This is a genomic window from uncultured Holdemanella sp., from assembly GCF_958348295.1.
Lineage (GTDB): Bacteria > Bacillota_I > Bacilli_A > Erysipelotrichales > Erysipelotrichaceae > Holdemanella.
The window spans coordinates 1-57,671 of the sequence record NZ_CATVYQ010000005.1; the positions used below are offsets into that span (position 1 = coordinate 1).

Sequence of the window (57,671 nt, forward strand, 5' to 3'; positions counted from 1 at the left end):
GTGATGATCAATTAGAAGATTACTACAATATGGCTCATGAAATCGCAAAAAATTGCCAGGAATAATTTCCTGGCCTTTTTAGTCTATATTCACATGTGAGTTAGGTAATAATCTGAGTCCTTTAGGAATCTTATTTTTGATTTGTCTTCCATCACTTTTACCAAATCCAAACGGATGTCCTTTGTAACATACGGCAACGTAACCTTTATCACATTCCTTCTGTAAAACTTCTCCATGCATAAACAGATCCATTTCTTCTAAAGTTACATTCACTTTTCTTTTATAGTCAAAATCCGCAACCATATAAAAAGAATGACTTGGTTCAAAACGATTCTTAATAACATCACCTAAATATACGCCTTGACGCAATACTTTTACTTTTTTAAAGTCCACAAAACAAACATCCATACCATATACCCGATCTTTGTCAATATAGTAATAATTTGGCAATGTATTCAATTGTTCCTTCAAAAACTTTTCTGTTACTTTATCTATTTTCTTTGTCTTTAAAACTGGAAGTTTACCTGCAACACCGGATTTTTTCTTCAACTTTGCAATGAAATGACCTTCACCACCATCCATTGGAAAAATACGACGTACATTTAAATCTTTAAATCCTTTTCTTCCCCACAAAACTTCTGGATTTTTTAATTCCATATCTTCATGTTTGTTTAAAAAAGACAAAACTACATCTTCATCTTCTTCCAAAGCATATGTACAAGTTGAATATACCAAAGTACCACCCAGTTTCAACATCGAATACGCATATTCTAAAATTTCTTTCTGACGAGATGCACAAAGCTCAATATTTTCAATACTCCAATGATTTAAGGCAATGTCATGCTTTTTGATCATACCCTCACCACTACAAGGTGCATCCACTAAAATCTTATCGAAACATGAATTAAATACTTTCGCAAGCTTATCTACACTTGAATTAGTGACAGCTACATTTTTAACACCCATTCGCTCTATATTCGATAAAAGAATCTGAGCTCTTTTCGCATCGATTTCATTCGATACTAAATACCCACTTTTTAGATGAGAAGCAATCTGCGTACTCTTTCCACCAGGAGCCGCACATAAATCTAATACATAATCATCTTCTTGTACATCCAAGATTTCGACGGCACTCGATGCACTTGGTTCTTGTAGATAGAAACATCCACAGATATGATAAGGATGATTTCCTAACGGTTTATCTACATAATAACTTTCGCTGCAAAATTGACTTGGATTTTCTAAATGATCAAACTCTTTTAAATTTGCCTTTTTTAAATTGACACGCATACCACGATATAAAGGTTTTGATAAAGATTCAACATACGCATCATACTCATCTTGCAGTAATTCTTTCATTCGTGAAAAATACATTTCTTGACTCATACACCCTCCAAAACTGTCTCAGGATCTATACGACATGCATAGTCTGAGCATGTTGCTGCTTTATTAAAGCCGCATCCAAAAGAAAAATCAGCACCACTATTTCTAAAATAATCAACAATCGAATTTAAATTTTGTTTCAATTCAAAGACCTCAATATGTGTATGAGGACCTGTTGAATTGCCACTATTCCCGCTCTTGGCAATTGTCATTCCTTGACCGACTTGCTGGCCACTTGTCACATAGATTTCATTTGATAAATGTGCATAACTTATCGCATACAATTTATCATTTACGGCAATCACCATACAAATCGAATTACCTGCACCACTAGGCCATCCACACATATTCCCGAGATATCCATTATTTGATTCTACAGGTGCATGTGCATACAATATAATACCATTGGCAACAGCGTATACATCACTATACATTGGACTCGCAATATCTAAACCTAAGTGAAGAGTTCCGTCTGGATATGCCCAGCATCTAGCACTGATTGTACCATTTTCAATTGGATTTTGCCAAAAAGAACTATATGTATCAATCCCATAATTTCCATCAACCAAACAAGACATACCATTATTTTCTAAAATTTCATAGCCACCATATCCAGGTAATGCCTCATTTCCGGCAATTATAGAATCTTGATCAAACTCTCCCGAATCTTTCCATTGGCTCAAAGTTGAAAAGCGCGAAAATAAACGTTTTTGACAAGTATCTAAACGAGTTAGAAAGGATGCATATAAATCAAGCTTATGCTTATTTTTTACCCACTGTTTTTTACTTTTCAAATAATCATTTTGACTACACTTATATTCATTGAAACATTTCGTTAAGTCCTTATCTATCCAATACGATTGGAAGATCAAATTTTGTTTTTGAATAGAAACCAAATTCAAACCATACTCCATCTTTTTGAGTTCATAATAATTCTTTTTCTGTTTATACAATAATTTAAGATCCTCTAATTTTTGACTTTGAGAATCCATTCTACAATTCAAATCCTCTTGTTTATTTTGAATCGCATTTGAAACATCTCTACATTTTAAAGATAAAAAACTAGCCTTATCCTGATCAACCACTTCTACTTTTGATTCTATATTTGAAACTAACCTTTCATAATCTGGTACATTCAAGGATTGCAACCCAATAAAAAAACAGACAAAAAGAGATATACATTTCATAAAACTCCTTCTACTGTCTGTCTTCTAAATTTATTGTATTTATTTTTCTTTGTACATGCAAGCACTATTTAAAATAATAAAACATAAAGTTCCCGTCGCAACAATATTGAGCGTACAGTCTAACAATCCATAAACCAATACGATTGCGATAAAACACATCATCATGCCAAATAAAGCTGGATTTTCTTTTCTAGTATTGGATACAAAAATTTCTTTATTCAGCACAAATATATAAGCTAGTAAAATAATTGTTCCAATGATTCCATAAGATAAAATCGAATCTATGTAGATATTATGCGCATGCGGTGCCTTATGACCGTTCACCAAAGGATAAAACTTTTTATATGTCTGAGGACCCCATCCAAAAAATGGATACATAGAAATACATAAAAATGCCGTTTTCCAAATTTTAATACGAGAGGCAAAAGTAGACATATCACTAATTCTTGGAATCAATGTTGGTTTTAAGAAAACTAAGCCACATACACATAATTCAAACACAGTAGAAGTAATAAACAATTTTTTCCAGCGAACACAATATAAGAATATTGGAAAAATCACCACAAAAGGTAATAATGCTGTTCTAGATCCAGTAAGATAAAGCACAAAGAAATTGAAGAGTGCAACCATAAAATATCCAATCTTACAAAGAATATTGTCATTTTTCACGAAACGATACATGCAAATCACACAAACAAAATCAATAATCATCGCATAAATATTCGCATTCATAAACGTAGATGTAATTCTTCTTGTAGGTGAATTAAAAATATGAAATTCCAAGAAAGTGCGACCATTTGCAATTGAAATTTGATTAAACTGATATAAGCCATAAATAGCCGCAAAAACAGAGAGAATAACAATCAGATCACACATGACTTCAAAACTATTTTTTTTGATACTCTTACGATAATAAGCCCCATAAAGGCCAATCAATACAAATAGGCAAGTATTACCTAAACCATTCCAATTTGAATAGAGTAATGACACAACAAATTCCAGTCCTATAAAACTATATAAAAAAATAGCTCCCGTTTGATTTTTTATAGCCTTGACAAGCTTATGACGGCAAAATGCTTGTAACAATATGCATGCGATACCAACACTTGCTACTTCAAATGGTAAAAACAGAAAAAATGTTCCCAATAAAACCATTTTTTCATCTAAATTCATTTTCTTTAACATGCGTTCTCCCTTCAAAAAAATAAGCTGGATTCACCAGCTTAATTTGAATTCATGGTGCCGACTATCGGATTTGAACCAATGACCTACGCGTTACGAGTGCGTTGCACTACCACTGTGCTAAGTCGGCATAAAGACTACCATTATAGGATAGTCTTATTTTTTATGATTGTAAAGCAGCAATTTGCTGTTGATAATATGTAATTTGTTGCTGCAAAGAATACAACATTTGATTGTTTGTATCAATTTGCGACTGAATCTGTGAACGATCTTCATCACTAGCATCCGCCAATTCTGATTCCAAACTTTGCGCATATTGCGCATATGTATCATAATCTTGCTGCAAACTATTTAAACTAGCTTGATATTCTTGGATTTTTGAAGCATTCTCAGATTTCTTTTGTTCCTCTTCTTGTTGAGCCTTTTCTTGAGCTGCCGTTTTTAATTCAGCTTGTTCTTTACATAAATCAATAAAATCTTTTCCTGTTTTTGATTTTGATAAAGAATCCACTTCCTTTTTCAAGCTTTTTGATAAAGAACTATACACCGACTGCATATCCGCAACTGCCATTTTTTCTTCGTCAGATTTTGCATCCCAACCATCTAATAGTGTCATAATTTGTTGATAAGCAGGAAATTTAGCTTCTTCTTTTGAAGTTTGAAGTTCCTTGATATCTTTCAACAACGCTTTATATGTCTTTCCGGTTTGTTCTTTAAAATACTCATTGATTGATGTTTTCTGTTTACCTAATAATTTCTTATATCCAGAATCCAAATCCAAAAGTTCTAATTTTTCAGCATCGGACATCATATTATCTCCATACTCATCGGCATATGAAATAAGTTTATCATATGTTTTTTGTTGAGCGGGTGAAACAATATTTTGTGGATCATAAACCAATACTTTATAAGAATAAACGCCTAAAGCAGCTACGCCCAATAAAATGACTCCCAAAACAATTTTTGTAAACTTGCTCATTGGTTTCTTTTCTTTTGGCTTTTTTGAGTCATTCTTTTTCTTAGGTTCTTTTGTTTTCTTCTTTTCTTTAGTTTCTTTTTTCTTTTCTTCAACCACAGATTTTTTATCAGCTTCTTGATCATCATTTGACATATCTTGCAACATCGCATGAACAAGATTCAATGCATCATTGGATTGTTCACTTTCAATTGAAGATGTAGTAAAATCATCATCCGTGCTTACCAAATTTGTTTTTTGATCTTCATAAAATTGTTCTTCTTCCGCAATTGTTTTTTGACCACGTTCTTTTCGAAGCATATCTAAAGCAGAAGACATCGTCTTTTCAGCCTGTTTTCTTTCTTCATCGCTCATTTCATGAACGGTTTTTGGTTTTTTTAACTCCTCGTTATATTCAGTTTTTTTATCTAAAAGTGCTTTTGAATAAGCATCTATGTTTTTATCTTTTTTACTCATAATATATTTTCCTTAGTTCCTATATATTCTAACACATTATAAGCCTTCTTTTTCAACAAATTCATAAAAAGATTTTTCTTTCAAAAAATCCTTTCTATCCACCTTTCCCACTGTTTGAGAATAAATAATAAACTCATTTTCCCCATCTAATTCAAACATTTCATCACAAATCGTAGTTACACATGCTCCAATTCCACAAGTACCCAAGTCAATGCTTGTACTAGCTAAATAGATATTTTCTCCTACATGACCTAGATCAACTAGTGCAATACGATGCGCAAGATTACCATAACGCCACTCTGTACGATAGGGTATATAACTAAAATAGAAAATCACATTTGCTTTTAAAGCCCACAACTGCCTGCATAATGAAGCAGATAAAACATCAGACACTTTGTCAATCGGATTCAAAAACTCAATACGATGTTCCATCGGTAAATAATGATAGGTTCCAGGTTGTAAACCTTCTACATTTTGACACACGAAATAAAGTTCAAAGCCATGACGAGCTCCTCCAGAAGGTACTGTACGCAATGTTGCATAATGCTTTCCACGAAGTTGTTTAACACCTTGGCAAGTCCAAAGAATATAGGAAAGTTCTAATAAAGACATCGGTTCTTGCGTATAAACTCGACTACTGTGGCGTGTATTAATAATTTCTAAAAAGTCAGAATGAATAGATAAATCTTTAAAGTTTTTAGGAAGTTCAATCGATTCTTTACGCATCGCTTTTTTTACTAAAGGTGGTTGTGGAAGTTTTTTATCTTGATCCGATTCAAATTCTTCCACATCATATTTTAATTCTGAATAATCCATATATTTCCTTTCTTTAATGAGCTAACTCATCTAATAATCTTGCCTTTTGTGTTCCAATCAATAGTACTTGTTTATATTTCTCATAAACATCGATTGTATGTGAACTTAAATATAAGGCCATTTCAGATGACATTGTTAAATTTGTAACAAATATTGTCATTTCCTGTCCATTCTTAAATGCACTTTCCATAAATTCAAACGCATTTAAAATCTGCATCTTCAAACTAGATTCAATGGATTCCATCTTTTCTTTCTGTTTAAAGAACGTGTTTGTGCAAGAATCAAAACGAGACTTAGGATCTAAACTTTCATCCACATTCATTTTTTGAATTTGATTTAAGACCACTTCGTATTCATGTTTCTTAGAAACACTTAATAATTCAGCTTGTAACTTAAAATGATAAGCATCTATAAATTCTTTAACACAAGACTTATAAGAAGAGGCCATTTTCTTTCGATAATCCTTTAAAAAACTATACCATAAATCTGTACAATTCTTTTCGAAAGAATATATATTCACTTGTCTTAATAAACCATCCATCACTAAATTGACTACAGATACTCTTTCATCAAAATCCGCATTAAACAAACGAGCGTAGATCGTACTTGATACATTTCCATTTAAAATATCATCAATGCCATAATCATCCTGATATTTTTTATAGACCAAGTAATAGGCGAAAACATCTTCTGCAATATCTTCATGATGTAAATATTCATAGATTGTATCTTGCGATATTTCCAAATGCATCTTTTCGTATGTATAAAGCAAATACGATAAATCTTCCCAGCCTCTAGCCGTCACAAATTCCATACCATCTACACTTGTTGAAACAGTATAAAAATTGTTAGGCTTTAATTCTAGATAGCTTAAAATCATTGGATGAATATGTTTTGAGATCGCATATTCTTTCCAAACATAATAATCCGTTTCTACATGAATATAACGAATACGATCCATTGTCACAACATCAAAATCACGAACTGATTTATTATATTCACTCGGATTTCCAGCAGCCACAATGATCCATCCACTTGGGACCTTCTGATTTCCAAAGGTTTTATTCTGTAAAAATTGAAGCATTGTAGGAGCCAATGTTTCCGATACACAATTGATTTCATCAATAAATAGAATTCCTTCTTTTAAACCCGTTTCTTCCATTTTCGAATAGACACTCGCAATAATTTCACTCATTGTATATTCTGTAATTGAATAGGTTTTGCCTTGAAATTCTTTTTCTTGGATAAAAGGAAGTCCCACCGCACTTTGACGCGTATGATGCGTAATTGTATAGCTGACAAGTCCAATCTGACATTCCTTCGATATTTGTTCCATAATCTGCGTTTTACCAATACCCGGAGGACCAATCAACAATAAAGGCCTTTGATTCTTAGATTCAATTTCATATTCACCAAAGCTATTCTTTGATAAATAAGCCTTTACGGTATTTTTTATTTCATTTTTTGCCTGTAATATATTCATAATTTTTCTTCCAATCTATACTGAATTGCCCAAGTAGGCACTTTACTTTGATCATAATCTTCTAAATAGATAAATGCCGTTTTATAAGCTGGACACTTTTTTGGATAAACGCCCTTTCCATCTGTAAAATAAAGTAAACCACAAAGATTTTGAAATACTTTTTGATTCACCAAATCATTCACATAGCTAAATACCGGTCTAAAATCGGTATTCCCTCCACCCACTAAAGTAAATGAATCCAATAATTGATCCATCTCATTTTGATTAGAAATAACATTTTCTTTTCGAATTCTGTCATCACATTGAATGATATGTACCTTACATGATTTATAAAACATATTTGAAGTGCTCAAAATACTATATGTATTGGATATAAAACGTTTCGCAAGATTTTCATCAATAGAATAACTTGTATCCAATACAATCACAAACTCATAGATTTTCTTAACTTCTTTTGTCTCTAACGGCTCAATCAAAGGCATATTTTTATAAATAGACATACCATATGTGTAATACGACAAATCGAATTCATCCTCATTGATCTGCATTTCTTCTTTCATAATACTAAAACGTTTCAAAAATTGTGAAAATGAATACTTCGATTTTTTTGCCTGTAACCTCGATACAAGAAAAGCATCCCCATCGTCATTCTCTTTACCTTTTTGTTTATGATCAAATACTGTCTGTTTGGCAACACTTTGCCACTTCTTTTGTACCGAAGACGATTGAGGTGTTTTTTCATCCTTTTCTTTAGGCCATGATGCATGATCATCCACCACAAATTCATAATATAAATTTTGAATATCATCCCGTGTACAAAGCCATTCATAAACCGTAATACAACTTAATCCATCCAACTTTTCAATTTGGTGATATACATCTTTTCGAGCATAGGATAAGATTCGTGAAACACTTTTTTTATGCATTGAATCCAATGTATATTCCACGATAATATCACAAGCTACATTCCAAATAAATTCTATGCGATTTTTTCTTAGCCAAATATGACTATATAAACAATGCAAGATACTATGTAAGTAAGCACGATTTAAAAAAATCGAATTCTTTTGAAAAAGCTCAATCACCTTCAATGGATTATAATAAAAATAAATTCCATTTGTAGCACATACACTTACACGCTCATCCTCTTTAAACATCAACGTATTTAACGCTGTTAAAAAATGTAGCATATCCATATAGAGTTCGGATCGAACAAGCTCTAATATATGAATTGCCTTTTCTTTTTCCCAATCCCTTTGTCGCATTAAAAATCCTCAAAAGAATATGCGGATGATGTTTCCATCTTCTTATTCTTTAATTCCATCAATAGAGTTCGAGTTTCCAAATCTTTTTCCATAGAAATCAATACATCTAAAGCTTGTACATCCATACATTTTTCTTCTATTAATTTTTCAACCATAACACATATATCTTTATATGTATGTAAATAAGAAGTCAAATCATGTGCTCTTAAATAAGGAATGTATCTCTCAGATCCCGTCATAAATCTAAGAATCGCAACATGAAAGATACAAGATTCACTTTCTTCTGCACATAATTTTTCAAAACAAGCATCATAACCATCAAAATCAATTTTACCGTCTTTAAAACACTGTCGCATACGAAAGCCTTCCCCTTCAATATTCAAGGCAAAGATATGGGCTGGTCCCACTTCATCATAACCCCCATTGTATTCTGGATAGAATATGGAACCATCTATAAAATCGACTTCGATATCCCAAGTGATTTGAGTTAGTATTTGTTTTAAAATTGTGATACAAAATATAGAACAGTCATAATAGATATGATTGAGTCTTAAACAATTCATAAATACATCACTGCCAATACATATTAAACTAGAAGGTAAAAATATTTCTTTTAGCTTTCGACAATTGTAGAATGCATAATCCCCTAGTTTTGTGACTGTCTTAGAAAGCTTAACACTTTCAACATCACTACCACTACACTCATAATAACTAGAAGGAATTTCATGACTTAAAACAGAATTAGATAGATCGACTTCCTTTTTAGAAAAACAATAGTTTCCTATTTCACGCACAATATATCCATCAATGAATTCAGGTATTTCTATTGTAGGACTGGATGCATACACACGCTTGATACGAATTGAATCTTCATTTATTTTTTCATAATATACACAAATTTCCATATGGAAATTATAACATAAAACAAAAAAAGACAATTACCGAAGTAATTGTCTAAATTTACAAGTGGTGCGGGTGAAGGGACTCGAACCCCCACGCCGAAGGCGCCAGATCCTAAGTCTGGTGCGTCTGCCAATTTCGCCACACCCGCATTTCCAACGTGCTTACATATAATACACTAATGCAAAATAAAATGCAAGCATTTTTTAAAAAAGAAGCTACATTTTTGTAACTTCTTAATGTAAAACAGTCGGTTGATGCATCATTTCGATTTCTTCCTGAACATAAGCCTCTACTTTTTCTAAAAGCTCATCCGTAACTTCGATGTCTCCAATCATAAAAGGGCCATCTTGCATATTGCCTTCTTTCACAAACTTAATTTGTGGAAGCTGTGGCATACGATGATTTCCTAGTTGTTTTTCAATTTTCTTCAATTGCTCTAAAATAGGCTCGGCAATCTCTCTAATCATTTCTTCTTCTGTCATACTCAGTATTATAATAAACCCCCATCATTTTGACAAGTTTTAACATATGTTTAAATTGCATTCGAAACCATTGAATCCAATTTAAATCAGAGTAACATACTACATGAACTGCTAGAAGCATACTACTTCTAGATTTGTTCATACGCACCCTTGCCTATGCTTTTCAACATAAGTTCTGGGTGCTTTTTATTGAACCGATTCTAATTCTTCTAATGAAATAGGACCTGGTCTTAATACTTGTAATTTTTCCTTTGTGCAATCTACAATTGTACTTGCCTGTAATGCTTTGCACGTACCTAAAACAATTCCATCTATTTTTGGAAGTTGTTCATATACATCATCACTTGTGAGTGCTGTCTTTTCTCCAGATTGATTGGCACTTGTAACTAAGATTGGACAATTCAATTCATCAATCACATCTAAGATAAATTTTTCATCTGGAATACGAATCGCAATCGTACTTAGGCCATTTGTATACGCTGGATCGACATTTTCTTTCACATTGACAACTAAAGTTAATGCGCCTGGCAAAAACTTAGCGGCAATCTTTTCGATTCTTTCATCCACTAAAGCAACTTGTTTCATTTGTTCTATATTTGAAACCATCATCGGAATGGGTTTCGTTTCTGGACGATGTTTTGCGCGTTTTAATCGTTCTAAATCGTCTAAATTACCATACTTTACACCTACACCATACACAGTATCTGTAGGTAAAGCTATAATTTTATGTTCATTAAATGCACACGCCACTTCGTGTACTTGATTTTTTGTATATTCTATCATGTTTACACCTCTGTCTAAGACATTATACATCTTTTATGATAAAATACACTAAGAAAGAAAGGATGTTTTTCTATGTTTGAAAACACAATTGCGGCTATTTCCACTTCTTTACAAGATGGCGCCATTTCCATCATTCGTTTAAGTGGAGATCAAGCTATTGAAATCACTCAAAAAATATTTGACCGTAATATTATGAATGCGAAAAGTCATACGATTCATTATGGCTTTATTATAGATCCAGATAAAAATCCAGTGGATGAAGTTTTAATCTCTATTTTTAGAGCACCAAAAACATATACACGAGAAGATATTGTAGAAATCAACTGTCATGGGGGTACTTTTATTACACGTAAAATCTTATCCATGGTTTTAAGTGCGGGAGCCGATCTTGCCAAGCCAGGAGAATTTACGCAACGCGCCTTCTACCATGGAAGAATTGACTTATCCCAAGCTGAAGCTGTTCAAGACATGATCGAAGCGAGCAACAATACAGCGGCTACTATGGCGATTCATGGAATTAAGGGAAGTGTAAAAAAACTACTCCAACCTTTGATTGATGATTTAATGGATATTATTGCACAAATTGAAGTGAATATTGATTATCCTGAATATGAAGATGTCGAACAATTAACAACGAATGACTTGTTACCCAAAACAAATGATTGGTTAGAAAAAATCGATCACATTCTTTCTCGTGTTCAAACGGGGCAAATGTTAAAAAAAGGAATTGATACTATTATTGTTGGTAAGCCAAATGTTGGTAAATCCAGCTTATTAAATGCCCTTCTTGAAGAAGATAAAGCCATTGTTACAGATATTGCCGGGACCACAAGAGATTTGGTTGAAGGTCAAATCCATATTGGTAGCGTTCAATTAAATCTAATTGATACAGCGGGCATTCGTGAATCGAATGATAAGATTGAACAGATTGGTATTGAAAAGAGTCAAGAAAAATTAAAAGATGCCAAATTGGTTCTTTTAGTCTTTGATGGTTCCAAAGAATTGGATGAAGAAGACAAACAATTATTAGAACTGACAAAAGATAAAATGCGCTTAATTATCTATAATAAATTAGATAAGGCAGAGGCAAATAAAGATGGCATTTGGATTTCAGCTTCCAATAAAGAGATTCAACCATTGATTGATGCCTTAGAAAATCTGTATCAAAATGATTTATTAAAAGAAGATCCATTACTTTCAAATGAGCGTCAAATTGGTTTATTGAATCTAGCCAAAGAAGATATGTTAAGGGCGAAAGAAGCCATGAATAGGATGGTAGAGCCTGATTTAATTGAGATGGATATTCAGGCAGCTCATGATCACTTGAAAGAAATCTTAGGTGAAGTTCATAGAGAAGATTTATTGGACACTTTATTCTCTAAATTCTGTTTGGGTAAATAGTAAGAAAAATGCGATGATTAGCCAATCATCGCATATTTTTTATCTACTTTATTTAATACAATACAACCATCTTCAGTAACTAAGACTAGATCTTCTACACGAACACCCATTTTATTAGGTAAATAAATGCCTGGTTCAATTGAGAAAATCATGCCTGGTTTTACAGTTTCCGTATTTGTAGAACTTACATCTCCAAATTCATGATCGGTTTGACCAATAAAATGTCCAAGGCGGTGTGTAAAATATTCACCATAGCCAAAACTTGAAATATAATTACGTGCTGTTAAATCAATATCACATAGACGAACGCCTGGACGAATGATTTTTTCCGCTTTTTCATTGGCAACACGAACAATATCATGAATCTTTTTATATTCATCACTTGCTTCTTTACAGAAATAAGTACGTGTCATATCCGAACAATAATGATCTTTTCTTCCACCAATATCGATCACAATACTATCTCCTGCTTTTAATACAGAATCATCTGGCATATGGTGAGGATCGGCGCCATTGGCTCCAAATGAACAAATTGGTGAGAATGATACATCTTGACATCCTAATAATTTATATTGTTCAAAAATAAAAGTTTCCACTTGTTTTTCAGTCATACCTTCTTTGATAAAATCTCTTGTACGTTCCATCACCACATCGTTGATCTGTGAGTTTTCAATCATACATTCAATTTCTTTTTCATCTTTAATAGCACGAGTAGCATCCACATATTTAGAGCCTAATACTACTTTTAATCCCTCGCATTTTTCCATTAAAGGAATCAAGAAGCGTGCTGTCCATTCTTTATCAATGCCAAGAGTTTCTTTAGAATCAATCACACTTGCCAACATTGAAATCGAATCGTCTGTATCACTGTACCAAATTTCTTCGCAATCCTTTTGTTCAACTGTAAATAATGTATTTAAAAATAATACTTTTCTTCCTTCATCATTCAAATATAGCGCAAACAATCTTTCTCCTGGACCTACATCCACACCGGTTAAATAATAGATACTGCATGGTTCACTCACTAAGATTTGTTTAAGCCCATCTGTTTTCATTTTTTCAATTACTTGATTGACTCTTTTTTGAAACATAATTTTCCTCCTAGAAATTCAAAGTAAATTCTGTACCTTGTTTTTCATCACTCGTCACACTTAATTTAATTTTATGACTTTGTGCAATCTGACTTGCGATCGATAGACCTAAACCAGCTCCACCTTGATATTTTCTTGATTTATCAACACGATAGAAACGTTCGAATACATGTTTTAAATCTTCAGGCGGAATATAACTATCCGTATTACGAATCGTAAGAACGGGTTTATTTTGTATCTTTGCCAACTTAAAATATATCTTTCCACCCTTAGGTGTATATTTGATCGCATTGTCCAAGAAAATCAAAATCAATTGTTTTAATTGTGACTCATTTCCATGTACCTCTATATTCTCTTCCACTTCATCGATTAAATCAATACCTTTTTCAAACGCAATCGATTCAAATGGTAAAACACAATGAAAACATATATCACTCAAAGAACAATTCTGCATCGAAATTTCAATTCGATTCGCATCATTTTTGGCAAGAAACAACATATTTTCTACAAGCTTACGCATTCGATTTGCTTCACTTTGAATAGATTCTATCCATTTTTTCTGTGAAGAAATAGATTCTGTAGAATGATTTAATAACACATCACTATCGGCTAAAATAACGGTTAATGGCGTTTTCAATTCATGACTGGCATCGGCAACAAACTGTTTTTGTTTATCCCATGCTTGCTCAACTGGTTTTAGTGCCCATTTACTTAAAATACAACTTAATATAAAGAATACAAGTAATACACTCGATCCAATTTGTACAGATATAATCAACATTCTTTGAAAAGAGGACTGCATATTCGATATATCCACAAAGGCTACGGCATAACCAGAAGGAATAAGGGTATCCTCATTCACTTGATAGTTCGTAATCTTTTCTTTTTTATACGCAAACCCAAGTTTTTTTAGTACGCCCACATCCTCTTTATGTTCCACACTTTCAATCAAACTTTGAGCATCTTCTGCATATATATTCCATACTGTACGACTTGTGATCATATATTCATAATTAGAATCTGTATAGATCACAAAGGAATTCCCGTTAAAATTACGACTATTTCCAAATGAAATCGAAAAGTCTTTATCTTTTAGTTTCAAAGCCAATTCCAGATTTCTTTCTACTTCATTTTTATCATGGACATAATTTGAGCAACAAACTATGCCAAATACAGATAGTAAAATGATACTGACAAAGGACATTAAAATCAAAATGAATTTGGTCTGTAATTTTTTAAGCATCGCATACCTCAAGTCGATATCCAACTTTTCGAATCACTTTGATTGAAACTTGACTCTTTAAAAACTTCAATTTCTTTCTTAAGAATGAAATATATACTTCGACATTATTATCCATCGCATCACTTTCACTTCCCCATACAGAGATAATCAAATCGTCTTTAGAGGTAATCATTTCTGGATGCGACATTAATTGTTTCATTATTTCAAACTCTTTATATCCCAAATGAATATGTTGACTCGCACAATACAACTCGCAAGTATCAAGTTGTAAAGAAAGATCTTCATATTTTAATTCATGAACGATGACTTCCCCTTTTCGTCTTGTCAGTGCATTGATGCGGGCTACAAGTTCAGCAGCTGAAAATGGCTTTGTCATATAGTCGTCTGCACCTACATTTAAGCCTTTGACTTTATCTGGAATTTCATCTAATGCCGATAATAATAGTGTAGGAGTTTCAACCTTATTAGCACGCATCTTTTGTACAATTTCAAAACCATTCATACCCGGAAGCATAATATCTAAAATAGCTACATCATAATATCCGCTTAGCGCAAGGTCTAAACCTTCTTGACCATCATAGGCCATCGTAACTTGCCATTTTTGTTCTTCTAATATTTGTGCAATCGCATACGCAATATTTTTTTCATCATCCACAACTAATATATTCATATTTTCCCGCCCTTTCTTCTTTTTTATATATTAACACACAGTTCTATGTTTTCTTCATCAAATTTTATATATGCTTTCGAATCTAATGCTTTTAATTTTCTATTAACATAAGATATATAAAGTGAAACAGTTTTTACATCTACATCCACCTTATTTTGCCATACTTTTTCAATCACAAGCCATACAGGTACTCGATTCAATTCACTTCGAATCAACAAAGAAAGAATACTACATTCATATTTAGACAATTGATATTTTATATTCTTACAAGAAAGCGTCTCTTCTTTCTTATTCAATAGAATATCTTGATATTGTAAATAAGAATCATCCACTATATTTTCTTTTAACATCACTTTGATTCGAGCAATTAATTCCTTTGTCGAAAAGGGCTTGGATAAATAATCATTGGCTCCTAAATCAAAACCTTGAACCTTATCATTCACTTCATTTAATGCACTTAAAAGTAATATAGGAATATCTATCTTTTTATTTCGTATAATAGACAATACTTCATACCCATTCTTTTCTGGCATCATAATATCTAAGATCAATCCATCATAAATTTCTTGAGAAATCAAACGAATGGCACTCTTTCCATCAAAACACACATCGCAATTATAGCCCGCATCTTCTAAAACCGCTTTTAATGCATAAGCCAAATTTTCTTCATCATCCGCAATCAACAATCGCATATTATCCCTCGATTCTATCTTTAATTGTTTGAAATGATAAGTCTAAAGAAGCAATTTCATCGGCACATCGTTTTAACTCACTACGAATCAATTTTTCATCCTCAACATCTTTCTTATAATGAATTTGATGTTCTAGATTTGCCCAAAAATCAAGTGCAATCGTTCGCACCTGAATTTCAACGAAACATCCATCTACTTTAATAATCACATGTAGACTTCGATATCCACTTGGTTTGGGATGTCTTAAATAGTCTCTTACTTCCACCACTTCAAAACTAGAATTGATCCAATCTTTTACTTGATACATTTCATCTACAAATGAACAAATGATGCGAACACCAATAATGTCATGAAGTAATGCATAGTCATTGCCAATCTTTTTTAAAACACTTTCCGGCGATTTGATCCTAGAAGTTGTATATTGTATACAAGCTAATGAACTCAATTCAATCGTATTTAAAACAGAATCGAGTACTTTCTTAAACTGATCATAGTCAGATCCATAAAATTCTTTATATGTCATAACATAAACATACGAAACAACACTTAAAATTGGCTTAAAAAAAGTTAGAGATTGCTCTCTAACTAAAATAATATCCTTTATAATCATAATAATAGATTCGATAAATAAAACGATCATTTTTCTTTATACTCAATTGCTGTTCAAGATTTCCATCCGTATCATAAATGGATAATAGTCCTGCAATACCTGAATCTATGACAATATGATTACCTAGATTTTGTGCACTGGATACATAGGCACTAAACGGAACTTCAAATGAATTCACCAATGTATATGTACCTTCATTTTCATCCACTAAATATTGATAGTAATACGATGTTGTACCTTCTGTAATACTTGTTTGAATTCCTTCATTTACTGTCCAATCATAATCTTTTCTTGTTTTTGAGTAGCCAAAGTTGTTGTTAAACATATATAGATAGTATTGACCTGATTCAAGCGAATCATCTTCCATATAGGTTACAGTATGTTGTCCTCCACTTGTCAAGAAATCACCTACTTTTGTATATAGATATTCTGTATAATCCGTATCTTTCCAGAAATCTTCATTTCCAATAATATAATCAATACTTGGATTTGTGCTTACATCCTTGATTTTAATGATTGAACTTGTTTCTCGAGAAGAAAGAATAACACTATCATCATTTAGATATTGAAGTGTATTGATATGCATCCAATCCCATTTTGAGCCTTCCTTATGATTCGTGCTTTCTTTGTAGCTTTTAAATAAATCTTCTAAATCTAATAATTCACTTACTTCTTCTGCGTCTACATCTAATTTAATAATGCAGTCTTCTACACTATTCTTCTCTTCATTTGTAGCTAATAAAATCAAATTTCCATCCTGATCAAATTGATAATCGTGATGAACTATATAATTACCCAAATTATAAATGTGTTCTATCATTCCCAAATGATTGATGGCTGCCATTCGATGTGTTGATACACTCATATATAATGTTTGATTTTGCATCAACATACGATGAGAACGATATCCAATAATTGGAATTTCCCCACGCAAAATGCCATTTGTATCATACATATAAACAAAGTCTTGATCATCGGAATCATTTCCTAATAAGGTATATAACCCATTACCTAAATCTTGTTTAGAACCAGACACTTGTTCAAGTTGTATATCTTCATCACCTAAAAGTGATCCCATTGTATAATTTGTACTTACGCTTTGACTTGTCCCATCCTTATAAGTAGCTGTAATTGTGATTGTATTTGTACAGTCAGGAATCAATCCAATCAATTGAAATTCATGTTCTTTTTGAAATTCTTTTGCCTGATAAGCTGTAGCTGTAAAATCCGCATAATCAGCACAACTTACTGTATATGTAATTTTTGCCGCTTTGGATGTATTAAAATAAACATACATCGATTGTGTATTGGTTGAAAAAGGATTGTATTTCATAAACATATTTTGAAATGTATAATTTCCATTTCCTTTTTCATTTTCTAAATCCGATAATGCCTGCTCTTGAAACTGAGTCGTATAGATTTTATTGACTGTGACTCTTGATTGATCATCTTTATAGATTCCATATCCAATCGTAAGGCCTATAATCAATACAAATATCAATATGTTTCCGAGTCTTTTCTTCATAACAAATTCACCTCGGATATATTTTATTATGTTTTCCTTAAGATTTCCTTAAGTTTTCTTAAGATTTTAAAAATTGTCAAAAAAAAGAAATAGGCATGATTATTCTAAGGGCATGAAAAGTATAATCACCTATTTCGTTAATGAGTATATATATTAAAACTTAAATAAACCTTAAATATATTCAATGCTATAATTGGGATGGTGGTGAAATTATGAAACTATTATTTAAGCAACGATTCTTTTCCTGGTTTGACAGTTATGATATATACAACGAAGATGGTCAAATCATATATCAAGTCGAAGGAAAACTTTCTTGGGGACATAAACTAGTCATTTATGATCAAAATAGAAATGAAGTGGGTACTGTATTAGAAAAAGTGATAACTCTTCTTCCTAAATTTGAAATCTATAAGAATAATGAATATATTGGATGTCTATCGAAAGAATTATCTTTCTTTACTCCACATTACAACATTGACTACAATGGATGGCATATTGATGGAACTCTTACTGAATGGAATTATACAATTGTGGATGAAAGCTATGATACTGTAGCGATTATTCGTAAAGAAATATTTAATTTTACAGATACTTATGTCATTGATGTTAAAGATGTAGAAAATGCATTGGATGCACTTATGTTTGTCTTGGCTATTGATGCAGAAAAGTGTACTCGTAACAAGCGACAAAATAATTAGCACTTAACACTCCATAAGAAAAATTTAAATATTTTGATAGACTACGGAACGTACATTTTTTGCGTTCCTTTTCTATACTCAAAATCGGAAGAAGAAAAAATTTTCGAATAAAATAGTAAAGCGATTACTGAAAACTACAAAGTATCCCGACAGCTTTATTGTCGTCACTGAAAAAAATTAGATCTTCACTATTTCAAGCTAGCCTATTGCGTCCGGTGTAAAAGATGTATTACTACAGTTATTCAACAAGATTTTTGGAACGCAAAATCAGTATTGCTAATGTGCGGACATCTGCATATAATAAAGATAGACGGAAACACTACTCACGAAAGGAGATGTTTTATATGGCAACAAAATCAGCAAATTTATATGCAAGAATTGAACCAGATGTTAAAGAAAACGCAGAAAGTATCCTGTCTGCACTTGGTATCTCTGCGTCCAGTGCTATCAATATGTTTTATAAACAAATCATCTTACAGAGAGGACTTCCATTTGAAGTAAAAATACCATCTACCAGACCGGTTGATATCAACACATTATCAGAAGTAGAGTTCAATGAAGAATTGGAAAAAGGATATGCAGATATGCAAGCTGGACGGACAAAAAATGCAAAAAAAGCCTTTGCTGACATTCGCAAAGATTATGGTTTATGATATATGAAGTAGAAGTATCCCAACAGGCTGACAGTGATTTGAGTGGGATTTTTGAATATATTGCTTTTGAATTACAATCACCGAAAAATGCAAGTGGACAACTTGACCGTTTGGAAAAACAGATATTAAGTCTGAATACGATGCCAGAGCGTTATCGAAGATATGAAAAAGAGCCATGGAAAAGCCGTGGACTTCGTGTATTACCAGTAGATAATTATGTCGTACTATATATTCCAGATTGTGATAAAAAGGTTGTAACAATACTTAGAGTCATGTATACCCGAAGGGACATAGACCATCAGTTAAATCTTTACACAAAGTAATAAAGTACATAATTTAAAACAGTCTTTCATTTATGATTGACTGTTTTTTTTCATATTCAATTAATTAGGTGATCAACAATCAAAAAAAGTGTTGCAAAACCCGTAAAATCAAAATTTAAACGAATCTCAAAATTATTAGCACTCAGATATTGACTGTGCCAAACAATTGTACTATGATATTAGCAGTTAAAAGATATAAGTGCTAAGGAGGATTCAATATGCGCTATTACCCTAATTATTTTGATGACTTTTTCAATGATACTAAAAAACAAGATACAAATACTGTTTTAAGAACAGATATTTATGAAAAAGATGGATATTATCAAATCTGCATGGAGGTTTGTGGCATCCAAAAAGAAAATATTCAAATTGAATTGAAAGATGGATATCTAAAGATCACAGCAACTCGTAATATCAACAAAGAAGATACGCGTGTACTTCGTCAAGAAAGATTTACTGGAACTTATTCTCGTTCTTTCTATATTGGTGAAGGCTACAAACAAGAGGATATCAAAGCTCGTTTTGACAATGGTGAATTATTTATCTTATTGCCTACAAAACCTGTAAAGCATGAAGAAGAAACAAGATATATCAATATTCAATAGTGAGGGACTTGCGTCTCTCATTTTCTGTACTATACTATTTTTAATCAAGTGGAAGTATAAACAATGAGTGTATTAGATGAAAATGTCGCAATCTTCAAATATTTTGAAGAAATCTCAAAGATTCCTCATGGATCTTTTCATGAAGAAAAAATTGCAGACTATGTAGAAAACTTTGCGAAGGAACATAATTTTAAATATGTTCGTGATGACATGAATAATGTGATTATTTATAAAAATGCTACACCAAGCTACAAAGAGCACGATACAGTAATGTTACAAGCGCATATGGACATGGTATGTGAAAAAAACAAGGATGTTGATTTTGACTTTGAAACCGATGCTTTAAATTTATATGTTGAAGATGGATGGTTAAAAGCGAAAGGAACAACATTAGGTGCCGATGATGGATTTGGAGTGAGCTACATGTTGGCCATTCTTAGTGATGATACTCTAAAGCATCCAAATCTAGAATGTGTATTTACTGTACAAGAAGAAGTAGGTCTATTAGGATCTATTAATTTAAAGAAAGAATACTTCAATGCCAAAAAGATGATTGGTCTTGATGGGGGTGGTGAAGTTAGTACTTGTACCACAACAAGTGGTGGTCGCTATGCCTATGTCAATAAAACATGTGCTTTTGAAGAAGTTGATAAACCAACCTACAAACTTACTGTAAAAGGATTAGATGGTGGTCATTCAGGTGCTTGCATTGATCAAGAAAAGGGTAACTCCATTAAAATCTTATTTCGAGTTCTACAAACATTAAAAGATATTCAAATTGTATCTGTAAATGGTGGTCTAAAAGAAAATGCAATTCCTAGAGAAGCAGAAGCAACTTTCGTTTCAGATATTAAACCAAATATTGAACAAATCACAGCCGATTTAAAAACAGAATTTGAATTCAGTGATAGTAAGCTTGATATTCAATTGGAAGAAACAGAAAAAGCTACTAAAGCCTTTACTTCAAAAGATACAAATGAATTAATTACACTATACTATTTATTACCAAATGGTTTGCAGCATAAATCGATGGCCATTGAAGGATTAACACTAGCTTCCCTTAACTTAGGTAAACTAAGAACAGAAGACAATGTTGTAAAATGTGCATTCTGCATCCGCTCCCCATTAGAATCTATGAAGGATGAATTAGGAAATAAAATCAAAATGATTGCACAATTATGTCATGCATTTGAACATGAAGATACAAACTTTTGTGGATGGAACTATGAAGCTAATAGCCCATTAAGAGATACATTAAAAGAAATCTTAAAAAGACAAGGTGTAGAAATGGAAACAGAAGCATCCCACGGCGGTATGGAAACAGGTATTCTAAAAGGATTGATTCCAGATTTAGATATCATCACATACGGTCCTATTGCCGAAGGTTGTCATACGCCAGAAGAAAAATTAAACCTAGAATCTTTTCAAAAAGCCTATAAAAACTTATGCGATTTGATTGCAGAATTGTAAGAGAAGTCTATACTTCTCTTTTATTTTGTGCTATAATACTTAAGCACATGGCGCGTTCGGCAAGCGGTTAAGCCACAGCCCTCTCAAGGCTGTATCACGGGTTCGAATCCCGTACGCGCTACCATTAATTTTATTGATCGAACTGCTACTTAGCTTTCGATGCCGAAAAAGCATAGTAAAAAGCATTATAAAAGTGGCTGTGAGATATGGAGGGACCGAAAACGAATGAACTATGATTTGACGGTCAAATCATTCGCTTTTGGTTTTTTTATTTTGCAATTGCAAATTCCATATCACCAAGCATATTTTTAGTTTAAACAACTTTATTCATTTTTAAAAACTAAAAAAGGACCGCTATTAACCAATTATTTTAGCAGTCCTTTGAAAATTATGATACTTATCATCTTGAAATAATTTTAAAGTTTGATAGAATTATAGTATCAAATGGTTCTGCCAAAACCATTGGTCATCCCTCCAGAGGTTAGTTCCCTCGTGGAGTTTTTTTTATTGTTCCAATTTAGCTTTCTGATTAAATTTTAACACTCATAAGGTTGATGTACAATAGAAAAATAACAAGAAACAGAAAAAAGAGGTTTAAAATAAGCTTTTATTATACCAAACAGCATATAACCTAGCTAATTACCTTATATAAAGGCAGAAAAAAAGGCTATAGCCAATATTCAAATATTGACTAAACCTTTTTTTATTAAGCTTGTGAGATTCCATAAGCTTGTTCATACACTTCCATAAGTTCATTATCTACTGGAACAGATGCGGTAAAAACCATTCTATCCCCTACAAAAGAGATAGCTATCTTATTGATATCGAAATCTGATAAAAAATCTAGCAATTCCTCTTTAGTCCCCTCTAAGCCGATTGACGGTAAAATACGTTTGTTGTTCATCATTTAAAACCTCCTACATTCATTGTAGCGATCCAATGTGAAAACAACATTAATTTCGGAAAATTCATAAAAAAAGAGTCGGCAGAAAGGGTTGAGTGCCAACTTAACCTAGTATACCAGTGTATTATGTGAATTTTCAACCATAATTATATCATTTTATATACTATATTATATATGGTCTGTTTTATATTTGTTATAATATACTCAAGAGGTAGATAATATGGGAATGGATAGAAACAATTATCAAATTGGTATATATTTAGAAAAAGCTCTTCAACATAAACATTTAACAACAAAAGAATTATCAGACTTAAGTGGTGTTGATATAACTAATCTAAGAAAGTTTTTAATCAATGAAAGCTCACCTTCTCTAACCACTATAAAAAAGATTGCAAAAGCCTTAGACATGGATTATGAGTATTTTATTAATGATTCTTATTATAAAAAGAAGCAAACCAAGACAAGCATTGATAACGAGCTATTCGATATGATAGATGAAACAAATGAAATCAACATGAGAAAAGCTTATAAAGGAATCAATCGCATTATAAACCAGTCTTATAACTCTGCTTCAGCTACTGGGAAAAAAGAAATATTAGAATATTTATATCATGTAATGACTATTGATATTTACAAAGTTATATATAACGAGAAGAATGAATCAAACTCGAATCGAGGAGGAACAAAGCATCATGGGAATAGATAGAAACAATTATCATATTGGTTTGTACTTAGACAAAGTACTTAATGATAAAAATTTAACAATCAAAGAATTATCAGATCTAAGTGGCATTGAAATAACCATGTTAAGAAAATTCTTAATCAACGAAAAATCACCTTCTTTAACTACTATAAATAAAATTTCAAATGCTTTAAATATGGATCCTGAATATTTTACTAGCGATTCATATTCTAAGGATGGAAACATTAAAGCTACAATTTTAAGCAACGACCTTATTTTACACATTGACAAGAATAATGAAAAAGATTTAAAAAAAGCTTTTAGAGCTATGAATCGTATGATGAATCAAATTTTCAACTCACTTTCTTTAAAAGGTAAGAGAAAAATTGCTCATATTTTACATCTTATTTTAGTTACGTATATAAGAGAAATCGCATATTCTGATAATAAAAGTAAAGACTCTTGGAAGCACCTATATTCCGATAGTTCATTACTACATGATATGTTTGGAATTAGTGAAAAAGATTACATTAAATTTCGAACATCATTCAATAATCAATTAAATACAAATACAAAAAAGCACAATTCAGAACAACATTAGATAATTAGGAGTATTATTATGAGAATCGAACGAAACAATTATCAAATAGGAATCTATCTTGAAAAAGCATTAACGGATAAAAACATGTCTGTTAAACAGCTATCTGATTGCACGGCCATTAATATTCGACTTTTAAGTAAATATTTAATTAATGAACAATGTCCATCCCTAACAAATATTCAGAAGATTGCAAAAGCTTTAGATAAAGATGTCGAGTATTTCACGAAAGACGCCTATTACAAAGACATTCTGGTTAGAACAGGCATAAACGAAGAAATGTTTGCAAGAATAGATAAAGCTAACGATCAAAATATAAGACAATCATATAAAGTAATAAATCATATGATAAATCAATCATTCAATTCAGTTTCATTAAATGGTAAAAAAGCAATATTAGAATCCCTATATCATGTAATGACAACTGATATATACAAAACTACATTCAACGAGAAAAGCAAAGAAGAATCAAAATAAGGAGCAGAAGTACTATGGGGAAAGAACGAAACAATTATCAAATAGGAATCTATCTTGAAAAGGCATTAAATGAAAAAAACATGTCAATTAAACAATTATCTAATTTTACTAGTATTAACGCACGCCTTTTAAGTAGATATTTAATTAATGAAAAATGTCCATCTCTTACAAATATTCAAAAGATTGCAAACGCTTTAGATAAAGATATCGAGTATTTCACCAATGATTTTTACTTTGAAAACAAAAATATGAAAGAAATACTTATGAATTCTACTATCCTTCTTCATATTGCTAACAATACTGATGACAGCAATAGCAAAGCATTTAAATCCTCAATTAAATTGATGAAACAGATTTTCAATTCATCAACTGACGCAGGCAGAAAAAAGCTTTTAGATGAATTTATAATTTTTCTATCAGATAAAGCGTATGACATTGCATATGAGGATAAAAATGGGGTTGTCGAGTGAGTCCACCTTTTTTAGTTAATAAAATGTAGATAAATGTAGAACAAAAACAGCAATTATCGAAATTGCCTTGGAACTATATTTAGACAATCTAAATTCCAATTATTAAAAAGACTATCACTAATGATAGCCTTTTTATTTAGATTTGAATTGAATACTGAGCACAATTTGTTCATCAAAATCAAAAATAATTTTTGAAATCATATCATGAACGTAAGCATATTTTTCTTCCTGTGTCATTTCAAAATATTTTGAATTGGATACAATGTCTAAAGAACTTAATTCTTTTAAAGTCATATTCCTTTCCTTCTCCAATTTTGCCATAGTAAATTTATACGTATCAAAATCAATAACATTTTCTTTATACGCATTGAACACTTCTTCTTTCTTTTCTTCCAAAGCTGATAATATCAATTCCTGTTTTTTTTGTTTTTCAAGAGTCTTGATTCTAAATTCTTCCAAGAACAGAGTTTCAAATATTTCCTTTTCTAAGAAGGTTTGATTTACTCTTTTGTTACATTTACTACAATAATAATATCTATATATTCTGCTAACACCTGAATTGTGTTTAATTGTACATACATGTTGCAACATCTCACCACATGAACAATAAACCAAACGATGAAAAGTATAAGTTTGCTTTTCTAGACTATGCACTTCTCTATGTGCTGCCATTTTAAGCAATTCATTATATTTATTTAAATTCATAATCGGTGGAACAAAATCATCATAAGAAACTCCATGAAATTCAAAAACACCTATATTCATTTTCCGAATCAACAATTCTTTAAGATGTCTCCAAGATTTGCGGTATCCATATTTTGCAAATACCATTTTACTTATATCACTTAAGCTATATCCTTCTATGTAACAATCCGTCATATAATTAATAATTTCAGCTTCCTTTTCATTTATCATAAGTTTTCCATCATTTGTTTTATTCCAACCATATGGAGCTTTCCCTCCACAAGGGTACTTACCACTACGCACCATCTGTTCAAGTCCTGCAATGGTTCTTTCACTGATAACTTCTCTTTCCCACTGACTTATCAACGATAACAGACCAACAAACATTCTTCCGTTCGCTGACGTGATATCCAGTCTATCTATAACAGCAACCAAAGAACAATCATAATCCATTACCTGTTTAATTAGTTTATATGTATCAACAACATTTCTAGTTAAACGATCTAATTTGAACGCAATGATTGTATGTATTTTCCCCTTCTTCATATCATCAAGCATTCTTGCCATTTCTGGACGCTCTAAATTCTTAGCAGAATAACCATCATCTTTATAGATTTCAATCTCATCACTTGGATAATATAAATCTATATATTTCTTACATTGCACTTCCTGATCGCCTAATCCATATCCATTTCGAGCTTGGTCTAAAGTGGATACTCGTAAATACATAGCTATAATTCTCTTCATAAATAAATGTCCTCCTCGAAGAAAAAAATGTGTAGATGGCAGTACAGCCACCTACACATAATTATCAATGATTTGATTTGTATTCATTCACATATCTATAATAGGTGGCTTTCTTCATCTTTAGCTCTCGCATTAATTCTAACGAACCTAGCTCACCTTTTATTACCTTCTGGTAATGCTTTGCAAAATCCTTTGCCGACATTACACGTTTTCTACCATATTCTTCCCAATTACCGTGTAGCCTCTTCTCCTCGATTCCTTCTCGTTGTCTCTTCTCTCTTCTTTGCATTTCTGTTTCTGCCTGCATAGCATAAATTTCAATTATTACTTTATTGATTGTTTCAGTAATTAATTTATTCATCTTATCAGCTTCTTCAGGCAATTCAATCGTTGTTGTAGGAATATCAAGAATCATAACTCTAATTCCATGTTCTTCATAATATCTCAACTCATCACAAATAGCTTTTTTATTTCTTGCAAGTCGATCCAGTTCATAAATTACTAAAGTATCACCTTCACGTAATACATCTTCTTTCAAAACTGTATAACGTGGGCGTTCAAATGTTTTCCCTGAGATTTTATCTACAAATATTTTTTGCAATGGATAATTGTGCTTTTCACAAAACAATTTGATTCCGTCTATACCTCGATCTAAATTCTGCTCTTTTGTACTGACTCTATGATAACCATAAAACATAATTCTCACCTACATTCCTACAACTATTATAAAACAGAAGTTCCGAAAAGTATACATTGTGAGACTGTCAAAAATAATCACCTACGCTAGTATCAAAAAGTATGAAAGATTTAAAATGAGACTAGTATCACTTAATGAGACATGTTTATAAAGAAGAATATGAAAACCTGTATATTCTATCCCCAGAATTAATTCACTATCGTTTCTTCTTTTTAGAAAAAACGAGTTCCCAGTCAATATAATCCTTATTATTAAATAATTTTGGCTTATTTTTTATTTTTATCCCAGCCTCATAATTCTTATCTTTACCTTTAGAGTACAAAGTGAATTTTGGACATTTTCCATTCAAAAGAGATCTTATATCCTTTTCACTTAATTCAATTTCATTTCCAAATACATTGACTTTTTTCTGTAATGCAAATGAACATTGTGCCCTGTCATCTTTTTTGTGAGAATAAAAATCTCCATTTTTCCCTTTTAATTTATAAATAGGCTTGCCACACCACGGACAACTACCATACTCCGGCCATTCACTGGACTTATCATATTGACTTAACGAATAGTTGGATAAATCACTAAAATAGTCATTCAAAAATGATTTTGTTTCTATCAATGCATCATCAATAGATAAATTCCCTTTATAGACTGATTTCAATGTTTTCTGCATTTCTACAGTCCTTGCAGGCGACATATCACAATGAACTTTCTGTAAAGATTCAACCATGTATTTTCCTTTAGGCTCAATTCTATACACGTTTCGCTTTAATGAAATGTATCCAACATTTATAGCCTTTTCTATAATACCCGCACGTGTTGCTTCCGTTCCAATCTCACAGCCATCAAGCAACGACTTATATTCATCATCAAGAGAATCATTCTCTTTTTTAAAAGGATGTGTTAGGTAATTACCCAACGTCTCAACAGTATAGTGACTTGGTGGAGACGTTTTCTTTTCTACTGGTTTAAAATCCACAGGAATTTGTTCACCTATCTTTAAATCTGGCAAACTAACATTCTTGGCATCATCCATTTCATATTTCATCCACCCTAGTGACTTAAACATTTTTCCTTTTAACTGAATTGACTCAGGTTTATATCTTCCTACTTGTATATCAATCACAGATTCAGTAACAACACATTCTTCCTTTGTGAACACTGAGAAAAAGCGATTGTATATTGTTGTATAAACATTTTCTTCTTTCTCTGACAAAGAAGAAATATCTGCAATCTTTTCTGTTGGAGATAATGCGGAGTGAGATTCAATCTTAGAATCATCAAAAACACGTTTAGTATCTTTATAAATCAATTCTCCATTCCTATCATGAATTTGAATTAGATTCTTCACTTTGTCTTTCTCATTTTCACTTAAAAACTCTGTATTTGTTCTAGGATATGTTACAAGGCCCATCTCATATAGGCTTTGAACAATTGATAATGTCTCGGCAGGCTTTAGTTTAAACTTCTTTCCACAATATCCCTGTAACTTGCTTAAAGAAAAAAGACGAGGACTGTTCTTGACAGTATCTTTAGAAGAAACATCCACAACATTCCCTCCAGATGTATTATAATCATCACAAACTGATAAAGCATTGGATCTTTCATTTATGCCAAATTTCAATTTTGAAACAAGTTCAACACCATCTACATTTGAAATCAATGAATAATACTTTTGAGGAACAAACCCATCTATAGACTTGTCCCTCTCATATATAGCGATGACTATAGGACAAATAACACGTCCAATCGACATCGTTTGATTCGCAATGGATGAAATAGATCTTGTTAAATTAATTCCAAGAATCCAGTCTATGTATGTTCTGGCAAGCCCTTCATAATACAAATTATCATATTCAGAATCTAGCTTTCTCTCCTTCATTTGCTTAATGATTGTTTGAGGAGTCTGATCTGGCAACCATAAACGAGTGATCTTCTTATAGGATTTTAATCCCGCACTCAAGATAAGCCGAACAATAACCTCACCTTCACGATCTGCATCTCCTGCACAAATGATTTCATCTGTTTCAGAACTATTTATCAGATTACATATTATATCGAATTGCTTTTTTACATTCTTCTTTAAATCAAATTCAAATGGATCAGGATAAAAAGGAAGATTCTCCCCCCAAGGAACTTTATGTCCAAAGTATGCATCCATATCTTTCAGTTCAAGTAAATGCCCAAAAGCATATGTGACCGCAATTTCTCCGTTTGATAAATATCCATCATATTTATCATAAACTCCAAGAGCACTTGCAATCGTCCTACCTAAGTTCGGCTTTTCTGCAATAATAACTTTCATTTATACCTCCAAGAAATAAAGATGGCAGTACTGCCACCTTTATCATCGTGATCTATTCATTTCTTTTTCATGTCCTGCTGAACGATTCATTTCATCAATAGAAACTGTTTTTCCAGACATTTCTCGCATTTTTTGCAAAATGCTTTTGTTTTGTGATTTATCAACACTTTTATTTTGACTCTGAACCTTATTTTTTTCTTCTTTATACTGATTCAATCTTTCATTCCAACTACTTGCATGAGCAGGACTAACATATCTTACATCTATCCCATTGTTATTAAATGAATCTAAACAAGATACAATATGCATTGCGGATAGGCTGCCACTTTCATTTCTGTCCTTGCTAGGCATATAGGCAACTCCTTTAAACTGATATTTATCATTGATGGACTTGATACCATTAATTTTTGATTCATTAAGATTTCCGTCAGAAATAAATGCATATTTAGCTAAATCCCTGCCAGTTTCCTTCAGTAGAGACATATATGAAAGCATATCCATATTGGATTCAAATACCAGTAATTGTTTTTCGCATGATGGAACCAAATCTGTTCTAGTTTGAATAAAAGTTTTAGCCTTGTCATCAATAAACATTTCCTTATTTGTTTTTGAAAGACAGCTCATAATACCTATATCAATTCCTTTATTTTCTAAAAATGAAATAGATTTTATTAATGAATCGTTTTCATTTAATTGCATATTGGTTGAAGGAACTTCTTTTGTTTGAGGAACAGATTTAACTAAATCGGTTATATCTTTTAGCACCTGTCCTTTTATGGTTTCTAAAGAAATCGTATTATCCCTGTATCCAACAATAATATCATTCCAGTCTTTGCAGGATGGAATATCAGGAATAATAGGTTTAGCATCTATGCCAGTTTTAGATAATTTACTTGAAATCTCCTTAGCTTTGTTCTGCCCCCAGTTTTCCTTTCCTTCATAGTCATTGTCAAATAATATACGAACTGTATTATAGCCATATTCTTTACATGTTTCAGGTATGCATATATCATGATTAATCGAACTACATGACAGATATGCAAACTGTGTATAATCTACGCCACACTCTTTTAGCAAAGACATGTAGGAAATCATATCAATGTTTGCTTCAAATACTAGAAGTGGCTTATCAGCATTTCCCTTTTTCCCAAATTGGCCTTTAGTCTCTGGATCATAAAACCACCCAACTTTGTAATTACAATTTTTAAAATCTCCTTTAAATTTGATTTTAGGAGAAACTGAACGCTGACATATAGATGAAATATACTTATTATCTTTACGGCCAACAAACGCAACCTTTGGACCATAGCTATCTGAAATCTGATAAATCATATTTTCACTAATCATTTTATTGATAATATCTCTGTCTAGACCTCTTGTTTTTGTAAGATATGCAATTGATTGCCTCATAGATTTATTTTCTTCAGAATTATAATTTAATTCCTTTAACTGATTATATAAATCATGGTGCCTATCTTGGTCAGATAATTCTGTAGGCTTTTCTCTGACTGCCTCGACAAATTCCTTATCCAAATCAATATTTGGCATCAACTTTAATACAGCTTCTTTAAAACCCACATTCATTATTTCCCTATACAGGCTTACGCATCCGCCCCTTTTCCCTTGACTGTTCCAAAAGAAAAAGTTACGTTTTAAATCAAGAACAAGTGAATCATGATCTCGATCACGCAATGAATAGCGACCATTCTTTTCAAGATTCAAACCACATAGTATTGCAACGTCATCAATCTTCATTTGCAAATCGATTTGTCTTGCAATCTCATTTAAATCATGAGACTTGGATTTTTTACTTTGCTTCTGACTGCTATCATTCTTTTCCACCCTATCATCAGATTCTTGCTCCTGCTCATTATTACCATTTTCAGCCTGTGCTTCTTCAATTGGTTTGGTGGCAGTACTGCCATCCTCCATAGTATTTTGAATAGCTTGTGTATCCTCTGAAATTTCTTCGGTAGAATTCACACTTTCAACATCTTTAGACTCGTCATCAGTACTTAATAATATATCATTCACACTGTCATCAATATCTTCCAGATTATGATTTACGCCTTCAACCGCATGCTCCATCTGCTTTTCATATTCTTTTTCAAGACCAAGATATCTTATCTGTTCTTTCCCAAGGTAGAAATTATAATATCCTTCTTTATCAAGGATTCCCTGATACACATCGTCTACAATTGTATCTTTATATACATCAAAGGCATCTGAATAGGAAGAATAATATTCTTTGTCATATTCAGTTTCAATCATAATTGACCCATTTGAGTCCTCTCTTATATCCCATCCTAGAGATTCAAGATCCTTTACAAAGTTACGAACAATACTGCGTTTTAAATTGTTATCATAATTTTGCTGAGCTTCTATAACCGATAAAGATGATGGGGTGACAGTTTGACGTATGACTCGATCTGTATCAAATCTATTTTTTATATTGTTATATTCATTCATAATAACCCTCCAAATTAAAAGATGGCAGTACTGCCATCTTTTCTAAATATCAAATAAATTTTCATCTACATTGTAGTCATTCATTATATTTTTAAACTGGATGTTATTGCAATTCATAAATAACAATTTAGTGTCATTAATAAAATCAGCTATAAAGTCACAATAATCTTCATAATTAAGATTTTTTAAATCCTGCTTAAAAAAATCCAGTTCATTTACATCCGCATTTTGTACAAGATATTCTTTTTCCATACTTAGCTTCATTTAAATCACATCCATTTCCTAATAGCTTTTATTTTGACTCCGTTGGCTCAGCCTGACTTTTTTCTTCTTCTTTAATAGAAATACCTTTTGACAATTTTTCCATCAAGTCATGAGTTTCTGATCTAAGGCGAGGCTGCTCAACAGATAAATCGCCAATTTCCTTTTGCAAAGCTTCCAGCTCATCTAGATAAGACTGAAATGCAATATGAAAACAAGAAATCAATTCATGCAAATGCCTATAAACAGTAATTTTCTCCTCATCTTTAAACTTTATAGAAGAAAATTCATGCGGAGTCTTAATCTTGAGTTCTTCTCCAAAAACAAATAGTATTAGATCCTTATAAAACATTTGCTTAGCCTTGTCTGAAAAATGATAGAAGTCAAACATCTTTAAATAAGACTCAATAAATATATCCTGCCATCCATTTTTTAAAATACGTTCAAATTCTGCATAATTTTTCTTTTTATCAATCACTCTTTCAATCGAAGATTTACGTGTATATTTCACCTTTTTATGTTTAGAAATCTCTAATTCATCTAAATAATATGTATCAATTAAGTCGAAATAAAAAGTATTATTATCTTTCTCATATACAGGCTTTAACAATTTTACAGGTTTAGCATTTAAGAAGGGTTTATTTTCATCATCTGTACCTAGTATATAATCCCATCTCTGCAAAGTGTTTACAATAAATCTATTTGAAGGTCTACAATCCATAGCAATCAAAGCGCAATTGAACCATTCGAGTTCTGTGTTGAATTTCATAACTTTTATGTTTCTTATGAAAAAACTTTTATCTTTGAATGCACAATTTATAATATGTTGTTGAATCTGATCTAATATTTTCTTTATATTCTCTTCCATCATGAATTCTCCTTAAAGATGCATTCATAGCCAATAGATTTATCATCCTGAAATACAGGCTTGATTTTAAACTGTTGAGATGATGTTTGACCATAACTATAAGCAGCCTGATAACATTCGACATCATTATTGTTATAATCCTTTGTATAGTACTTGGAATTCTTACGATTTGTCTTCACGTCCGATTCCCCTTGTGACCATATCACATCCACCCCTTTTTCCTCTGGAACATTCTCACTGTTTTCTGTCCCTTTCATATAGGATACATATTCCTGAATCTCTTCATCAGATAAATTCCAACTAGCAGGAATTTCTATTCCATCTACAGTTATGATTTGCTCTGCAACATCCACGTTCTCGCCAGTTACTGGATCTTTCTTTTCATTAGTAATTGTTTTTACAATACGAGTGTCATCTTGAAGACTATGTACTTTATATGTATATTCCGTTTTATTGAATTTTACATTTGCCAATTTGAATAAATCACTGTCATATACCAATTTAACAGTTACTTTATCACCATTTTTAAGTTCCTTATTGTTTTTAGCTGTATACTGTAGTGAATGAATCAATTTTTTAATACTTTCATCATTTCCTGTGTAGTTTATTTTATGACTCGTTACTTCAATTTTTCCAGAACCATTCCAACCAGTCTCTTTGATTTTAATATTTTCAAAAGGCTTTAATTCTACAGGTTCCTTCTTCTGACAGGCAGTCATAAAGAGAATACAAAAAAATATAAAAAATAAACATTTAGCTCTTTTCATCATAATATCACCTTATCTTTTATTAAATGGGTACAGCATACGATACATTTCCATAGTAAGCACGCAACTGTGAACTTGAGTATGTAGCTGTGTGCCAGTCTGTAATAGCAACAGCATAATCATTTGTGACACCATCCAGATTTCCTTCTTGAATAGTAATCTGATCTCCGTTTACAGCCACTACGATCCAAACATGGTTATGTGCCTTATCACTTGAGCCTACAGCTCCCGCCATAGGATCTTTAGAATATTTAAATTTATCACCATGTGCATTTAATAATTCACTAACGCATTGATAGCCGTTTCCAGAGAAACCTGGGTCATATCCATAAATTTCATAAAAGCGTCCCCATGCAAACCATGTACACTGACCATACAAATGACTTCTTGCGTATGGATTTTTAGTGATCCATGCATCCGTGTTAGAAAAATCTGGAGATCCAGTTAAATCCCCACTTCCTTGTTTCATGGCTCTTTCTACTTTTGTGATCTTGCCTTTCCATTTATGGTTATCATCTAAATTATGGTTCAAACTTTGTGAGAATCCCGCAGCACTAAGTTTTGGCTTGGTAGTATGGTTTATATCTCCATAGAATTCAACCATTGATTCATCCTGCGATAAGCATGCATGACTACTATCATTGTTTCCTTGATGAGTATGTTCATCCGCTTTGATATCGCAAATAATCATATAAATCTGTTCACCTGAGTCTAAAGTTATACGAAACTTTTCACCTATTGTATTTGTATAATATGTTGCCATAGCATTGCAATACCATTTATAACCACCATCTTCAATATAGGCTAGTCCCCATTCATCGTGTTGGACTTGTCCATATTTATTTTCAAATAGTAATTTATATTGAGGTGACGTTGTACTTGTAACAGCTGTTTCATTTGCCATAGATTTTGTTGAGTTACCAACATCACACATTTTGATTTCTGTAAATGTATAGCTCTGAGATGAAATAAACCCTAACACACTGGAAATAACAATAAAGAGACACATAAACAGAAGTAAAATAGGAATCAAACAAACAAGAACTGATGCTATAACAGGAACGGTTGCTATTGCTGTAAAAACAGCAGACAAAGAATTAATGATTGCTTTCCCAATATTCTTCAAGGTACGAATAGGATGACGAACACTTGATGCAATCCGATAGATGCTTCTTCTTTCCTGCCATACTTTTCCTATAGATCTTGACGTTCCACGAAGAGCCTTGTTTGCATACCACATTGTTTTATTTGTGGTTGAGTCAGCGTCATTACCCCTTATCATTGCATTTGTTAATTTACGAGACTGATTACGGATTGTCATCTGTGTTGATCTACTCAAAGAAAATCTTTTACGTTTTAAATAGTTGCTATAGGTTTGAACATGAGCTTGTCTAGATATAGTTCGATCATAAGCATTGGATTTAAATTTGGTTACAACAGCATCTTTTCTATCCATAACCGAAGAACCTGCCATCTGATTTGGAACATAACGATTTTGAGCTAAATTATGTCTATAAAGAATAGCATCTTTTCGTGACTTTCCAGATATGATATCTGTATAGTTCATTTGAGCAGGTTTAACATTATGTAACTGTACATTTTCAAATGACTTAGACTTTTCTTTGATATGCTCCATGCGTTTGTCATTATAGACAATCTTTGATCCAATTTTTATAATCGGACTTGCAACGCCTCTAGTCATTCGTACTGCATTTTGAGCAATCATTGCGGAATTTCCTGCAAGAAACATCCCTGCGTCTGAAGTTAAATCATGTTTGCCATACCCTCCAACATCATAGACATCAGGCGTATAGCGATTGATCTGTGTAGCAACTGTAGAAAGTGTTCCACGAGACACATCATGTGTTGCATACACAGAATTAGATAACAGGTGTTTACCAGAATCTAATGTTCTCCCTCCTACATCGACTGCTACAGCTGAAGAATAGGAAGTCGCTTTGATAGTTTCTCGTAATGCAATCTTTCCTGCATTGATAATTTGTTGTTTATTTACATTAACCAAAATGAGCCTCCTTAAAACAAAAAGATGGCAGTACTGCCACCTTAGTTAAAAATTAATTGCATACCTAAATAAATGCCATCACTATCCTGAATTGGCGTACATGAACCAGTATATCCAGAAGACAGCAAATCACTCTGACAAGCACTTGGAGCACTTGACATATCATAGCCTTGAGAAAACAAATACTGTTTATTTGAAGGCTTAGGACGTGTAGGTTGAACTGGAACAGTCTGAGTTTGCTGTGGAGCCTGTTGAACAGATTGCTGTGGTACTTGATAACTCTGACTGTTTTGTGAAGATGTGTTCTGTGTTTGAGGATTCTGCGTTGGCTGGCTTTCATTTTGAGAAGATTCAACATTTTTAGATTCCTCTGATTCATCTTTCTTCTCCTCATGAATTTCCTTCTTCTCTTTTTTAGCATTTATACATATAGGCACTGACTTCTTTGATATATTTCCACTTTTATCTTTCGCTTCAATAATCAGATGTACTGTATCCCCATAAGAATATTTTTCTTCCTTGATATACTTCCTGATTTTTATCTTACTGTCAGGAGTTTGATTATCTGAAACCGAATAGTATGAATCTACTTTTAATTTCCGTACATCTTTTAACTCCATGTTTTGATCGATATCCTTATTGATTTTAATGACTGGCTTTTTAGTATCCACCACATGTATTTCTATCATCTGCTTAGGAATTGATCCATCTGTGTATTTACCTGTAATTGTCTGACTGCCAAGTTTAAACACATCAATTTCGTCAAATGTAATTTCATAGCCATTCACTGAAATCGTATTTGAGCTGATCTTGTCACTTTTCTCAACAGGATTTCCCGCAACCGTTTCAATCAGATCAACAACACGCACAGGATTTCCGTATTCAACCGTATCTTTTTTTAATGTTATTCCATGATTATCTCTGAAAACAAAAAGAAAAAGAAAACAAAGTATCCCAAAAATTGATATTCCTATCACGAACATTTTGAAATAATGTTTAAAATCCGCATCTTCAAGAAAGTTCATAAGTCCCTTTCAGATTCCTTTTCTTTATGTTCTTTTGTCGGGGTCTGGTATTCCTTCTGCAATTGCTTATTCAACAATTTATTTTGATAGACCTCTCCCTTTTCTATAACATAATTACAAATTTTATCTGCATCTTTAACAGCATCTTCCAGATATTTATAGTTATCCTTTATTGCGGTAGACCAGCTTTGGATATATGCGACATTGTTATTTTCGTTCATGCTTGTGTCTATACCTAACTCAGCACAAATATAAGCAGAAGCAATTTCCGCACGCAATTCTTCTTTTGCATACTCCTCGCTTCCAAATTCACCAGTTACTTCTCTTTCTAGACCTTTGGAAGTACTATGAGCAATTTCATGAGCCAAGGTAGATAATAATGCTTCTTTATTAAAGAAGTGATTATCTGGTGGTAAAACAATTCTATGCTTATTGATATCGTAATAACATCGCACATTTATTTTAGATTGATAAAGCTCAACACCCGTCTCCTTCATAAAACCTTTTAAAAATTCAAACTTCTCATCATTAGAGTAGATATGTTGTTGAGGATCCTTTTCAATTTCTTTTACTAAGTCCTCGCTAAACACGTATTTTACACTAGCGTAAGCCCATTTAAAATTACTTTCTGTAGCTTCGCCAGACCGTATCATTTCTGATTTTTTTGATACTCCAACGAGTTTTCTATCCGAATAATCTGCCGCACCATCTTTGAAATAGTTAAACATCGGATAAATAATAGGAATTCCTTTTCCTTTTGCATTTTCAAGATGATATCCTTTTTCTTTTATCTGATTAAATGTGTAGAAGCGGTTCCCTTCATATTTTTCTTCCTGACTGTAAAAAGTAAGAAGAAAACGGTTTAATCCGGCATACTTACGATTACTGATGCCGTTGCAGGCACCGTTTCCAATTTTCCAGTTTTTGCTCCACTCTTCCTTTTTGTCATCTAAGCAATGAATAAAACGTTCTGCAAGTTGCTGCTTCACAATTTCTGCTTTATCATTTTTCACAACTGTCACCTCCAACTCTAAACATTAGTACGCATTGTACTCGTAGTATTTTCTAAATCCAACTTCATATGATGTAATGCCTGTAAAGATTTATCGACATTTGCATCCTTTACTTCGGATGCGTTATTTAAATCTTGATATATACCATCTACATAACCATTATCTAAATCAGAATCTATAAATTTCTTAGCATCTCTATCGTTATATAATGCGACAAGTAATTTTGCACCAAGTTCTGAACGACACCCTAACGTCATACTCTCATTTATAAGAATCTTATAGTTGTTGTTTTCTCTATAGATATATGGATATTTTTTTTCTGTATCCTTGTAGAAATCCTCTTTAGCATGCACCTCAAAATTTCCATCAGGAACCTTTTTGATGACATCAAGATTGTTCATCAATAATAAGACCAAATCCTGTGTTCGGGGATCCTTATACGTTACTGTATTTTTGCTACAATCTACATCCGTATCCGTATTCTCCTGCTCTGAATGAGTATTAGAGTCTTCAGAATTGGCATTTGAGTATTCTGAAGATGAATCATTTGAAGAAACATGCTCCCCATTCTGATTCTGTACTTCAGTATCATCATTTGATGAAGTGGCAGTACTGCCATCCTTATTCAAGGGCACTGGATTTGATAAACACTCTACATTCGCCGATTCCATATAATAACGATTTTCTTTTGTCACATGGAAATCACCGTAAACACGAATGACTGCACCACCAATTAATAGTTCCCCTTGGCATTTCCCTGTTGATGGATCAATCTCATCAAAGACGCTTCGAAATTCATCTTCATTCCAAATACGACTAGAAAAATAATCTTTAAAATTAAATATCTGAGATTCCAAAGAAAGAGAGCTAATCGAAGACTCATCATCCCAACATAAAACTGTCATTTTTTTTAAACTAAACATATTGACCTCCTAGATGGCAGTACTGCCATCCTTTTAATAATCCTCTGGATTAAATTGAAAACCTGTGGATTTTGATGAATCCGATGAACCATTAGAAGATGAAACATCACATAATCTTTCACGATCCATAGTTTGCTCATTTAACACTTTATGATTATTGATATCAGTCGACACTGAATCAAGTTCATTTAAATTCTGCCCATCATCCTTTTTTGGAGCATATGCAGGCATCATTACCTCACGCATTTTTGTTTCATTTTCATCCTTTTCACGCTGTTCTTTTTGTAAACGCAAAGATTCTTCCTGAAGCTTACGAATTCTTTTTTCCTCCAATTTCTTCATGTCTTCTGGGTCAGTATTCCACATTTCATAACAAATCGTATTCTTAGGGAACTTATCTGTAAATGGAACAATGGTCTTACCGTAACGAATCAAGCCAGAACCTCTAGGAGCATTCTGAACATATCTACATTGCTCATCAGATAAATTTAATAATCCTTTTAACTGAACTAAGTCTAATTTTTCCTGACGTAGCATAATAAAGAAATCTGAGTTTGCAAGCATTGTACTTGTCTTATCAGAACGTAAAAGGTCAGTAACATTTTGTGTGATACCAGTACATGCACCACCAAATTTACGCACCCATTTCCAGAACTCATACAAGAAGTTTTCGGAATATTCATTATCAAGCAAACGATAGATTTCATCTATATAGACCCAAGTATCTTTTCCTTGCTCATAATTTTTAAGCATCTGTTCTTTAATAGTTTCCAAGATGATTTTGTTCCCAAGCGACTTAATAGATTCTGACATATCATGAATATCAAACACCACCATTCGACTATTAATATTAACATTTGATTCATGTGCAAATAAATCATAAGTACCTTCAACGTAAGTCCATAATCCTTCATACATTTGATGAGCAACATCCCCTTGATAATTCCCTAAATATTCATGGAATGTTTTTAAAGTAGGCATGTGAGCATTTCTTGGATCTGTTGTTAATTTTGCTTCGTAATCCAAAAACATGGAATGTACAATCTGGTCTACAATTGACTTTTGTTCCCCAGTTAAATATCCATTCACACCAATCATTTCAGCCATCATTACAATTGCTATTTCTGCTTTACGTGATAAGAAGTCTGCTCTTGATATATCTCCATCAAAAGGATTGAAATGTAACCTTGAGTTCGTATCCACTTGAAGAATCTGACAATCTGTTCTGTTTGAATATTTATTTAAACCATCTACTAGCTTCTTATACTCCCCTTGTGGATCAATAATAATAATATTTGCATTTGGATCACCTAAGAACAACGGTGTAATTTCCTTTTTGGCAATAAATGATTTACCCATCCCAGTTGGAGCCATAATAAACGCATTACGGTTTGCCAGACCTTTACGATTACATAAAATCATATTTCCTGTAGTCTTGTTGATACCATAGAAAATCGGCTGATCTTCATGCAATAATTCCTGAGATGTAAACGGCATGATATATGCACAATTATTGGTCAACAAAGGGCGTGACAGTCCCTCTTTTGGCAAGCCCAAAGGCAAAGCACAATTAAAACCAATTTCCTGCTCATAATCCATTTTAATAAAATCACAAGTCAATCTTTTACCTGTACGTTCCACAAGGTTGATGACATTGTTCATTTCATCCATTGACTTAGCATTAACCAATACTAAAAATTGACAATTAAAAACCCTTTGGTCATTGTCTTCAACGAGTTTACGCCAAGTATTAACAGCTTCGCTTTGAGAACGTAGATTTGGTGGAAGGGTTCCTGAAAAGTTAGCACGAGCTAGATTCTTTTCGTTTTCTGCCTGAATCTGCATATCTACCTTTTCGTATGTTCTGTTGATTAAGGCAATTGAGTCCTCTTTAGACTGCAACTGCATATGAAATGTCATTACTATATTACTTTCAATCTTTGACAGTTCATAAATCAAATCATCCTTTAACCAAGTAGGATAGTTTTGAATTACCATTGCACAGCAATATCTTTCACCCATCGTAAAGTAATCTTTTTTAAAATTAAATGAATATGGCGTAATATAATCTTTCGTTGAATTTCCAATATTTAGATCACTGTATTTAAAATCAAAATGACGAGATGGAAATGTAATAGAAGCTAAAGTTTCGAGTCTTTCCTGTCCAGACATCACTTCAGCTTCACACCCAAGATTTGAGAGCTGATCGCAGAAGTTTTCAGCAAGAAGATCTAATGTTTTTTTAGCTTCTTGATAGTTTCTTTCTTTGCAAGTGAAAGTAAAAATCTTGTCTGAAACAATAGAATTGTTCCCTAATTCCATGTTATCACGAACACGTTGGTTCAGTTCTGCACGGATTATGTCTAATCCATCTGCCCTATGTGGCATAATAATGTTTTTTTCAAATTCTTCTCTGTTCAATAAGCGATTATTGATAACTAGAGAAACATCTATATCATTTCCCAAAGACTGAAGAAAATCAGAATACATGCCAATAATCTGTTCCTTCATTTCGTTTGGAGCAATTTGATAGTTTATATCTGTAAATTTCACTGCACGAGAATAAAGATCATCATCCATACAGCAAATTCCATTCTCTAACATTTCTTTATAGCGAATTACATTCTGTGCGATACGAGCACGCTTGATTCTCTTTTTTGCATCTCTTTTACTTTCTGTATTCTCGGCAGAATTGTTTGTTGATTTGTTTGTCTTTTCTTGATTTCTTAGAAACATCTTTAAATCCTTTCTTTGTAAAATAATAGAGTTCATTTGAAAAAATCACTCTTTGTTTAACTGTACAAAAGCGATGTATGGCTGCCAACTTTTCCTGATAAGGTCTAGAGTTCTGCCATTTTGCCCATCCCATCGCAAATATTCCAAAACATAAAGCAATAGTTACATAAATACAAAGATCCTGTGGAAGATGTATAAGCATATATGAGATTAAATAAAAAGATAATCCCACTACCATTGCAATAAAAGACCAAAATAATTGTCTAACTGAAAGACCTAAAAGAATTTTCTCTTCATAGGTCGTTATATCTTTAGGTACATAGGAAGATTCCATGATACCCTCCTTTCATTTATAAGAATAAGTATAAATACAATGTCATTTAGTTAAATAAACTTAAATAAAAAACGTCTACGATTTTTCGTAGGCGCTTTTTTAAACATACCAATATATAATAATGTTTTCCCAATTCCTCAAAGTTGAACGCATTTTCAAGAATTTTTCATCAGAAGATAAGTCCATATTTTTTTCGACTTTTTGTTTCATAGCTTTATAATCTCTGACCGTTTGCCGAACCATTGCAAGTATTTGATTTTGCTTTCTGTTCAAATCATCAACGATGTTACCGTTAACTGTTACACTTGAAGTATTTTGACTTAATTCGCTTCTATCTATTATTATCATTTTGCAAAAATCAAGGCCTGGTCTTGCTCTGCCACCTGTATTATAAATAGGAATCGAATAACTTCTAGGGCATCTACTACGTAATGGCACAAGAATAATCTTATCTTCATAAGGAATTCCACAATAATATGGTCTCACTTTTCCAGAACAATTATTTCTATCTAATGTTTCTTCTAAAGAATCTCTAAAATCGTCATTTATTCTTAAAAATCTTGTAGCCATAATATCTCCAATACTAAAAAAAAGCATCTATATAAGATGCTAATATATGCCATCCTCAGCTGCCGTTAGTTTTTTTCTACCTCTACTTTTTACAAAGCGACTTGTTGCTGACTTAGGACAATCGGTCAGAACCCTAATAAGCTGCCGTTAGTTTTTTTCTACCTCTACTTTTTACAAAGCGACTTGTTGCTGACTTAGGACAATCGGTCAGAACCCTAATAAAGAGGATGACAAAGATAATAACATTTAGATAGAACCTCTATCTACATCTGTAATATACCACATATAGTGTAAAATGTAAATGAGTCCTTTTTCTTTCACAACGTCTTGATTTACTGTCTTGGTTTTACGTTTACCTTTTGGACTTCGACTTGATTCGCAATCTCATCCACCATTTAGCCTAATCAAGTTTCTGTACGTACGCTCAAAAGAATTGTTGCACCACTTCCTTCACCCATGACATCACTGTCAACGGCTTGTGGTCCACTACACTTGGCGGTAACTACCTGTGGTTGGTTTATCTCCAACTGAACTTATGCCATGCCCGGCACACGAATAAGAAGATGGCAGTACTGCCACCTTCTTTCGTTAAGGCACACATCTTAACTTTCAAGAATATCTAGCGTTCTAAATCTGGATCAGATTTTTTTGGCTTATGTTCTACATTTTTGTTGATTTCTTTTGATAATTCTTTTTGGGTAGTCTTTTTCACATCTTTTTCGACTGTTACTACTTTTTTCTTTTCACGTATAAGCTTCGTATCAAAGATTTCCGCCATTTGTTTTCTGTTTAACTTAACAGGAACCGGCTTATCAAACTGATTCTTACCGTCAGGCGTGAAAATTGGATGTCCATCCGCATCTCTTAGACGCTGGCTTTCAAAATAGACTGTCCATGTAGATGTTTCACAATCCATATACATTACCTTTTTCTGGGCAATTTTTGTATCATGAACGGCATCTCTTGGAACCTGAATATAGGCTTTTCTAGAGTTAATATCAATTCCATTCACATCTTTTTCGAACTGGAAATTTCTGTGATTTGCAGAGGGCAGTAAAATACGATACATCAATAAAGGCTTACCATCTTTACCAGTTGCTCTGCTGTGTTCATAATCACGATACTCATTTGTTTTTGGATCTTTATACTTAGCTTTTAACATTTGTCTTGAAAAATATACATGTGGTGCTGCCATAACCTACCTCCCGATTTTTGTTCTAACTGCTATGAAGTTTCTCCGATGTGTGTGCAAGAAACTATATTAACGTGTATGACAAACCGTTAATACCAAAATTAATTAACCTGAAGCAATGATTTACTCCATCCTCCAGTCTGGAAGACTGCAATAAGCAATAAAATCGAGTATCCCATCATTGTGAACATTGCTCCAGTTGGATTACTCGAAACATTTTTCAACGCATCTCCAACCGATGCATTGACAATCTGTACATAAAAAATACAAACAATGCAGATAAAGACTCCTTGTAATGCCAGAGCCAATAATCTTTTAATAAATGCAATACCAATATGTTTAAATTCATTGTTGCAGAATGTACAGAACGGTAATGGTGCAACAGCCGTAAAAACATATATCTCAATAAAACGTATCTGGCACACCAGCTTGACAATAACAATGGAAGCATTGTTTATAACACCTACAAGTTGAGCAACAATATATCCACCAAGGATAGTTCCTGCTTCTTTCTCCTTATAATAAGTGACCAGCTCCTGTGATATATCTTTTGTATTAAATTTAAGCAATTTAAAATACGAAGTATGTTGCATTCCTTTTATGACTTCACTTGAAATCTGGAAACACATTCCAATGATTACACTCATGTTTTTTGCAATTGTAATTGCAACAGCTACTTTCAAAAATGCCATCAAGATCCAATAGATACCATCCAACCCTTTTGTATCCGTTCGGTTGAATATAGCAGCCAGTTCAAAGAAAAGAAACAAAGATATAACTACTGAAGCAACCCCTGTTCCAATTGAACTGGATAATCCTTCAGATGCCTTCCATAATGCCAAAGATGGAAACCCATCAATTTTGTCAGATGGTGCGGATTGTGCTAATGCCATCACATCATTCAGACTCACAAAATAATTTGCAAAAATATCACCAATCGTAGCTGCAAGACCTTTAAAAAAACTGTCGAGCACTCTAATCACCCTCCTTTCGAGACAGCATCAATTGCATATCAATTATGTATTTATTTAAAATAGCCTTTTGACGGCCAATTGAATTTTCTATAATCATGTTATTTTCTTTAAAAGAAGCTTCATACCCCTTTAAAGATGCATCATCAACAAGTTTGTTTATAGAACGCAGAGATATCTGTATATCTTCTAAAACATTCAATAAATCTTTAGAAGCAATATAAAGTTTTTCATTTAGAAAGAGTGTGTTCAACAAACTAGCGTTTAACGGTTCATAATTTTTATCAATCATAAGATTTAATCTTTCTTTTTTAGCGTTTTCTATACATGAATCTAAATCATGTAATCTACTTTGAAATTCCGTCATTTTCATCCTCCAAAGAAACAAAGGAGGCAGTTTTGCCTCCTTTGTTGTTCTAGCCAAAGTTTACATCAATTGTTGTTAACCATGCAGCCGCAGCAATAATCAAAGCTCCACCTACAGCACGCAATACGCCTTGCTTGATGTCTTGCCCGTTATGGTCATTCAATCCACCAGCCATAACAACAATACCCCAAACAGTCCAAACGCCTCCAAAAGCAATTAAACCCTTTGAAATAATACTAAAACCTTGTTGCAAATAATTCATTTTTTTACCTCTTCTTTCTAATATATAAAAAGATGGCAGTACTGCCATCTAATTACCAAAGTATTCAATATTAAAAATTACTTATATCCGATTTTGGTAGAAACCCATCCACATCGTATCTTTCTTCATCCTGTATAGTTTCTTCAACAAATTCCAAATCATTCTGAGTCTGATATACAGCATCATTGCTTATCAGTAAATCAGTCTTCCCTGAGTATTCACCACGTCTGTATCCATCCATTTTACTTTCCGACTCTGTTTGATTTTCCTCAATATATTTATTTCGTGATTCTTCACGTAATTTCTCTAATTGACGTACTTTTTCTAGGAAAACATCAATATCAAAGAAGTTCTGTTTAGCAATTTCTTTATCATGTGCATCACATGTTTCATCCACTCTTGGATGGTCCTTAACATCATATTTCCAGTCCTCATAGATATGCTGACCTTGAATATGAATCAAGCATTTACGATTATCCAGCATTGCAATATCACCAATAGAGTACACATCGCTGGCAATCAACTGTTCACCAACTGTGTAGGATGAGCTGGTTCCTTTGCTAGTGGAATGTGTAACGTGAGTCACTGTTTCTTTTCCTGCCAGTTCAGAAATAACCTTTTGCGTTGTTGGACCTTTAGATCCTAAGAATAAAGTTATAGAGCAGTTTTCAAAAATTGCCTCCCAGTCATCGCCATACAACGACTTGGATTTAATCTGTGAAATACCTTGTACAATAACAGCCGTACTGATTTCACGTGAACGCATTGTACTGATTTTACGGTTAAAATCTGGCTGCTTTCCACAGTTGGCAAACTCATCATTAATGATTCTTACGTGAATTGGCAATTTATGGTCCGCACGAGCGTCCGCAATATAATAAAGCTGTGTATACAACTGCTGAAGGATGATAGATGCCATGAAATTAAAAACATCATCTGAATCATTAATAACAATAAACAAAATAGATTTTCTTAATCTATTCTTTGGCAAATCCTCATACGAAGGCTTATCCGTTCTCCCTTTTGTAAATCTTTCGTAAACATCTCGATCAATATCAAGTGATAAATTTTTACAATCATTCTCATCAGCTGAAGTTATCATTGGCTGACCTAATCTTTCCAGATGTAGTTCATCCTTTTGAAGAATTCTTTTTAATTCTGGTGAAGCAAAGATAGACAATCGAACACCAATTGAAATCAAAATAGATTTTGCTGTCTTACCAGCTCCAAGCTTATAAATCTGATAATTCAAAATAGCCAGATCTCTATACGTGTAGGTAATAGCCCCATGCGTTTCAGCTCTATGTTCACTCTGCAATTGTTTAAACAGCCTATCCACATCCGATTCATATGTATCATTTCCATCTTCTTTAGCATCAGAATGCTGAAGAAGCATAAGAACCGTATTGAAACTAAATAGATTCTCATCCCCTCTGCATTCAGACATAATCAAATAAATCATGGACATAAGCCAAGTCATTTCGGCTTTAACAAAGAACTCATCCCCTCCAGATTTATTTTTATCTGACGTATTAGATATTAGATTCTGTACGAAACTTTGGACATCTTCAGGCTTTTTAAAATATTCAAATGGGTTGTATCCCATAGATTTATCCATCTTTACAAGATTCAGGTAGCTTACGTTATAACCGTTCTTTTCAAAAGCTTTACCACACTCTTCTGCAACAGAGCCTTTAGGATCAATTACAACGTAATTGCAATACATCTGAAGAATATTCGGCTTTACAAAATAACGTGTTTTACCAGTTCCAGAACCACCGACAACAAAGATGTTGTCGTTGATTCCAGTATGCCAAGTATCCATATCTACTTTTACGTTCTTGCTTAGAATTATGTTTGCATCCTCATCACGTTTTGCTTCAACTTTGTTCTCCAAGGCATCATTTTTCGATGCTTCTTCAAAAACATCGCCTTTTCTTGAAGAGCCATACTCTCGCCCTTCCTTAGTATTCTTCTTGGAAGCATCATGGTAAATAACACCAATTATAATCATTCCATATAATGCAAAGCCTAAAAGGGATCCCTCTACAGTAGGTTTACAATATGGCAATATTTTATAACTGGAATTGATAGCTTTAAAAACATTATCGACAGTGTCACCACCCTGAGCTTGAAAGATGGTGAATGCATTGTATCCAGTCCACGAGCAAAGGATAACAACAACAAAAACAAAACCACCAGTAAAAATTTTAATCCAGAATTTATTCTTTTTAATGGTAACTTTCAGGCTCTGTCTGTTTTTCTTTTTTGGCATTTCAGATGAGTTCTTATCTTTATCACTCATTCTGCTTGCTCTCCTTTAAATTCATTGCATTAATGAATTCTTTGGCATCTTTTTCAATCTGATCGAAGGATTCACCTGAAGCAGTTGATCGTTCTAAAAGATAATTCGAATATTCATTAATTATTTCTAACATGTCACATTTCATAGAATTAATAACGTTGTTCAGCCTTAAAATAGCTTGTCCTGCTTCTTCGATTACTTCTTCTGGCGTATATCTTCCATTCTTTTTATCCATAAAGCGAAACAGCGCCTCATTGCATCGCTGAATTTCTAAATTATATTTATTGTCAATGGCTTTAAGTTGTTCTATAGACTTCATACTGTTCTATCCTCCCTGACTCTTGTCGGTTTTCTATTTTCTATTGATGTTGTTTTCTGTTTAGAGATATTCATTTTCTTCAATCTCTTTTTTGCATATTTTAATGATTTATCATCCTGTGCAAAATGATTGATGTAATGATTCAATTGGTCTGTATTTAAACTGTTGATAAACTCCATGTCTGGAACATCTTTATTTTCTTCTACAGGAATGTCATCCTTTACGTGAGCCATAGCTAGGACCCTATCTACCATCACATCAATTTCATCCAGTGAACGACAATCCAATAAATCTTTCACTACTGAAACACTTTCACTACGGCTGTTATCCTCAATACGATCTAAAATTGACTGCAAAGAATAATCCAATCCATCAAACCCCTTTAGATTGGATGTACTCTTCCAACTATCCATATTGATAACTTTAAACTGCATATTTTTCGTATTGTTCATGAAATCATCAACAGATGTATTAGCGTTGAACATACTGTCACGTATACTGAAGCCTATCAACTCCAAACACTCCTTTAGATCTTCGTATGACTTTACCTTTGGAACTAAAAAATCCAGACATCTCTTCATTGAAATATCTGGAGGAATTGTTTCCAATATTGGCTTTTCAGAAATCATCTCATCAGTTTGCTGTTCAAGATGAATATTTGCTTTTTTAAATACTTTGTCTTGCAGTTCACCAAGATTTTCAGCATCTGTATTTAAAATAGTATATACAATTTCTGCATTATCTGTTCTTTCATTATCTTTGATAAAAGACTCGATACTTTCTAAAGTATAAGGATTTCCATTCATATCATCAATTGATGAAAAATCAATTTCCAAATCCGAATCAGGAAGTGAAATTGTAAATACATCTTGTTTTGTTTTATCTTCCCAACATTCTCTAAATTCATCTATAGTTTGCATTTTCTCATTTCTGTCATAAACAGAATTCACATTACGCAATTGACTTTTGGTAAGTACAACAAATTTTTCGTTAATAGGAAGTTCAATCGTGGCAGTACTGCCATCTTCTTTTGCTTTTTCATTCCATGAAATATACTTGTTAGGAATCTCTATAAATTGATCTCCATTTGTATTCGGCATACGAAACCATGAAACATCATAATTTGCTAAAGCAGGTATATCGTCACTTCGCTCAACCTTTAGGCTTTCATCCGCTGTGAACTTGAATACATTATTTAGTTCATACTTATCATGGATATTAAAGCCAAGTTGCTTCAAGACCTCTTTTAAATCATTATAGGACGCAACTTTTGGAAGAAAATAATATAATATTTTCCTTACAGCATCTCTTGGCTCGTCAAATACAACTTCAGGTGTCCCTTCATCCACAAACGGATTTACTGTTACCCTGTCTTTATAATCGTTCGTATTTGTTTGTTCCTGCACTTGGTTTTGCACATAGCTAAATTCAGTCTCACGCTCCTGAGTATGTTCTTTGGTTTTATTAAAGATACGACTAACTATGTTCATTAACTTCGCATCTTTCAACCTGTTCATAAGTGACGGTCGATGTGACAACACCTCCAGTTCTCTGGTAATGACCTCCCATTTTGCAAGGTCTATTGAACATATCGTCAACATATATTCAGCATCATTGATAACTGGCATATCTGGGCTTTCTGGATTCATGACAATCTGATTATTTTCATCTCGTATAGTAAATGCAGTTACTATCTTCTTTTCAAAATCAGTTAATGAATTGCCATCTGTAACAGCTTTCTTAACAAGTTCTTCAAGATCATCAGGTCGCCTCATTAAGCAGTAGTCAATGTTCATGTTGTGTGTCATGGATTCAATAATTTCCTTATCACGGGCACTAACAGGAATTCTTTCGACATCTGATTTTTTTACATCATACGCAACATGAGCAAAAGCGGATTCAGATTTAAATTTATGACCTTTGTTGCCCTTTAAATAATTTCTATAATGTGCTTCGCCATATTTCACATTTGCATATTTCACAGAAGTTAAGAAACGTCTTAATGCTCTGGCAATATTTTCACCTGTATTGATGGCAATATGAAATACAGCAACACTTGCATTTTTTGAAGAAGACTCAGTGGACATTGTTCTTATCCTCCTTCTTTAACATTTCCTTAAAGCGTTTTATATCTACAATATGAAGAGCCATTAACAGCCCTGCAATAACAAAAAGACTGATTCCATTTGAAACTACCAAAGCAGTTAATAAATTCACCCAGTAGTAATGAATCAGTGGAGTCAAACGTACAAGTATACAAATTGCTAAAACTACAAGTATAGCAATTGATGCTTTTAGCTTTCCTGACTTCAGTTCAATCGTATAATAATCTTTTTTTACAGGCATAATCATTCACCATAAGGATTAAACGTCTCATTTACATTGTTAAATTGAACATTGGCTTCTGTATCTGTGGTGGCAGTACTGCCATCAACAAAATCATCTTTTTTCTTTCGCTTCTTCTTTGTTCCTGTATTTAACTGTGCACTTAAACTTTCCCATTCAGATACTTCTTTACCAAGCTTTTCAAACGAAGCCGTTAATTTCTTTTCGGCCGATAAAATTTTAGTCAAGTTAGAATCTACAAGTCCAAGTTCCTTTTGCAGTTCCTCCTTTCTTTTTGACAATGCATCCTTTTCTTTATAAAGATTTTTCAAAATCTCATTCTGCATTCTATCAAAATCCATTTATATTTCCTCCTTGTAATAACACATAAAAAAAGTCCTGTCAGGGTACAGGACTAATAAGGTGAAATATACATAAATATAAATTTCACCTGAACTATCTGGACTTACATCATGTGAAAAAAGTCATAAGGGCATGATTGCCAGAATAGTTGGATAACTAATCAAATAAATATCTACTTATTAACTAAGTCTTTTAAAGATTTAGATGATGTAAATTTCACATACTTAGAAGCAGGAATACGAATTCTTTCCATTGTCACAGGATTGATTCCCATGCGTTCTTTACGTTCATTGACTACGAACTTACCAAATCCTGCAATTTCTAAAGTATCACCTACTGATAGTGTTTCTATCATTTTTTCAAAAACGCAAGATACGATTTTATCCATATCTTTTTTTGAAATGGTATCAAACTGTTCACTTACCTCTTGAATTAAAACTGCCTTATTCATCTTTGCACACCCCCTTTTCTTTTATTAACATCTATAATGTAAAATATTTATCTAAAAAATACAAATTCTATGTAAATGCTCACTATACATTAAATTGACATAGCTGACCTTCACTACCATGCGAATGCGTGCTGATATTCAACAAAGAAAGTGACATACCCATGGTAAAATAACCTTCACTACCATGTGAAAATGTGCGTATTGCACCGATTACCCGAAAACAAAGGAATCCTATTAGCCTTCACTACGCATGGCATTACAGACTACTATAAAATGTTAACCTTGCCACGAATGACAAAGATGTGATTTCATTTCATCTGTACTTTCGATATTGCTATCAAGGTCCGTGAAACGACCTTATATATTAAATTTATCATTCAAACCAATTAATAAATACTTGACAGTAAATCCTTACCTTCACTACCATATGAAAATGTATTATACTTACCCATTTGCATATAATACTCCTGTTCCCGAAGCATTCACAACCATACAAAAATGTGCTGTACTGCAACAGGTAGAATGGATTTACTTGTAAATGCGATTCTTCACTACCATCTGGATTTATGCTGTACTACAACACAGCATGAGCCGGTTTCATAATTATTCCCCTTCACTACGCATGGCATTACAGACTACTGAAGAATTTTAACCTCTTCACGAATGAAGAAAGTATGATCCTAGTTCATCTGTACTTTCGATATTGCTATCAAGGTCCGTGAATCGACCTTATGTATTAAGTTTATCATTCAAACCAACTAATAATTGTCTTGTTAAAACACTTCATGATTCATTACTATAACACTCACTACAATGTGAAAATGTGCTGTACTGAAACAATAGAGGAAGCCCCTCACTATTTAACAATCCTTCACTACCATATAAAAATGTGCTGTACCGCAACACTAAGAGAACTTCAAATGTTTACTTCACTCCTTCACTACCATGTGGAAATGTGCTGTACCGCAACTTGAGTGAAAATACCTTCATCTCAATGATTCCTTCACTACCATGTGGAAATGTGCTGTACTGAAACAATAGAGGAAGCCCCTCACTATTTAACAATCCTTCACTACCATATAAAAATGTGCTGTACCGCACCAATGCAGGTGAAGGTGCAACTGACAAGACTCCTTCACTACCATGTCAAATCGAGCTGTACTGCAACCGCTGGAATTGTTAGACCTGCCTGAGCACCTTTCACTACACATGGCATTACAGACTACTATAAAATGTTAACCTTGCCACGAATGACAAAGGTGTGGCTTTAGTTCATCTGTACTTTCGATATTGCTATCAAGGTCCGTGAAACGACCTTATGTATTAAGTTTATCATTCAAACCAATTATTAAATTACAAACAATTAATATAATCATCAAAGCTATTCGCCACCACACAAACGCTAGAGGACCTTTCACTACCATGTGGAAATGTGCTGTACCGCAACATCAAATAACGGCATTACAGACTACTATAGAATTTTAACCACTCCACGAATGAAGAAAGTATGATTCTAGTTCATCTGTACTTTCGGCATTACTGCCAAGGTCCGTGAATCGACCTTATATAAAAGTTAAGGCAATCTGCCTTAATTTATATATTTAACTAAAACTGGCTAATGAGTGTAGCCATATCTTCTAAATTCTTTTTGCTGATGTTTTTTTCTTCGAGCACAGGATTTAAATTAGAATAACTAATCTCATTGATGGATACACCATGATATGAAAGTTTTCTTTCAATCACAGACTTTAACATGGATGGCCTTGCAGCCTGAATCTTTTTACCTAAGTTTCTTTGAAGAAATTTAAAATCCATTTTATTACAGTTAAATACATCACCAGATGCGATGACTTCATTTGCAAGGATTTCCTGCAATAATTTCTTTTCCTCACATTCCTTTCGGAAAATTTCGTAAAGTTCAGCACGATATTTTTTATAAGCTTTTGAAAAATGCCATCCATTGATTTCACTTTTTTCTTTGCTGGTTCCATCTTCATTGTAGTTGTCTGGATTTGTTGCACGTCTGGAAGCATCCATCTTCTGCAATAATTCAGTTTTCTTATCCTCATGATTTTTGATTTCTAAAGGATATGTTTTAACACCATCTTCTGTCGAAACCGTAAGACTTGTACTTGTAAAGTACAAACCAACATTCCCTTTTCCAAGCTGCCTTTTCAATTCACCTGTCTGTTTATTAAATTTATCAGGCACATGTCCTTTCAACGTGAGCTGGATATAATATTTCCATTTTCCTTTGATCTTTTCACGTTTTACAGCACAATAGCAGATTTCCGATTGCAAAGCCTTCCATTCATACAACGTGCATTTGGCAATGTCAATTGAAAATTCAAGTCCTTGCCATTTGACCAATCCAGCTTTCTTTTCATCATCTAAGATGAATCGAATCCCTGTTGTGTTCTGACTTCCGCAAAGGCTTTTCAAAGAATCTTTTCTTTTGTAATGCACACAAGGATTTACCTTATCTTCATCACTTCTGTATTGATCTTTGATAAATTCTTCTTCCATCTTCTCAAAAGCTCTGAAACAACGTACTGCCAGATTATTACAAATCTGAGAATTTAGGTTTTTCTTATAATATCCTCGATATTTCTTCATATCCATTCCAAATCCGAACTCAGACCAATTAAACATCTTCTTGATGTTGTAAATAATATCATATTGTTCTTTTCTTTGCTTTTTAAAATCCTGAATCATCTTTTTTGTTTCTTTTGAAATATCAGACGCATTATTTAGAGACTTAATCTGGTATGTATAATCCTTTATCAAGCTTTGGGCATTCCGATAATCCTTGCGTTTTGTCATTTCAAAATATTTCTTTTTTTCAAAATTCAAAAATTTATTGTACAATTGCTCACCCAGTCTAAAACGTTTTTCTAAAATGTGTTCTTGATACAACTCTGTTTTCAAGGACAATGTAAGTATATATCGCCCAGATGTATTTTCTGCATTGCTCATAATATAAATCCTCCTTTTGTATTGAAAAAGCAGACAATTCTAAGAATTGTCTGCCTTTAAAACGGTTGCTGAAATTTTATCTTTGATTTTACAAATTTGAAATTTATAATTGTTAAAACTATTGATGATCTCAATTGGTGCATTGGGTAAAGGCTCGTACATGTCATCTAAATATATCCTGTTCTGTGGTTCTCTCCAAAAAGTATCGAGTTTCAATTTACTGTAATCAATCATAGATACTCCAACATTCCTTTTTGAGCTATTCAAGAAAAATCACACAGTCTTTGATTGGCTGACTGTCTTCATCAAGTCCTGCTATGATTTCTGAAGATACCGATACCCGTGTGCTTTTTATTTTGCTATTTTTTATTGAAAAGTCTGATAATTTATATAAACCGTCCGGTAATACCACTGGAAGAACACACTCTCCTTTTTTTAATGTAAATGTATTTATCCAACGAACGCCATCATACATACTGATATAACCTTTTTTATCCGTTTTTAGATAATCTTTTTTATAGTTCTTTAGAGCTTTTTCATCATCCTTCAACATTTTAATTTTAAATGTTGCATTCTCGTCTGACACTTTGTCATTTTTAGATTTTAAAACGACTCTTGTAGCAGACTGTATAGATTGATCGCATTCAATCATCTTAACTGTACCTTTAGAATCAGATGAAATCTCCTTACCATCCTTCATACGAATGTATGTATATGGAGTATCTTTATCTCTTGAAACCACAAGTTCAAAAGGATCTAAATTTATTTTGTCATCGATCTTTTTAATAATATAAGTTCCTCTTAAAAAATCATTCGATTGAAGCACTCCATTATCATCGGACTCCAAAATTTGATAATCACCTTCTGAATCATTCTCTTTTGCAATTTCAATTGCTTTTTCTATATCTTCATTAGCCTCTTCATAATATTCTTTTTTTACACACTCGAATCTTGAATGTAAAGGTATTACATCACCATTATCATCGGTTTTGATAGATGTAATTTTAAAGCGTGAATGTATTTCTGTCAGATTTACAGATAAATTTGAATCTGTATCCTTTGTTTTATACGTAAATGTATAATCCTTCTTTTTGATGTTTTCCATTTTTTTATTTTTTTGTTTTAAAACCGAGTTGTTTTCTTTGATAGAATCAATACCATATTTAGAATGGATTGTAATTTTTAACTCAGTATCCGGTGTGAAATCAAATAAATCATCCCCTCCCTCAACAGGATAAGATATACCGTTATCTGTCACAACTTCAGCAGTTCCTAAACCGCCTGTAATCTCAAAATGTAGTGATTTTGAATTCTCATCCGCAAGAGTATTGAATACAGTTCCAGTCATTATTACAGACGCCGACACACACGTATACAAAATGTTTCTTATCATCGACATAAAGCTTTCCTCCTTATACACCATGTCAGTACATCAAGCATTCTTTATACATCTTCTTTAACTTGATTTTTAGTAAAAGAATGCCTATGATTTGTAGTACAGAGCATATATCATGTCGTCTGGCAATTGCGACCAGTGGGACGTGATATATGCTCTGCTTTTACATTTCCCTAGTATTTATAAATTATATTTATATTGCATATGAAACTAACATTTAGATTTAGTTCCATATGCAATAAAAGGAAGGTACACCCCTTCCTTTTATTTAACTATGCCTCGTTATTTTTGCGAATCTTGCGAACAGTTGCAATGGAAGCACCTAATGCAATGACTACTACGCCTAACATCATATACATCATGTCTTTGTTTTTAGCAGCACCTGTGTTTACACTAGGCAACATGACATTCTGGTATACGATTGAATAACGATGATTATCATCTACGTGAACTTCCTTGTCATTTACAAACAAACCTTCGTCCGTAAATTTAACCTTTACAACTTCATCCGATAACTTATATCCTTGAGGAGCACTAGATTCTTTAATGTAAGTTGTTCCGTAACGAATCAAGAATTCAGCAGTACCAGTTTCCTGATTGCCTGCGATAGTTTCAAGTTTTGAACTTTCAGCACAGTTTTCCTGTGAATATGAAGTGAATTCAAATTTGTTTGACTTGATATTCTGTCCAGTTACACTGTCAACCTTGTTTACCAAGATACGTGGTAAAGCAGTATGTTTTGGATATACCGTTACATCATACTGGAACAATTCATCTTCATCATCCCATGTTGGAATTCCAACAATAAATGGAGTAATTGTTTCATAATCAGATAAATCTTCAACGTAGACTAAATAAACACCAACAGGAAGATCTTTGCAAGTTGCTTTTCCTTCTTCGTCCGTTGTCATTTCATAGTCAGGAGTCTCAACTTTTTTGGCCAGATCCTTAGCTACTTTGTCGATCTCATCTGCTGTTTTAATCTCATTCAAGTCCAAATCCTCGTCTGCAAAAGGCTTATATTTAATGATATATTCACCTTTTACGATGTCAGCAATCTGAACCACACCGAATTTAACATTTTCTTTGGAAAGATATTTATCATAAGCATCTGTCAATTCTACTGAGATTGAACCTAACCCATTATCAGGAACCTTAGTCAAATCCTCTTCAGGAAGAATTGTAATGTCCCCTACATCTGGATTATCTGTAATATCTTTAGCCTGCACATTTAAGCATGGTACTAAAACTAGCATCAGGCTTAATGCTAAACCAATTTTTTTCAGAATCTTCATGATTTTAACTTTCTCTCCTTTCTCTTATTTAAAATAAATCTAACAATCAACATAAATACAATTAAAAATGGAAGTGCTGTAAATAGAAGTTCTCTCCAACTCATCATTTCTGGTTCAATGGCTTCTTTTTTCTTCTCACTGTATGGTACACGCTTACCAGTCAGAATCAATCTGTGTGTATTTATTCCATATGGAGTACATGTAATCAAAGTTGCAAGGTCCTTGCCTTCTTCAATTCCAAGAACATCAGGTGCTTCTTCTTTTTTTACAATTTCTATTTTATAGATTTGATAAGCTAGTGTTTTATTTCCTACACGAATGTAGAATAAATCATCTTTTTTCAACTCATCAAGTCTTGTAAATAATTTTGCGTTTGGAAGACCCCTATGACCCGTCAGAACAGTACGTGTATTTTCTCCACCGACTGGAAATGAAGAATTTTGTAAATGGCCAACACCATTTGATAGTACATCATCCCATGTTCCGTGATAAATTGGAAGGTCAACGCCTATCTTGGGAATCTCAATTGAACCCATAATTCCATTATCAGAAAGGTTCAAAATATTTTCATAGCTTTCATCCGATAAAATAGCTGTATCGATATCTCCTACAGAAGCTCCCATTGTTTGGAAAAGCATATCATTATAATTGTGAGCCTTTTGAATCTGTTCAATGATTTTTGCTTTATCCGTATGTTTTACTTTGCTCTCATAGGTTGAAATCATACTATTCTGCTGTATGCTAGAATGAATACTCGATACCAGTGGAATCGAACATAAAGATATTCCGATTACAATCAGTAAACGAACTGTCCAACTGGTTTCCTTGATAGCTTTAATAATCGACTTCAATATCAGCACCTCCAAAAATGAAAAGGTGGCAGTACTGCCATCCTATTCATTTATTCAAAAATTAGTCTTTATTTGCTTTTTTTCTTTTTTTATCTAATGCCAATGCACCAACTACAGTGATTGTACCTGCGCCTAGACAAATCATTGTTAAGTT

General features: G+C 32.9%; 56 protein-coding genes and 3 tRNA genes (1 of these 59 running past the window's edge). 11 read left to right on the forward strand and 48 right to left on the reverse strand.

The features are described 5' to 3' along the window. Positions 1–78: 78 nt before the first annotated feature. The 12 genes from Q3907_RS01610 to Q3907_RS01665 all read right to left on the reverse strand — a co-directional run bounded on the left by Q3907_RS01610 (position 79) and on the right by Q3907_RS01665 (position 10,916). Positions 79–1,386 carry an RsmF rRNA methyltransferase first C-terminal domain-containing protein gene (locus Q3907_RS01610; protein WP_301896909.1) on the reverse strand — a complete coding sequence of 436 codons (1,308 nt, stop codon included), beginning with the start codon at positions 1,384–1,386 and terminating at the stop codon, positions 79–81. Beyond that, positions 1,383–2,522 (reverse strand): M23 family metallopeptidase, encoded by a 1,140-nt coding sequence (locus Q3907_RS01615; protein ID WP_301896911.1) that lies wholly within the window; start codon positions 2,520–2,522, stop codon positions 1,383–1,385. Before Q3907_RS01615 ends, Q3907_RS01610 begins: the two co-directional genes overlap by 4 nt. 87 nt (positions 2,523–2,609) lie before the next feature. Then, the gene (locus tag Q3907_RS01620; RefSeq protein ID WP_301896912.1) at positions 2,610–3,755 is read right to left on the reverse strand and encodes an O-antigen ligase; all 1,146 of its coding nucleotides are present in this window, start codon (positions 3,753–3,755) and stop codon (positions 2,610–2,612) included. 52 nt (positions 3,756–3,807) lie between these two features. Continuing rightward, positions 3,808–3,882 (reverse strand) — tRNA-Thr (locus tag Q3907_RS01625). Positions 3,883–3,915: 33 nt separating this feature from the next. Then, complete coding sequence (locus tag Q3907_RS01630; protein WP_301896914.1) at positions 3,916–5,184, reverse strand: hypothetical protein; 1,269 nt, start codon at positions 5,182–5,184, stop codon at positions 3,916–3,918. 36 nt (positions 5,185–5,220) lie between these two features. Further along, positions 5,221–6,000, reverse strand: a complete 780-nt coding sequence (locus Q3907_RS01635) for a SagB/ThcOx family dehydrogenase (RefSeq protein ID WP_301896916.1) — start codon at positions 5,998–6,000, stop codon at positions 5,221–5,223. A gap of 13 nt (positions 6,001–6,013) precedes the next feature. Next, positions 6,014–7,483, reverse strand: a complete 1,470-nt coding sequence (locus Q3907_RS01640; protein WP_301896918.1) for an ATP-binding protein — start codon at positions 7,481–7,483, stop codon at positions 6,014–6,016. Continuing rightward, positions 7,480–8,748 (reverse strand): VWA-like domain-containing protein, encoded by a 1,269-nt coding sequence (locus Q3907_RS01645; RefSeq protein ID WP_301896919.1) that lies wholly within the window; start codon positions 8,746–8,748, stop codon positions 7,480–7,482. Before Q3907_RS01645 ends, Q3907_RS01640 begins: the two co-directional genes overlap by 4 nt. Beyond that, a complete protein-coding gene (locus Q3907_RS01650) occupies positions 8,748–9,653 on the reverse strand; it encodes a leucine-rich repeat domain-containing protein (protein WP_301896921.1) in 906 nt (301 codons plus the stop codon). Before Q3907_RS01650 ends, Q3907_RS01645 begins: the two co-directional genes overlap by 1 nt. Before the next feature lie 62 nt (positions 9,654–9,715). Beyond that, positions 9,716–9,799, reverse strand: a tRNA-Leu gene (locus Q3907_RS01655). 85 nt (positions 9,800–9,884) lie between these two features. Further along, positions 9,885–10,133: a hypothetical protein gene (locus tag Q3907_RS01660; protein WP_003864095.1), complete on the reverse strand. Its 249-nt coding sequence runs from the start codon at positions 10,131–10,133 to the stop codon at positions 9,885–9,887. A gap of 186 nt (positions 10,134–10,319) precedes the next feature. Beyond that, on the reverse strand, positions 10,320–10,916 hold the full coding sequence (locus Q3907_RS01665) for an L-threonylcarbamoyladenylate synthase (protein WP_244924282.1): 597 nt from the start codon (positions 10,914–10,916) through the stop codon (positions 10,320–10,322). 72 nt (positions 10,917–10,988) lie between these two features. On the opposite strand from Q3907_RS01665, the gene mnmE reads away from it, so the two are divergent. Continuing rightward, a complete protein-coding gene (gene mnmE, locus Q3907_RS01670) occupies positions 10,989–12,317 on the forward strand; it encodes a tRNA uridine-5-carboxymethylaminomethyl(34) synthesis GTPase MnmE (protein WP_217798200.1) in 1,329 nt (442 codons plus the stop codon). Positions 12,318–12,334: 17 nt separating this feature from the next. On the opposite strand, the gene Q3907_RS01675 is transcribed toward mnmE, so the two are convergent. Genes Q3907_RS01675 through Q3907_RS01700 form a run of 6 tightly spaced genes read right to left on the reverse strand, consistent with a single transcriptional unit; the run spans position 12,335 to position 18,148 of the window. Next, the gene (locus Q3907_RS01675) at positions 12,335–13,408 is read right to left on the reverse strand and encodes a Xaa-Pro peptidase family protein (protein ID WP_301896925.1); all 1,074 of its coding nucleotides are present in this window, start codon (positions 13,406–13,408) and stop codon (positions 12,335–12,337) included. 10 nt (positions 13,409–13,418) lie between these two features. Next, positions 13,419–14,651 carry a cell wall metabolism sensor histidine kinase WalK gene (locus tag Q3907_RS01680; protein WP_301896926.1) on the reverse strand — a complete coding sequence of 411 codons (1,233 nt, stop codon included), beginning with the start codon at positions 14,649–14,651 and terminating at the stop codon, positions 13,419–13,421. Next, positions 14,644–15,321, reverse strand: a complete 678-nt coding sequence (locus Q3907_RS01685; protein WP_270486369.1) for a response regulator transcription factor — start codon at positions 15,319–15,321, stop codon at positions 14,644–14,646. Before Q3907_RS01685 ends, Q3907_RS01680 begins: the two co-directional genes overlap by 8 nt. A gap of 23 nt (positions 15,322–15,344) precedes the next feature. Continuing rightward, entirely contained in the window at positions 15,345–16,013 is a 669-nt protein-coding gene (locus Q3907_RS01690) for a response regulator transcription factor (protein ID WP_301896928.1), read from the reverse strand. Between the two features lies 1 nt (position 16,014). Next, complete coding sequence (locus Q3907_RS01695; RefSeq protein WP_301896929.1) at positions 16,015–16,623, reverse strand: GTP pyrophosphokinase family protein; 609 nt, start codon at positions 16,621–16,623, stop codon at positions 16,015–16,017. After that, positions 16,595–18,148, reverse strand: a complete 1,554-nt coding sequence (locus Q3907_RS01700; protein WP_301896930.1) for an aryl-sulfate sulfotransferase — start codon at positions 18,146–18,148, stop codon at positions 16,595–16,597. The genes Q3907_RS01695 and Q3907_RS01700 overlap by 29 nt, the downstream gene beginning before the upstream one ends. A 212-nt stretch (positions 18,149–18,360) precedes the next feature. Here Q3907_RS01700 and Q3907_RS01705 point away from each other — a divergent pair, with 212 nt between their 5' ends. The 6 genes from Q3907_RS01705 (at position 18,361) to Q3907_RS01730 (ending at position 22,021) form a co-directional block, all read left to right on the forward strand. After that, positions 18,361–18,846, forward strand: a complete 486-nt coding sequence (locus Q3907_RS01705) for an LURP-one-related/scramblase family protein (protein ID WP_301896931.1) — start codon at positions 18,361–18,363, stop codon at positions 18,844–18,846. A gap of 344 nt (positions 18,847–19,190) precedes the next feature. Further along, positions 19,191–19,499 (forward strand): type II toxin-antitoxin system RelB/DinJ family antitoxin, encoded by a 309-nt coding sequence (locus Q3907_RS01710; RefSeq protein WP_118318629.1) that lies wholly within the window; start codon positions 19,191–19,193, stop codon positions 19,497–19,499. After that, entirely contained in the window at positions 19,496–19,822 is a 327-nt protein-coding gene (locus Q3907_RS01715) for a type II toxin-antitoxin system RelE/ParE family toxin (RefSeq protein ID WP_301896935.1), read from the forward strand. The genes Q3907_RS01710 and Q3907_RS01715 overlap by 4 nt, the downstream gene beginning before the upstream one ends. Positions 19,823–20,040: 218 nt before the next feature. Then, the gene (locus Q3907_RS01720) at positions 20,041–20,427 is read left to right on the forward strand and encodes an Hsp20/alpha crystallin family protein (protein ID WP_118318633.1); all 387 of its coding nucleotides are present in this window, start codon (positions 20,041–20,043) and stop codon (positions 20,425–20,427) included. Positions 20,428–20,490: 63 nt separating this feature from the next. Continuing rightward, complete coding sequence (pepD, locus tag Q3907_RS01725; protein ID WP_301896936.1) at positions 20,491–21,897, forward strand: beta-Ala-His dipeptidase; 1,407 nt, start codon at positions 20,491–20,493, stop codon at positions 21,895–21,897. A gap of 49 nt (positions 21,898–21,946) precedes the next feature. After that, positions 21,947–22,021 (forward strand) — tRNA-Glu (locus Q3907_RS01730). Positions 22,022–22,603: 582 nt separating this feature from the next. Here the strand turns inward: Q3907_RS01730 and Q3907_RS01735 are convergent. Beyond that, positions 22,604–22,804, reverse strand: coding sequence for a hypothetical protein (locus Q3907_RS01735; protein ID WP_301896938.1), 201 nt, complete (start codon positions 22,802–22,804; stop codon positions 22,604–22,606). 217 nt (positions 22,805–23,021) lie between these two features. Between Q3907_RS01735 and Q3907_RS01740 the strand changes: the two genes are divergently transcribed. The 4 genes from Q3907_RS01740 to Q3907_RS01755 are packed head-to-tail and all read left to right on the forward strand — an operon-like array spanning position 23,022 to position 25,028. Next, positions 23,022–23,507, forward strand: coding sequence for a helix-turn-helix domain-containing protein (locus Q3907_RS01740; RefSeq protein WP_301896939.1), 486 nt, complete (start codon positions 23,022–23,024; stop codon positions 23,505–23,507). After that, complete coding sequence (locus Q3907_RS01745) at positions 23,494–24,084, forward strand: helix-turn-helix domain-containing protein (RefSeq protein ID WP_301896940.1); 591 nt, start codon at positions 23,494–23,496, stop codon at positions 24,082–24,084. Before Q3907_RS01740 ends, Q3907_RS01745 begins: the two co-directional genes overlap by 14 nt. An 18-nt stretch (positions 24,085–24,102) precedes the next feature. Then, on the forward strand, positions 24,103–24,558 hold the full coding sequence (locus Q3907_RS01750; RefSeq protein ID WP_301896941.1) for a helix-turn-helix transcriptional regulator: 456 nt from the start codon (positions 24,103–24,105) through the stop codon (positions 24,556–24,558). A 14-nt stretch (positions 24,559–24,572) separates the two neighbouring features. Further along, positions 24,573–25,028 (forward strand): helix-turn-helix domain-containing protein, encoded by a 456-nt coding sequence (locus Q3907_RS01755; protein WP_301896942.1) that lies wholly within the window; start codon positions 24,573–24,575, stop codon positions 25,026–25,028. Positions 25,029–25,160: 132 nt separating this feature from the next. Here the strand turns inward: Q3907_RS01755 and Q3907_RS01760 are convergent, their stop codons facing one another. The 29 genes from Q3907_RS01760 to Q3907_RS01900 all read right to left on the reverse strand — a co-directional run. Continuing rightward, on the reverse strand, positions 25,161–26,459 hold the full coding sequence (locus Q3907_RS01760) for a recombinase family protein (protein ID WP_301896943.1): 1,299 nt from the start codon (positions 26,457–26,459) through the stop codon (positions 25,161–25,163). A 64-nt stretch (positions 26,460–26,523) separates the two neighbouring features. Continuing rightward, positions 26,524–27,156, reverse strand: a complete 633-nt coding sequence (locus Q3907_RS01765) for a recombinase family protein (protein WP_278464387.1) — start codon at positions 27,154–27,156, stop codon at positions 26,524–26,526. A 196-nt stretch (positions 27,157–27,352) separates the two neighbouring features. Then, positions 27,353–29,455 carry a DNA topoisomerase gene (locus Q3907_RS01770; RefSeq protein ID WP_301896945.1) on the reverse strand — a complete coding sequence of 701 codons (2,103 nt, stop codon included), beginning with the start codon at positions 29,453–29,455 and terminating at the stop codon, positions 27,353–27,355. A gap of 42 nt (positions 29,456–29,497) precedes the next feature. After that, positions 29,498–31,924, reverse strand: a complete 2,427-nt coding sequence (locus tag Q3907_RS01775; RefSeq protein ID WP_301896946.1) for a toprim domain-containing protein — start codon at positions 31,922–31,924, stop codon at positions 29,498–29,500. A 42-nt stretch (positions 31,925–31,966) separates the two neighbouring features. Continuing rightward, positions 31,967–32,188, reverse strand: coding sequence for a hypothetical protein (locus Q3907_RS01780; protein ID WP_301896947.1), 222 nt, complete (start codon positions 32,186–32,188; stop codon positions 31,967–31,969). A 28-nt stretch (positions 32,189–32,216) separates the two neighbouring features. Beyond that, positions 32,217–33,053 (reverse strand): hypothetical protein, encoded by an 837-nt coding sequence (locus Q3907_RS01785; protein ID WP_301896948.1) that lies wholly within the window; start codon positions 33,051–33,053, stop codon positions 32,217–32,219. Continuing rightward, the gene (locus tag Q3907_RS01790; protein ID WP_301896949.1) at positions 33,053–33,772 is read right to left on the reverse strand and encodes a hypothetical protein; all 720 of its coding nucleotides are present in this window, start codon (positions 33,770–33,772) and stop codon (positions 33,053–33,055) included. The genes Q3907_RS01785 and Q3907_RS01790 overlap by 1 nt, the downstream gene beginning before the upstream one ends. 70 nt (positions 33,773–33,842) lie before the next feature. Beyond that, on the reverse strand, positions 33,843–35,843 hold the full coding sequence (locus Q3907_RS01795) for a CHAP domain-containing protein (RefSeq protein ID WP_301896950.1): 2,001 nt from the start codon (positions 35,841–35,843) through the stop codon (positions 33,843–33,845). A gap of 41 nt (positions 35,844–35,884) precedes the next feature. Next, the gene (locus tag Q3907_RS01800; RefSeq protein ID WP_301896952.1) at positions 35,885–36,868 is read right to left on the reverse strand and encodes a hypothetical protein; all 984 of its coding nucleotides are present in this window, start codon (positions 36,866–36,868) and stop codon (positions 35,885–35,887) included. Further along, positions 36,865–37,881, reverse strand: coding sequence for a zincin-like metallopeptidase domain-containing protein (locus Q3907_RS01805; protein ID WP_301896953.1), 1,017 nt, complete (start codon positions 37,879–37,881; stop codon positions 36,865–36,867). The genes Q3907_RS01800 and Q3907_RS01805 overlap by 4 nt, the downstream gene beginning before the upstream one ends. A gap of 17 nt (positions 37,882–37,898) precedes the next feature. Further along, the gene (locus tag Q3907_RS01810) at positions 37,899–38,804 is read right to left on the reverse strand and encodes a hypothetical protein (RefSeq protein WP_301896954.1); all 906 of its coding nucleotides are present in this window, start codon (positions 38,802–38,804) and stop codon (positions 37,899–37,901) included. 33 nt (positions 38,805–38,837) lie between these two features. Then, positions 38,838–41,540: a VirB4-like conjugal transfer ATPase, CD1110 family gene (locus tag Q3907_RS01815; RefSeq protein WP_301896955.1), complete on the reverse strand. Its 2,703-nt coding sequence runs from the start codon at positions 41,538–41,540 to the stop codon at positions 38,838–38,840. Then, positions 41,473–41,874 carry a PrgI family protein gene (locus tag Q3907_RS01820; RefSeq protein WP_195232379.1) on the reverse strand — a complete coding sequence of 134 codons (402 nt, stop codon included), beginning with the start codon at positions 41,872–41,874 and terminating at the stop codon, positions 41,473–41,475. The genes Q3907_RS01815 and Q3907_RS01820 overlap by 68 nt, the downstream gene beginning before the upstream one ends. 99 nt (positions 41,875–41,973) lie before the next feature. Further along, positions 41,974–42,444: a hypothetical protein gene (locus Q3907_RS01825; RefSeq protein WP_301896957.1), complete on the reverse strand. Its 471-nt coding sequence runs from the start codon at positions 42,442–42,444 to the stop codon at positions 41,974–41,976. 619 nt (positions 42,445–43,063) lie between these two features. Beyond that, entirely contained in the window at positions 43,064–43,639 is a 576-nt protein-coding gene (locus tag Q3907_RS01830) for a hypothetical protein (protein ID WP_278464075.1), read from the reverse strand. 98 nt (positions 43,640–43,737) lie between these two features. Next, a complete protein-coding gene (locus tag Q3907_RS01835) occupies positions 43,738–44,610 on the reverse strand; it encodes a hypothetical protein (protein ID WP_301896960.1) in 873 nt (290 codons plus the stop codon). 1 nt (position 44,611) lies between these two features. Further along, positions 44,612–44,974 carry a hypothetical protein gene (locus Q3907_RS01840; protein WP_301896962.1) on the reverse strand — a complete coding sequence of 121 codons (363 nt, stop codon included), beginning with the start codon at positions 44,972–44,974 and terminating at the stop codon, positions 44,612–44,614. A 49-nt stretch (positions 44,975–45,023) separates the two neighbouring features. Further along, a complete protein-coding gene (locus tag Q3907_RS01845; RefSeq protein WP_117994394.1) occupies positions 45,024–45,236 on the reverse strand; it encodes a hypothetical protein in 213 nt (70 codons plus the stop codon). A gap of 70 nt (positions 45,237–45,306) precedes the next feature. Then, entirely contained in the window at positions 45,307–47,541 is a 2,235-nt protein-coding gene (locus Q3907_RS01850) for a VirD4-like conjugal transfer protein, CD1115 family (RefSeq protein WP_301896963.1), read from the reverse strand. Beyond that, positions 47,534–47,860 (reverse strand): hypothetical protein, encoded by a 327-nt coding sequence (locus Q3907_RS01855; RefSeq protein ID WP_270473531.1) that lies wholly within the window; start codon positions 47,858–47,860, stop codon positions 47,534–47,536. The genes Q3907_RS01850 and Q3907_RS01855 overlap by 8 nt, the downstream gene beginning before the upstream one ends. Next, positions 47,857–49,947, reverse strand: a complete 2,091-nt coding sequence (locus Q3907_RS01860) for a hypothetical protein (protein WP_301896964.1) — start codon at positions 49,945–49,947, stop codon at positions 47,857–47,859. The genes Q3907_RS01855 and Q3907_RS01860 overlap by 4 nt, the downstream gene beginning before the upstream one ends. After that, the gene (locus tag Q3907_RS01865; protein ID WP_270473534.1) at positions 49,937–50,206 is read right to left on the reverse strand and encodes a hypothetical protein; all 270 of its coding nucleotides are present in this window, start codon (positions 50,204–50,206) and stop codon (positions 49,937–49,939) included. Before Q3907_RS01865 ends, Q3907_RS01860 begins: the two co-directional genes overlap by 11 nt. A gap of 2 nt (positions 50,207–50,208) precedes the next feature. Further along, positions 50,209–50,547 carry a hypothetical protein gene (locus tag Q3907_RS01870; RefSeq protein ID WP_278464082.1) on the reverse strand — a complete coding sequence of 113 codons (339 nt, stop codon included), beginning with the start codon at positions 50,545–50,547 and terminating at the stop codon, positions 50,209–50,211. A gap of 173 nt (positions 50,548–50,720) precedes the next feature. After that, positions 50,721–50,999 carry an HU family DNA-binding protein gene (locus tag Q3907_RS01875; RefSeq protein WP_278464083.1) on the reverse strand — a complete coding sequence of 93 codons (279 nt, stop codon included), beginning with the start codon at positions 50,997–50,999 and terminating at the stop codon, positions 50,721–50,723. Positions 51,000–52,604: 1,605 nt separating this feature from the next. Then, complete coding sequence (locus Q3907_RS01880) at positions 52,605–53,975, reverse strand: hypothetical protein (protein ID WP_301896967.1); 1,371 nt, start codon at positions 53,973–53,975, stop codon at positions 52,605–52,607. 259 nt (positions 53,976–54,234) lie between these two features. Continuing rightward, positions 54,235–55,374, reverse strand: a complete 1,140-nt coding sequence (locus Q3907_RS01885) for a hypothetical protein (RefSeq protein ID WP_301896968.1) — start codon at positions 55,372–55,374, stop codon at positions 54,235–54,237. 269 nt (positions 55,375–55,643) lie between these two features. After that, entirely contained in the window at positions 55,644–56,666 is a 1,023-nt protein-coding gene (locus tag Q3907_RS01890) for a SpaA isopeptide-forming pilin-related protein (RefSeq protein WP_301896969.1), read from the reverse strand. Beyond that, on the reverse strand, positions 56,663–57,517 hold the full coding sequence (locus tag Q3907_RS01895; protein WP_287803312.1) for a class C sortase: 855 nt from the start codon (positions 57,515–57,517) through the stop codon (positions 56,663–56,665). The genes Q3907_RS01890 and Q3907_RS01895 overlap by 4 nt, the downstream gene beginning before the upstream one ends. Positions 57,518–57,578: 61 nt before the next feature. Further along, positions 57,579–57,671 carry the 3' end of a SpaA isopeptide-forming pilin-related protein gene (locus Q3907_RS01900; protein ID WP_301896972.1) on the reverse strand. It continues 1,746 nt past the right edge of the window, so 93 of the gene's 1,839 nt are visible here — the last part of the coding sequence; its start codon lies off the right edge, out of view; it ends in the stop codon at positions 57,579–57,581.

Excerpts from the sequence above, each read along its gene's own strand:
- Q3907_RS01685 (WP_270486369.1), bottom strand. The coding sequence starts at position 15,321 with ATGAATATATTAGTTGTGGATGATGAAAAAAATATTGCGTATGCGATT.
- Q3907_RS01850 (WP_301896963.1), bottom strand. The coding sequence starts at position 47,541 with ATGAGTGATAAAGATAAGAACTCATCTGAAATGCCAAAAAAGAAAAAC.
- Q3907_RS01760 (WP_301896943.1), bottom strand. The coding sequence starts at position 26,459 with ATGAAGAGAATTATAGCTATGTATTTACGAGTATCCACTTTAGACCAA.
- Q3907_RS01635 (WP_301896916.1), bottom strand. The coding sequence starts at position 6,000 with ATGGATTATTCAGAATTAAAATATGATGTGGAAGAATTTGAATCGGAT.
- Q3907_RS01865 (WP_270473534.1), bottom strand. The coding sequence starts at position 50,206 with ATGCCTGTAAAAAAAGATTATTATACGATTGAACTGAAGTCAGGAAAG.
- Q3907_RS01750 (WP_301896941.1), top strand. The coding sequence starts at position 24,103 with ATGAGAATCGAACGAAACAATTATCAAATAGGAATCTATCTTGAAAAA.
- pepD (WP_301896936.1), top strand. The coding sequence starts at position 20,491 with ATGAGTGTATTAGATGAAAATGTCGCAATCTTCAAATATTTTGAAGAA.
- Q3907_RS01700 (WP_301896930.1), bottom strand. The coding sequence starts at position 18,148 with ATGAAGAAAAGACTCGGAAACATATTGATATTTGTATTGATTATAGGC.
- Q3907_RS01790 (WP_301896949.1), bottom strand. The coding sequence starts at position 33,772 with ATGACTGCCTGTCAGAAGAAGGAACCTGTAGAATTAAAGCCTTTTGAA.
- Q3907_RS01630 (WP_301896914.1), bottom strand. The coding sequence starts at position 5,184 with ATGAGTAAAAAAGATAAAAACATAGATGCTTATTCAAAAGCACTTTTA.
- Q3907_RS01665 (WP_244924282.1), bottom strand. The coding sequence starts at position 10,916 with ATGATAGAATATACAAAAAATCAAGTACACGAAGTGGCGTGTGCATTT.
- Q3907_RS01645 (WP_301896919.1), bottom strand. The coding sequence starts at position 8,748 with ATGCGACAAAGGGATTGGGAAAAAGAAAAGGCAATTCATATATTAGAG.
- Q3907_RS01705 (WP_301896931.1), top strand. The coding sequence starts at position 18,361 with ATGAAACTATTATTTAAGCAACGATTCTTTTCCTGGTTTGACAGTTAT.
- Q3907_RS01735 (WP_301896938.1), bottom strand. The coding sequence starts at position 22,804 with ATGATGAACAACAAACGTATTTTACCGTCAATCGGCTTAGAGGGGACT.
- Q3907_RS01830 (WP_278464075.1), bottom strand. The coding sequence starts at position 43,639 with ATGGCAGCACCACATGTATATTTTTCAAGACAAATGTTAAAAGCTAAG.
- Q3907_RS01765 (WP_278464387.1), bottom strand. The coding sequence starts at position 27,156 with ATGTTTTATGGTTATCATAGAGTCAGTACAAAAGAGCAGAATTTAGAT.
- Q3907_RS01785 (WP_301896948.1), bottom strand. The coding sequence starts at position 33,053 with ATGGAAGAGAATATAAAGAAAATATTAGATCAGATTCAACAACATATT.
- Q3907_RS01745 (WP_301896940.1), top strand. The coding sequence starts at position 23,494 with ATGGGAATAGATAGAAACAATTATCATATTGGTTTGTACTTAGACAAA.
- Q3907_RS01710 (WP_118318629.1), top strand. The coding sequence starts at position 19,191 with ATGGCAACAAAATCAGCAAATTTATATGCAAGAATTGAACCAGATGTT.
- Q3907_RS01815 (WP_301896955.1), bottom strand. The coding sequence starts at position 41,540 with ATGTTTCTAAGAAATCAAGAAAAGACAAACAAATCAACAAACAATTCT.
- Q3907_RS01650 (WP_301896921.1), bottom strand. The coding sequence starts at position 9,653 with ATGGAAATTTGTGTATATTATGAAAAAATAAATGAAGATTCAATTCGT.
- Q3907_RS01800 (WP_301896952.1), bottom strand. The coding sequence starts at position 36,868 with ATGAACTTTCTTGAAGATGCGGATTTTAAACATTATTTCAAAATGTTC.
- Q3907_RS01775 (WP_301896946.1), bottom strand. The coding sequence starts at position 31,924 with ATGAATGAATATAACAATATAAAAAATAGATTTGATACAGATCGAGTC.
- Q3907_RS01620 (WP_301896912.1), bottom strand. The coding sequence starts at position 3,755 with ATGTTAAAGAAAATGAATTTAGATGAAAAAATGGTTTTATTGGGAACA.
- Q3907_RS01875 (WP_278464083.1), bottom strand. The coding sequence starts at position 50,999 with ATGAATAAGGCAGTTTTAATTCAAGAGGTAAGTGAACAGTTTGATACC.
- Q3907_RS01870 (WP_278464082.1), bottom strand. The coding sequence starts at position 50,547 with ATGGATTTTGATAGAATGCAGAATGAGATTTTGAAAAATCTTTATAAA.
- Q3907_RS01820 (WP_195232379.1), bottom strand. The coding sequence starts at position 41,874 with ATGGAATCTTCCTATGTACCTAAAGATATAACGACCTATGAAGAGAAA.
- Q3907_RS01720 (WP_118318633.1), top strand. The coding sequence starts at position 20,041 with ATGCGCTATTACCCTAATTATTTTGATGACTTTTTCAATGATACTAAA.
- Q3907_RS01680 (WP_301896926.1), bottom strand. The coding sequence starts at position 14,651 with ATGCTTAAAAAATTACAGACCAAATTCATTTTGATTTTAATGTCCTTT.
- Q3907_RS01780 (WP_301896947.1), bottom strand. The coding sequence starts at position 32,188 with ATGAAGCTAAGTATGGAAAAAGAATATCTTGTACAAAATGCGGATGTA.
- Q3907_RS01610 (WP_301896909.1), bottom strand. The coding sequence starts at position 1,386 with ATGAGTCAAGAAATGTATTTTTCACGAATGAAAGAATTACTGCAAGAT.
- Q3907_RS01675 (WP_301896925.1), bottom strand. The coding sequence starts at position 13,408 with ATGTTTCAAAAAAGAGTCAATCAAGTAATTGAAAAAATGAAAACAGAT.
- Q3907_RS01690 (WP_301896928.1), bottom strand. The coding sequence starts at position 16,013 with ATGCGATTGTTGATTGCGGATGATGAAGAAAATTTGGCTTATGCATTA.
- Q3907_RS01715 (WP_301896935.1), top strand. The coding sequence starts at position 19,496 with ATGATATATGAAGTAGAAGTATCCCAACAGGCTGACAGTGATTTGAGT.
- Q3907_RS01885 (WP_301896968.1), bottom strand. The coding sequence starts at position 55,374 with ATGTCGATGATAAGAAACATTTTGTATACGTGTGTGTCGGCGTCTGTA.
- Q3907_RS01855 (WP_270473531.1), bottom strand. The coding sequence starts at position 47,860 with ATGAAGTCTATAGAACAACTTAAAGCCATTGACAATAAATATAATTTA.
- Q3907_RS01825 (WP_301896957.1), bottom strand. The coding sequence starts at position 42,444 with ATGGCTACAAGATTTTTAAGAATAAATGACGATTTTAGAGATTCTTTA.
- Q3907_RS01695 (WP_301896929.1), bottom strand. The coding sequence starts at position 16,623 with ATGATTATAAAGGATATTATTTTAGTTAGAGAGCAATCTCTAACTTTT.
- Q3907_RS01770 (WP_301896945.1), bottom strand. The coding sequence starts at position 29,455 with ATGAAAGTTATTATTGCAGAAAAGCCGAACTTAGGTAGGACGATTGCA.
- Q3907_RS01740 (WP_301896939.1), top strand. The coding sequence starts at position 23,022 with ATGGGAATGGATAGAAACAATTATCAAATTGGTATATATTTAGAAAAA.
- Q3907_RS01755 (WP_301896942.1), top strand. The coding sequence starts at position 24,573 with ATGGGGAAAGAACGAAACAATTATCAAATAGGAATCTATCTTGAAAAG.
- Q3907_RS01810 (WP_301896954.1), bottom strand. The coding sequence starts at position 38,804 with ATGTTTAGTTTAAAAAAAATGACAGTTTTATGTTGGGATGATGAGTCT.
- Q3907_RS01660 (WP_003864095.1), bottom strand. The coding sequence starts at position 10,133 with ATGACAGAAGAAGAAATGATTAGAGAGATTGCCGAGCCTATTTTAGAG.
- Q3907_RS01860 (WP_301896964.1), bottom strand. The coding sequence starts at position 49,947 with ATGTCCACTGAGTCTTCTTCAAAAAATGCAAGTGTTGCTGTATTTCAT.
- mnmE (WP_217798200.1), top strand. The coding sequence starts at position 10,989 with ATGTTTGAAAACACAATTGCGGCTATTTCCACTTCTTTACAAGATGGC.
- Q3907_RS01845 (WP_117994394.1), bottom strand. The coding sequence starts at position 45,236 with ATGAATTATTTGCAACAAGGTTTTAGTATTATTTCAAAGGGTTTAATT.
- Q3907_RS01890 (WP_301896969.1), bottom strand. The coding sequence starts at position 56,666 with ATGAAGATTCTGAAAAAAATTGGTTTAGCATTAAGCCTGATGCTAGTT.
- Q3907_RS01840 (WP_301896962.1), bottom strand. The coding sequence starts at position 44,974 with ATGACGGAATTTCAAAGTAGATTACATGATTTAGATTCATGTATAGAA.
- Q3907_RS01640 (WP_301896918.1), bottom strand. The coding sequence starts at position 7,483 with ATGAATATATTACAGGCAAAAAATGAAATAAAAAATACCGTAAAGGCT.
- Q3907_RS01880 (WP_301896967.1), bottom strand. The coding sequence starts at position 53,975 with ATGAGCAATGCAGAAAATACATCTGGGCGATATATACTTACATTGTCC.